General features: G+C 70.8%; 50 protein-coding genes and 1 pseudogene. 23 read left to right on the top strand and 28 right to left on the bottom strand.

All coding sequences use genetic code 11. The features are described from left to right. Nucleotides 1-113: 113 nt before the first annotated feature. From ABT288_RS25355 to mce, 7 genes and pseudogenes are all read right to left on the bottom strand, one after another. Complete coding sequence (locus ABT288_RS25355) at nt 114-1,004, bottom strand: ABC transporter permease (protein WP_351611909.1); 891 nt, start codon at nt 1,002-1,004, stop codon at nt 114-116. 395 nt (nt 1,005-1,399) lie between these two features. Beyond that, nucleotides 1,400-2,644, bottom strand: a pseudogene (locus ABT288_RS25360) (ABC transporter ATP-binding protein); the annotation flags it as partial. Between the two features lie 96 nt (nt 2,645-2,740). After that, entirely contained in the window at nt 2,741-3,508 is a 768-nt protein-coding gene (locus tag ABT288_RS25365) for an ABC transporter permease (protein WP_351611911.1), read from the bottom strand. Between the two features lie 5 nt (nt 3,509-3,513). Next, on the bottom strand, nt 3,514-4,467 hold the full coding sequence (locus ABT288_RS25370; RefSeq protein ID WP_351611914.1) for an ABC transporter ATP-binding protein: 954 nt from the start codon (nt 4,465-4,467) through the stop codon (nt 3,514-3,516). 101 nt (nt 4,468-4,568) lie between these two features. After that, nucleotides 4,569-5,504: a coiled-coil domain-containing protein gene (locus tag ABT288_RS25375; RefSeq protein WP_351611916.1), complete on the bottom strand. Its 936-nt coding sequence runs from the start codon at nt 5,502-5,504 to the stop codon at nt 4,569-4,571. 182 nt (nt 5,505-5,686) lie between these two features. Continuing rightward, nucleotides 5,687-9,568, bottom strand: a complete 3,882-nt coding sequence (gene scy, locus ABT288_RS25380; protein WP_351611918.1) for a polarized growth protein Scy — start codon at nt 9,566-9,568, stop codon at nt 5,687-5,689. A gap of 229 nt (nt 9,569-9,797) precedes the next feature. Then, complete coding sequence (mce, locus tag ABT288_RS25385; protein ID WP_055704832.1) at nt 9,798-10,238, bottom strand: methylmalonyl-CoA epimerase; 441 nt, start codon at nt 10,236-10,238, stop codon at nt 9,798-9,800. 150 nt (nt 10,239-10,388) lie between these two features. Between mce and ABT288_RS25390 the strand changes: the two genes are divergently transcribed. Both ABT288_RS25390 and meaB read left to right on the top strand, forming a co-directional pair. Further along, nucleotides 10,389-11,588 (top strand): acetyl-CoA C-acetyltransferase, encoded by a 1,200-nt coding sequence (locus ABT288_RS25390; protein WP_351611921.1) that lies wholly within the window; start codon nt 10,389-10,391, stop codon nt 11,586-11,588. A 51-nt stretch (nt 11,589-11,639) separates the two neighbouring features. Continuing rightward, a complete protein-coding gene (gene meaB / locus ABT288_RS25395) occupies nt 11,640-12,596 on the top strand; it encodes a methylmalonyl Co-A mutase-associated GTPase MeaB (protein ID WP_351611923.1) in 957 nt (318 codons plus the stop codon). Nucleotides 12,597-12,730: 134 nt separating this feature from the next. Here meaB and ABT288_RS25400 read toward each other — a convergent pair whose 3' ends face one another. From ABT288_RS25400 to ABT288_RS25415, 4 genes are all read right to left on the bottom strand, one after another. Further along, a complete protein-coding gene (locus tag ABT288_RS25400; RefSeq protein ID WP_351611926.1) occupies nt 12,731-13,207 on the bottom strand; it encodes a MarR family winged helix-turn-helix transcriptional regulator in 477 nt (158 codons plus the stop codon). A gap of 92 nt (nt 13,208-13,299) precedes the next feature. Beyond that, on the bottom strand, nt 13,300-14,061 hold the full coding sequence (locus ABT288_RS25405) for an AIM24 family protein (RefSeq protein WP_351612028.1): 762 nt from the start codon (nt 14,059-14,061) through the stop codon (nt 13,300-13,302). Between the two features lie 53 nt (nt 14,062-14,114). Continuing rightward, nucleotides 14,115-14,765, bottom strand: coding sequence for an AIM24 family protein (locus ABT288_RS25410; protein ID WP_351611929.1), 651 nt, complete (start codon nt 14,763-14,765; stop codon nt 14,115-14,117). A 2-nt stretch (nt 14,766-14,767) separates the two neighbouring features. Next, a complete protein-coding gene (locus tag ABT288_RS25415) occupies nt 14,768-15,400 on the bottom strand; it encodes an AIM24 family protein (RefSeq protein ID WP_228623656.1) in 633 nt (210 codons plus the stop codon). A 159-nt stretch (nt 15,401-15,559) separates the two neighbouring features. Between ABT288_RS25415 and ABT288_RS25420 the strand changes: the two genes are divergently transcribed. The 6 genes from ABT288_RS25420 to icmA all read left to right on the top strand — a co-directional run bounded on the left by ABT288_RS25420 (nt 15,560) and on the right by icmA (nt 19,835). Beyond that, a complete protein-coding gene (locus ABT288_RS25420) occupies nt 15,560-15,910 on the top strand; it encodes a DUF3817 domain-containing protein (RefSeq protein ID WP_351611932.1) in 351 nt (116 codons plus the stop codon). Further along, a complete protein-coding gene (locus ABT288_RS25425; protein WP_351611935.1) occupies nt 15,907-16,203 on the top strand; it encodes an MTH1187 family thiamine-binding protein in 297 nt (98 codons plus the stop codon). The genes ABT288_RS25420 and ABT288_RS25425 overlap by 4 nt, the downstream gene beginning before the upstream one ends. 99 nt (nt 16,204-16,302) lie before the next feature. Further along, nucleotides 16,303-17,055: a hypothetical protein gene (locus tag ABT288_RS25430; RefSeq protein WP_351611938.1), complete on the top strand. Its 753-nt coding sequence runs from the start codon at nt 16,303-16,305 to the stop codon at nt 17,053-17,055. Nucleotides 17,056-17,139: 84 nt separating this feature from the next. Then, a complete protein-coding gene (locus ABT288_RS25435) occupies nt 17,140-17,649 on the top strand; it encodes a MarR family winged helix-turn-helix transcriptional regulator (protein ID WP_351250160.1) in 510 nt (169 codons plus the stop codon). A 68-nt stretch (nt 17,650-17,717) separates the two neighbouring features. Beyond that, entirely contained in the window at nt 17,718-18,056 is a 339-nt protein-coding gene (locus ABT288_RS25440) for a DUF3817 domain-containing protein (protein ID WP_351611941.1), read from the top strand. 78 nt (nt 18,057-18,134) lie between these two features. Continuing rightward, entirely contained in the window at nt 18,135-19,835 is a 1,701-nt protein-coding gene (gene icmA, locus ABT288_RS25445) for a coenzyme B12-dependent isobutyryl-CoA mutase large subunit (RefSeq protein WP_351611944.1), read from the top strand. 6 nt (nt 19,836-19,841) lie between these two features. Here the strand turns inward: icmA and ABT288_RS25450 are convergent, their stop codons facing one another. Beyond that, nucleotides 19,842-20,459: a TetR/AcrR family transcriptional regulator gene (locus tag ABT288_RS25450; protein ID WP_351611946.1), complete on the bottom strand. Its 618-nt coding sequence runs from the start codon at nt 20,457-20,459 to the stop codon at nt 19,842-19,844. A 233-nt stretch (nt 20,460-20,692) separates the two neighbouring features. Here ABT288_RS25450 and ABT288_RS25455 point away from each other — a divergent pair, with 233 nt between their 5' ends. From ABT288_RS25455 to ABT288_RS25470, 4 genes are all read left to right on the top strand, one after another. Further along, a complete protein-coding gene (locus ABT288_RS25455) occupies nt 20,693-21,661 on the top strand; it encodes a tetratricopeptide repeat protein (RefSeq protein WP_351611948.1) in 969 nt (322 codons plus the stop codon). 623 nt (nt 21,662-22,284) lie between these two features. Further along, a complete protein-coding gene (locus tag ABT288_RS25460) occupies nt 22,285-22,917 on the top strand; it encodes a DUF6230 family protein (RefSeq protein ID WP_351216130.1) in 633 nt (210 codons plus the stop codon). Nucleotides 22,918-23,033: 116 nt separating this feature from the next. Continuing rightward, complete coding sequence (locus ABT288_RS25465) at nt 23,034-23,588, top strand: DUF6114 domain-containing protein (protein WP_351611951.1); 555 nt, start codon at nt 23,034-23,036, stop codon at nt 23,586-23,588. Then, entirely contained in the window at nt 23,578-24,942 is a 1,365-nt protein-coding gene (locus ABT288_RS25470) for a hypothetical protein (protein ID WP_351611954.1), read from the top strand. The genes ABT288_RS25465 and ABT288_RS25470 overlap by 11 nt, the downstream gene beginning before the upstream one ends. Nucleotides 24,943-25,040: 98 nt before the next feature. On the opposite strand, the gene pyk is transcribed toward ABT288_RS25470, so the two are convergent. From pyk to pta, 3 genes are all read right to left on the bottom strand, one after another. Beyond that, nucleotides 25,041-26,471: a pyruvate kinase gene (gene pyk, locus ABT288_RS25475; protein WP_351611957.1), complete on the bottom strand. Its 1,431-nt coding sequence runs from the start codon at nt 26,469-26,471 to the stop codon at nt 25,041-25,043. Between the two features lie 87 nt (nt 26,472-26,558). Then, nucleotides 26,559-27,779, bottom strand: a complete 1,221-nt coding sequence (locus ABT288_RS25480; RefSeq protein ID WP_351611960.1) for an acetate kinase — start codon at nt 27,777-27,779, stop codon at nt 26,559-26,561. Nucleotides 27,780-27,801: 22 nt separating this feature from the next. Beyond that, on the bottom strand, nt 27,802-29,877 hold the full coding sequence (gene pta, locus ABT288_RS25485; protein ID WP_351611963.1) for a phosphate acetyltransferase: 2,076 nt from the start codon (nt 29,875-29,877) through the stop codon (nt 27,802-27,804). 192 nt (nt 29,878-30,069) lie between these two features. Here pta and ABT288_RS25490 point away from each other — a divergent pair, with 192 nt between their 5' ends. Then, entirely contained in the window at nt 30,070-31,095 is a 1,026-nt protein-coding gene (locus ABT288_RS25490; RefSeq protein ID WP_351611966.1) for an ATP-dependent 6-phosphofructokinase, read from the top strand. Here the strand turns inward: ABT288_RS25490 and ABT288_RS25495 are convergent. From ABT288_RS25495 to ABT288_RS25520, 6 genes are all read right to left on the bottom strand, one after another. After that, entirely contained in the window at nt 31,092-31,802 is a 711-nt protein-coding gene (locus tag ABT288_RS25495; RefSeq protein WP_351611968.1) for an XRE family transcriptional regulator, read from the bottom strand. The two genes, ABT288_RS25490 and ABT288_RS25495, sit on opposite strands and share 4 nt — an antisense overlap. 119 nt (nt 31,803-31,921) lie before the next feature. Beyond that, complete coding sequence (locus ABT288_RS25500; protein WP_351611971.1) at nt 31,922-32,749, bottom strand: carbohydrate ABC transporter permease; 828 nt, start codon at nt 32,747-32,749, stop codon at nt 31,922-31,924. A gap of 7 nt (nt 32,750-32,756) precedes the next feature. After that, nucleotides 32,757-33,620, bottom strand: coding sequence for a carbohydrate ABC transporter permease (locus tag ABT288_RS25505; protein ID WP_351611973.1), 864 nt, complete (start codon nt 33,618-33,620; stop codon nt 32,757-32,759). Then, nucleotides 33,617-34,990 carry an extracellular solute-binding protein gene (locus ABT288_RS25510; protein WP_351611976.1) on the bottom strand — a complete coding sequence of 458 codons (1,374 nt, stop codon included), beginning with the start codon at nt 34,988-34,990 and terminating at the stop codon, nt 33,617-33,619. Before ABT288_RS25510 ends, ABT288_RS25505 begins: the two co-directional genes overlap by 4 nt. 67 nt (nt 34,991-35,057) lie before the next feature. After that, nucleotides 35,058-37,184 (bottom strand): tetratricopeptide repeat protein, encoded by a 2,127-nt coding sequence (locus tag ABT288_RS25515; protein WP_351612031.1) that lies wholly within the window; start codon nt 37,182-37,184, stop codon nt 35,058-35,060. Beyond that, nucleotides 37,138-37,980 (bottom strand): 5'-methylthioadenosine/S-adenosylhomocysteine nucleosidase family protein, encoded by an 843-nt coding sequence (locus ABT288_RS25520; protein ID WP_351611979.1) that lies wholly within the window; start codon nt 37,978-37,980, stop codon nt 37,138-37,140. Before ABT288_RS25520 ends, ABT288_RS25515 begins: the two co-directional genes overlap by 47 nt. A gap of 33 nt (nt 37,981-38,013) precedes the next feature. Here ABT288_RS25520 and ABT288_RS25525 point away from each other — a divergent pair, with 33 nt between their 5' ends. Next, the gene (locus ABT288_RS25525; protein ID WP_351611982.1) at nt 38,014-38,571 is read left to right on the top strand and encodes a hypothetical protein; all 558 of its coding nucleotides are present in this window, start codon (nt 38,014-38,016) and stop codon (nt 38,569-38,571) included. Next, nucleotides 38,568-40,760 carry a tetratricopeptide repeat protein gene (locus ABT288_RS25530; RefSeq protein ID WP_351611984.1) on the top strand — a complete coding sequence of 731 codons (2,193 nt, stop codon included), beginning with the start codon at nt 38,568-38,570 and terminating at the stop codon, nt 40,758-40,760. Before ABT288_RS25525 ends, ABT288_RS25530 begins: the two co-directional genes overlap by 4 nt. Here ABT288_RS25530 and ABT288_RS25535 read toward each other — a convergent pair. After that, on the bottom strand, nt 40,642-41,334 hold the full coding sequence (locus ABT288_RS25535; protein WP_351611986.1) for a response regulator: 693 nt from the start codon (nt 41,332-41,334) through the stop codon (nt 40,642-40,644). The genes ABT288_RS25530 and ABT288_RS25535 overlap by 119 nt on opposite strands. Then, on the bottom strand, nt 41,331-42,962 hold the full coding sequence (locus tag ABT288_RS25540) for a sensor histidine kinase (protein WP_351611989.1): 1,632 nt from the start codon (nt 42,960-42,962) through the stop codon (nt 41,331-41,333). Before ABT288_RS25540 ends, ABT288_RS25535 begins: the two co-directional genes overlap by 4 nt. A 155-nt stretch (nt 42,963-43,117) precedes the next feature. Here ABT288_RS25540 and ABT288_RS25545 point away from each other — a divergent pair, with 155 nt between their 5' ends. After that, the gene (locus tag ABT288_RS25545; protein ID WP_351611992.1) at nt 43,118-44,497 is read left to right on the top strand and encodes a cation:dicarboxylate symporter family transporter; all 1,380 of its coding nucleotides are present in this window, start codon (nt 43,118-43,120) and stop codon (nt 44,495-44,497) included. Nucleotides 44,498-44,606: 109 nt separating this feature from the next. On the opposite strand, the gene ABT288_RS25550 is transcribed toward ABT288_RS25545, so the two are convergent. Beyond that, on the bottom strand, nt 44,607-45,230 hold the full coding sequence (locus ABT288_RS25550) for a TetR/AcrR family transcriptional regulator (RefSeq protein WP_351611995.1): 624 nt from the start codon (nt 45,228-45,230) through the stop codon (nt 44,607-44,609). A gap of 136 nt (nt 45,231-45,366) precedes the next feature. On the opposite strand from ABT288_RS25550, the gene ABT288_RS25555 reads away from it, so the two are divergent. From ABT288_RS25555 to ABT288_RS25565, 3 genes are all read left to right on the top strand, one after another. Further along, a complete protein-coding gene (locus ABT288_RS25555; RefSeq protein ID WP_351611998.1) occupies nt 45,367-47,040 on the top strand; it encodes an MFS transporter in 1,674 nt (557 codons plus the stop codon). Nucleotides 47,041-47,150: 110 nt separating this feature from the next. After that, on the top strand, nt 47,151-47,915 hold the full coding sequence (locus ABT288_RS25560) for a DUF2127 domain-containing protein (RefSeq protein WP_351612001.1): 765 nt from the start codon (nt 47,151-47,153) through the stop codon (nt 47,913-47,915). After that, nucleotides 47,912-48,199 carry a hypothetical protein gene (locus ABT288_RS25565; RefSeq protein ID WP_351612004.1) on the top strand — a complete coding sequence of 96 codons (288 nt, stop codon included), beginning with the start codon at nt 47,912-47,914 and terminating at the stop codon, nt 48,197-48,199. Before ABT288_RS25560 ends, ABT288_RS25565 begins: the two co-directional genes overlap by 4 nt. A gap of 24 nt (nt 48,200-48,223) precedes the next feature. Here ABT288_RS25565 and ABT288_RS25570 read toward each other — a convergent pair whose 3' ends face one another. Beyond that, the gene (locus ABT288_RS25570) at nt 48,224-49,117 is read right to left on the bottom strand and encodes an aldo/keto reductase (protein WP_351612007.1); all 894 of its coding nucleotides are present in this window, start codon (nt 49,115-49,117) and stop codon (nt 48,224-48,226) included. A gap of 1 nt (nt 49,118) precedes the next feature. Beyond that, a complete protein-coding gene (locus ABT288_RS25575) occupies nt 49,119-50,033 on the bottom strand; it encodes an NAD-dependent epimerase/dehydratase family protein (RefSeq protein ID WP_351612008.1) in 915 nt (304 codons plus the stop codon). A 45-nt stretch (nt 50,034-50,078) separates the two neighbouring features. On the opposite strand from ABT288_RS25575, the gene ABT288_RS25580 reads away from it, so the two are divergent. From ABT288_RS25580 to ABT288_RS25595, 4 genes are all read left to right on the top strand, one after another. After that, nucleotides 50,079-50,600 (top strand): Lrp/AsnC family transcriptional regulator, encoded by a 522-nt coding sequence (locus ABT288_RS25580; RefSeq protein ID WP_351612010.1) that lies wholly within the window; start codon nt 50,079-50,081, stop codon nt 50,598-50,600. A gap of 29 nt (nt 50,601-50,629) precedes the next feature. Next, complete coding sequence (locus ABT288_RS25585) at nt 50,630-51,058, top strand: MerR family transcriptional regulator (protein ID WP_351612013.1); 429 nt, start codon at nt 50,630-50,632, stop codon at nt 51,056-51,058. After that, on the top strand, nt 51,055-51,387 hold the full coding sequence (locus tag ABT288_RS25590) for a thioredoxin family protein (protein WP_351612016.1): 333 nt from the start codon (nt 51,055-51,057) through the stop codon (nt 51,385-51,387). The genes ABT288_RS25585 and ABT288_RS25590 overlap by 4 nt, the downstream gene beginning before the upstream one ends. A gap of 169 nt (nt 51,388-51,556) precedes the next feature. Further along, the gene (locus tag ABT288_RS25595; RefSeq protein WP_351612033.1) at nt 51,557-53,797 is read left to right on the top strand and encodes a HelD family protein; all 2,241 of its coding nucleotides are present in this window, start codon (nt 51,557-51,559) and stop codon (nt 53,795-53,797) included. Here the strand turns inward: ABT288_RS25595 and ABT288_RS25600 are convergent. Further along, nucleotides 53,784-54,623, bottom strand: coding sequence for a hypothetical protein (locus tag ABT288_RS25600; protein ID WP_351612018.1), 840 nt, complete (start codon nt 54,621-54,623; stop codon nt 53,784-53,786). The two genes, ABT288_RS25595 and ABT288_RS25600, sit on opposite strands and share 14 nt — an antisense overlap. Before the next feature lie 84 nt (nt 54,624-54,707). Continuing rightward, nucleotides 54,708-56,912, bottom strand: a complete 2,205-nt coding sequence (gene glgB / locus ABT288_RS25605) for a 1,4-alpha-glucan branching enzyme (protein WP_351612036.1) — start codon at nt 56,910-56,912, stop codon at nt 54,708-54,710. Between the last annotated feature and the right edge of the window lie 43 nt (nt 56,913-56,955).

The raw sequence follows: 56,955 nt of genomic DNA on the forward strand, positions 1-56,955 counted from the left end.
CACGAGCACACCAGGCCGTACATCCACGACAGTGATCAAGACCAGTTGGCAGCCTACAGAGTTATCCACCCAAGGATCCGAGACGAGCCACTAGCGGCCGTCCGGCAGCGGTCTCACACGTCCCGCTTCTGCAGCAGCGCGAAGGCACCGGCGAGCGCTGCCGCCGACAGGCCCAGCATGATCCACAGCGGGTCCCAGCCCGTGGGGCCGGAGCGGCTCAGGGAGTTGTCGTAGAAGCAGCTCATCTGGCTCGGGATGGAGTACTCCAGCAGCCACTGCCGCACCTTCTCCAGGGACTGCGAGGCCATGAACAGCGCGATCACCAGCGGGGCCAGCACCGCGCCGATCATGATGGTGATGGCGCCCGCGGAGTGCCGGATGACCGAACCGACGAGCAGCGAGAACAGCCCGAGCAGCGCGAGGTAGAGGCTGATGCCGACGGTCGCCTTGAGCCAGTCGCCGGTGGAGGGGGTACGGGCACCGCCGACGCCCTTCAGCATGGACGCGTGGACCATGGCCACGAAACCGGACGTGGCGAGGGTGACGACGAAGGCGACGACGAAGAACACGATCGCCTTGGCGGCGAGCACCCGGCCCCGGCTCGGGCACGCGACCATCGTCGTACGGATCATGCCGGTGCCGTACTCCGAGGCCGTGGTCAGCACGCCGAGCGTGATGATGCACATGCTGCCGAGGAGCAGGCCGAAGAACCCGAACTGCAGCGGGTTCTGGCCCGACATGCTCTCCGCGCCGGAGTTGGACTTGACCACCGAGGCGGAGAGCAGGCCGATCGCGAGGACGAGCACGACGAACACGCCGAGCGTCCACATCGTCGACCGCACCGACTTGATCTTGGTCCACTCGGAGCTCAGCGCGTGCCCGAGGTGGGTGCGCACGACCGGGATCGGCGAGGTGTAACCGGGGTACGAACCACCGGGCGCCGCTGCCTGCCAGTCGGGCGCGGCAGCAGGGGCCTGCGGCATCGGGGGCTGGTGGGTGCTCATCGGGCGTCCTCGGGCTTGGTCAGGTCGGCGGGGGCGGTGGCCGGGGCCGGGGCAGCGGCGGCGGGCGCCTGCTGCGGCGGGACAGGGGCCGACGGCTGCTCCCGCGGGGCCGGAGCGGCTGAGGGAGCCTGCGGGGCGGCGGGGGCCGGAGCGGCAGCGACGGGCGCCTGCTGCGGTGCCTGGACCGGCGGCTGGCCCTGCGGGGCCGGAGCGGCGGGCTGGGGCTGCGGCGCCGGAGCAGTCGGCTGGGGCTGCAGCCCAGGAGCGGCCTGTGGGACGGCGGGGGGCGACGGGTGCGCCTGCGGAGCCTGCGGGGCGGCTGCGGGAGCCGAGGCTGCGCCCAGCGCCAGCGTCTGCGGGGCCTGCGAGGCCGGGGCGGGCGTCTGGGCCTGCTGGGCGGCGGGAGCCGACGGCTGCGCCTGTGGAGCCTGGGGGGCGGCTGGGGCGCCCGAGGCCGCGCCCAGCGCCAGTGTCTGCGGCGCGGGGACGCCCTGCGGGGCGGAGCCGGGCTGCGGGGCCTGCTGGGCGTACGGGTTGGGGGTGCCGTGGCCGGGTGCCTGTGGGGCGCCGTACGGGCCTGCGGGCGTCTGGGGCATCGCGAACGGCTGACCGCCCTGCTGGGGCGGCGGTGGGGCGTACCAGCCGGGCTGGCCCTGGCCGGGCACCGGCATGGGCGGCTGGGCGCCCGGCGGCAGCGGCTGCTGCAGGCCCGCCTTCTGGTCGATGGTCGAGCGGTAGTCGACCGCGCCCTGCGTCATCCGCATGTACGCCTCCTCCAGCGAGGCCTGGTGCGGCGACAGCTCCCACAGCCGGACGCCCGCCTCGTGCGCGAGGTCGCTGATCCGGGGCAGCGGCAGCCCGGTCACGCGCAGCGCGCCGTCCGGCTCCGGCAGCACATGGCCGCCCGCCTCGGCGAGCGTGGTGCCGAGCTTCTCGCGCAGCTGCGGCTCGGTGTCAGGGGTGCGCACCCGCGCGAAGTCGGCGGAGTTGGCGGAGATGAAGTCCCTCACGCTCATGTCGGCGAGCAGCTGGCCGCGTCCGATGACGATGAGGTGGTCGGCGGTCAGCGCCATCTCGCTCATCAGGTGCGAGGAGACGAAGACCGTACGGCCCTCGGCGGCCAGGGCCCGCATCAGGTTGCGGACCCAGAGGATGCCCTCGGGGTCGAGGCCGTTGACCGGCTCGTCGAACAGCAGCACCTGCGGGTCGCCGAGCAGCGCGGCGGCGATGCCGAGGCGCTGGCCCATGCCGAGCGAGAAGCCCTTGGAGCGCTTGCGTGCCACGTCCTGCAGACCGACGACGCCGAGCACCTCGTCCACGCGCCGGGCCGGGATCCCCGACAGCTGGGCGAGGCTCAGCAGGTGGTTGCGGGCGCTCCGGCCGCCGTGCACGGCCTTGGCGTCGAGCAGCGCGCCGACCTGGCGGGGGGCGTTGGGCAGCTTGCGGTACGGGTAGCCGCCGATCGTCACCGACCCGGACGTGGGGTTGTCCAGCCCGAGGATCATCCGCATCGTCGTCGACTTGCCCGAGCCGTTCGGCCCGAGGAAGCCGGTGACGGCACCCGGCCGCACCTGGAAGGAAAGGTTGTACACGGCGGTCTTGTCGCCGTAGCGCTTGGTCAGGCCGACAGCCTCGATCATGCTCCGCACCCATCGAAAGGTTCAGGCGGGGACCCGCCCCCGTAAGGGTTAGGAGGATATCGGGGCGCTGACGGTTCCGCCCAAGAGAAAGTAAAGCTATGCGTCCCGGCTCTTGAGCACTGCGTAACCGCCGGCGAGCGCGGCGATCACCCACAGCACCATGATCCCGAGCCCGCCCCAGGGCCCGTACGGCGTGTCGTCGGCCCTCGGGACCACCTGCATGATCCGGCTGCCCGCCTGGTCCGGCAGGAACTGGCCGATCCTCTTCGTGGCGTCGACGTTGCCGAGGACGGTGGAGATCAGGAAGAAGAACGGCATCAGGATGCCGAGCGACAGCATCGGCGAGCGCAGCATCGCGGCGACGCCCATGGAGAACATCGCGATCAGCGTCATGTAGAGCCCGCCGCCGAGCACCGCGCGCAGCACGCCCGGGTCGCCGATCCGGGCCCCGTGCGGGCCGAGCATCGCCTGACCGAGGAAGAACGCGGCGAAGCTCGTGGCCATGCCGACCACCAGCGCGAGCGCGCCGGCCACCGCGATCTTGCCGAACAGGAAGGTCGCGCGCTGCGGCACGGCGGCCAGCGAGGTGCGGATCATGCCGGTGCTGTACTCGTTCGAGACCACCAGCACACCGAACACGATCATGGCGAGCTGGCCCAGGCTCATGCCCGCGAAGCTGACGTAGGTCGGATCGAACGACAGCCGGTCCTGCACCGGCATCGAGTCGAACTGGTTCCGCGAGAGAGCGGAGATGAGCATCCCGAGGGCGATGGTGACCACCACGGCCAGCGACAGCGTCCACACCGTGGACGCGACCGACCGGATCTTGGTCCATTCGGACCGGATGACCTGCACGGCCGCCATGGCTGTCAGGCCCCCTTCCACTCGGTGCCCCAGTCCTGCGGGGCGGGACCCGGCTCGGCGTGCGCGTGGTACTCCACCGCCTGGGCCGTCAGCTGCATGAACGCCTCCTCCAGCGAGGCCTGCCGGGGGCTCAGCTCGTGCAGCACGATCCCGTTGCGCGCCGCCAGCTCACCGATCCGCCCGGCCTTGCCGCCCGCCACCTCCAGCGCGTCCCCGCCGGCCTCCACGACGGTGATCCCGTCCTCGTGCAGCACATCGAGCAGCCGCTCGCGCTGCGGGGAGCGGATCCGGACGTACGACCGCGCGTTCTCCCGGATGAAGTCGGCCATGGACGTGTCCGCGAGCAGCCGTCCCTGCCCGATGACGACGAGGTGATCGGCGGTCAGCGCCATCTCGCTCATCAGATGACTCGACACGAACACCGTCCGCCCCTGCGCGGCCAGCGATTTCATCAGGTTCCGGATCCAGTGGATGCCCTCCGGGTCCAGCCCGTTGACCGGCTCGTCGAACATGAGGATCCGCGGATCCCCGAGCAGCGCCGCCGCGATCCCCAGCCGCTGCCCCATGCCGTACGAGAACCCCTTGGCCTTCTTGCGCGCCACGGCGGTGAGCCCGACGGTGTCCAGCACCTGCGCCACCCGGGACTCCGGGATGCCGTTGCTCTGCGCGAGACACAGCAGGTGGTTGTAGGCGCTGCGCCCACCGTGCACGGCCTTGGCGTCCAGCAGCGCGCCGATGTACGTCAGCGGGTCCTTCAGCTGCTGGTAGTGCCGGCCGTCGATCCGGACGTCGCCGGCGGTGGGGTGATCGAGCCCGAGGATCATCCGCATGGTCGTCGACTTCCCGGCGCCGTTGGGCCCGAGGAACCCGGTCACCATCCCGGGCCGCACGGCGAAGGTGAGCCCGTCGACCGCCACCTTCTCGCCGTACCGCTTGGTCAGTCCCTCCAGCTCGATCATGCGGCCACGCTAGAACGGCACGAAGCCCCCTGCCACCGGAGTGGCAGGGGGCTTCCCCAAGCTCGGTGAACGTACGCGTTCCAGCAGCGCACGCCCAGGCGTTACCGGGTCTGCTGCGCCGGCACCCCACGAGAGATGGGCTCGTCGTCGGCCGTCGTGCCGGCGGCGGCCACAGCCGCACCGGTCAGCGTCGCCAGCATCTCGCGGACGTTCGTCAGCTGGGCGTTGATCGAGTCGCGGCGGTTGGTCAGCGCGGCGAGCTCGCGCTCGGATTCCGAGCGGATGCGGTCGGCCTTGGCGTTGGCGTCGGCCACGATGTCCTCGGCCTGGCGCTGGGCGGTCTCCACCGTCTGGCGGGCGCGGCGCTCGGCGTCGGTGCGCAGCTTCTCCGCCTCCAGGCGCAGCTGCTCGGCGCGGTGTTCGATCTCCGCCAGCCGCTTCTCGGCCTTCTGCTGACGCGAGGCCAGGTCGCGCTCGGACTGCTCGCGGCGCTTGGCGAGGTTCGTCTCGAAGTCGGCGGCGGCCTGCGCGGCCTTGGCGCGGGTCTCCTCGAAGAGGGCGTCCGCCTCCTCGCGCTTGGACTGCGCGTCCTTCTGCGCCTCGGTACGCAGCTGGGCGGCGTCGCCCTTCGCCTTCTCGACGATCCGGATGCCCTCGTCCTCGGCCTTGGCCTTGCGCTCGGCGGCGTAGGACTCGGCGTCGTTGCGGACCTGCTGGGCCGCGGACTCGGCGAGGTCGCGGTGCTGTTCGGCCGCCCGCCGGGCCTCCTCACGCAGCTCCTTGGCCTCTTCCTCGGCCAGGCGCAGGATCTTCTCGACCCGGGCACCGAGACCCGCGTACGACGGCTCGGCGTCGGTGACCTGGGCCTGGGCGTTCTGCGTCTCGAGGTGGAGCTCCTCGATGCGCTTCTCCAGGGCGGTGATGCGGGCGAGAGCGCTGTCACGGTCGGAGACGAGCTTGGAGATACGTTCGTCCACCTGAGCGCGGTCGTACCCACGCCGCACAAGCTCGAAGCCGTAGGGGGAAGTGTCGCTCATGGGGTTCCTGTCAATGAGACCGGTGAGGTGATAAGGGGAATCCTAGGGGCCGAAGCGGTGTGTCATCGAGCGGATACGGTTTTGATCTGGAGAATGGCACCTCTTTTGGGTGGCTGACCGCAGGAGGGCTTGCCAAGGAGTCGGGCAAAGCCCCCAGACGTTACCGGAACGCACCGCTCGCACTAGCCGTCTGACGACTTGCCACCCGATCGGGGGGCGCCCACCGTCGCGCCCGCCTTGACCGAGCCCTCCTTGCCGGACGACGGTGCCTCGAAGGACTCGAGCGCCTCCAGGACGTCCTGGACCCGGGAGATCTCGGCGTTGATGTCCTCGCGCCGGCGCACCAGGATCTCCAGCTCGCGCTTGCCCTCCTCGACCGTGCGCCGGGCCTCGCGGATCGCCTCGGCCTTGAGCTCCTCGGCCTCCTTGACGAGGCTGGCCTTCTTCTGCTCGGCCTCCTTGAGCAGCCCCTCCGCCTTCTTGACGGCGGCGATACGCACCTTGCCCGCCTCGGAGTTGGCGTCCGACACCAGCTCCTTGGCCTTCGCCTCCGCCTTGGCCAGCTGCTCCTCGGCGGCCTTGATGAGCGCGTCGCAGCGGTCGCCGGTGGACTTCATCGTCTCGGCGGCCTCGCGCCGGGCCCGCTCGTGCAGCTCCTCGATCTCGGTCGTGATGCGGTCGCGCAGCTCCTCCGCGCGCTCCCGGATCGCGGTGGCGTCGCGGCGGGCGCCGACCAGCAGCTCGTCGGCGTCCGTGCGGGCCTTCTCCACCAGCGAGTTGCCCTCGATCGTGGACTCGGAGACGATCCGCTCGGCCTCGCTGCGGGCCGCGCCGACCATCGTGTCGGCCTGCGACTCCGCGTCCGCGGTGGTCTTCAGCGCCTGCTCCTGCGCCTCGCTGAGCAGCTTGTCGACCTCGGCCGTGGTCTCGGTGATGAGCGTGTCGACCTGCTCGGCCGCCTCCGAACGCCGCTTGTTGGCGTCCTTGCGGGCCTCGTCCATGGTCCGCTCGGCCTCCTCGCGGGCGGAGTTGACCAGCCGTTCGGCCGTGGCTTCCGCGTCCGCCTTGAGCTGCTCGGCCTCCGCCCGCACCCGCTCGGCGTGCGCCTGTGCCGAGCCGACCGTCTCCGCGGCCTCCGCGCGCAGCCGCTCGGCCTCGCCGGTGGCGTCCCCGAGGAGTTGCTCGGCCGCCGCCAGGGCCTCCGCGCGCACCCGCTCGGCCTCGGCCGCGGTCTCCGTCTGGAGCCGGTCCGCCTCGGCGACCGTCTCGTTCTGCAGGCGCTCGGCCTCGTTGCGGGCCTCGGTGATGAGGGTGTCCGCCTGGGTCGCCGCGTCGGAGCGGATCCGGTTGGCGTCCTCGCGGGCGTCCGCCCGGGTCCGGGCGGCCGCCTGGTCGGCCTCGGCGAGCGCGTCCGAGGCCTCGGTGCGCACCCGCTGGGCGTACTCGCCGGCGTCCGCGCGCAGCCGCTCGGCCTCCGCCATCGCCTCCACGACCGTACGCTCGGCCAGCGCCTTGGCGGCCTCCGACTCCTCGTTCGCCTCGCGACGTACGCGGCTCGCGTCCTCGCTCGCCCGCTCCCGCTCGGCGTAGGCGTCGGCGCGGACCCGGTCCGCCTCCTCCTCGGCCTCCCGGCGCGTACGGTCCGCCGCGTGCTCGGCGGCCGAACGCAGCCCGGTGATCTCCTCCTGCGCCTGCTCGTGCAGCCCGGCGACGGAGTCCCGCACCTGCTGGGCGTGCTGCTCGGCGGCCGACACCATCTCGGTGGCCCGCCGGTCGGCCTCCTCGACCAGCCGGACCGCCTCGGCCTGTGCGTCCTCGACCCGCTTGCGGGCGGAGGCCAGCAGCTCCTCGCTCTGCTCGCGGGCCCGAAGCCGCTCCTGGTCGGCCTCTTCGCGGGCGGACCCGAGGGTCTCCTCGGCCTCACGGCGGCGCCGGGCGGCCTCCTCCTGAGCGGCGGCCAGCGTCTCGGACGCCTCCGTGCCGAGCCGTTCGGCGGCGGCCTGCGCCTCCGCGCGCACCCGGTCGGCGGTGTCCTGGGCCTCCGCCTTCAGCCGCTCGGCCTCGGCGGCGGCCTCGGAGCGCAGCCGTACGGCGACGGCCTCGCCCTCGGCACGCGAGGCGGACGCGTCGGACGCGGCCTCGTTGCGCAGCCGGTCGGCCTCGGCCTCGGCCTGCTGCTGGAGGGTACGGATGCGTTCGGCGGCCTCGGCGCGCAGCCGCTCGGTCTCCTCGGCGGCCTCGCGGCGGATCCGGGCGGCCTCCCCGCGGGCGTCCGTGAGCGCCTGCTCGGCCGACTCCAGCCGGTCCTGCGCCTCGGTCTGCAGCCGCGTCAGCTCCTCGGCGGCCTCGGCGCGGCGGGCCTCGACGGCGCGCTCGGTCTCCGCGCGCAGCTCGCGCGCGGCGGTCTCGGCGTCCGCCCTGACCGCCTCGGCCTGCTCCTCGGCCTCCGCCCGCAGCCGTTCGGCCTCCTTGCGGGCCCGGTCCAGGGTCTCCTCGGCCTGCCGGCGCAGGCTGGTCGCCCGCTCGATCGCCTCGGTGCGGACCTTCTCGCTGTCGGTGGTCGCCTTCTGCCGCAGCTCGTCGGCGTCCACCTTCGCCTTGGCCAGCAGCTCCTCGGCGGACCTGGCGGCCTCCTCGATCTGCGCGACCGCCTCCCGGCGGGCCTCCGCGCGGATCGACTCGCCCTCGGCGACCGCGTCGGCGCGCAGCTGCTCGGCCTCGCCGCGCAGCCGGCGGGCCTCCTCCTGCAGCTCGACCGTCTTGGCGCGGTACTCCTTGGTGTCGTCCTTCGCCGCGCCCTTGAGCTGCTCGGCGATGTCGTGCGCCTCGGCGCGCAGCCGGTCGGCCTCGGTCTCGGCCTCCGTGCGGATCCGCTCGGCCTCCTCGGCGGCGGCCCTGGTGGTCCGCTTGGCTTCCTCGGACGCCTTGTTCAGCACGTCCTCGGCGGTCCTGGCCGCCTTGGACAGCTGGGTCGCCGTCTCCTCGGCGGTGATCGAGCTGGCCTTCTCGGCGGCCTCGGCGAGGATCTTCTCGGCCTCGGCACGGGCGTCCGCCACCAGCTGCTCGGCCTCGGACCTGGTGGTCTCGGCCTCCTTGGTGGCCTCCTCGACCAGCCGGGCGACCTGCTCCTTCGCGGTGCGCGTGCGTGCCTCGCCCGCGGCCTCGGCGCTGGAGAGGGTCTTGGCGGCGGCCTCCTTGGCCTCCGTGACCAGCTTCTCGGCCTCGGTCTGCGCCTTGCGCAGGGCCTCCTCGGCCGCCGCCATCCGCTCCTCGGCGGCCCGGCTCAGCTCGGTGGCCTGCCGGCGGGCGGCGTCCGACTCGCCGACCGCGTCGGTGCGCAGCTGCTCGGCGTGGTCGGTGGCCTCCTGAGCCTGCTGGGAGGCGGCGTTCAGCAGGCGTTCGGCGTCGGTGCGGGCGCGGCGCAGGGTCTCCTGGGCCTCCGCGCGGGCCGTCTCGGCGTCGCTCTGGAGCCGCTCGCGGGCCTCCCGGGTCAGCCGCTCGGCCTCCGCGCGGGCGGCGGCCAGCGCCTGCTCGGCCTCGGCGCGGGACTCGTCGAGGAGACGGCGGGCCTGCTGTTCGGTGCGGGCGCGCAGCTGCTCGGCCCAGGCCACGTTCTCGTTGACGTGCGACTCGACGGTGGCGCGGCGCTCGGCCAGCTCCTGGTCGAGCTGCTGGCGCCGGGTCACCGCCTCCTGGTGCAGCTCCGCCTGGAGCCTGGCGGCCTGCTCGGCGTGCTCCTGCAGGATCCGCTGGGTCTGCGCGCGCGCCTCGGCGGCCATCCGCTCCGCGTCCTGGCGCAGCTGGTCGGCCTGCATCTGGGCATTGCGGAGCAACTGCTCGGCCTGATAGCCGATGTCACCGCCGTCGAAGGCGGGCCTGGTCATCAGGGTGCGGCGCGCCTCGTGCAGCTTGGCGCGCAGCACCTCGACCTGGTAGCCGAGGTCCTCGGCGTGCTGGATCGCCTTTTCCCGCTCGGTCTTCAGCCGCTTCATCTCGGCCTCGAACCGAGAGAGGTGGTCGACGTCAGCCGCCGGCTCTCGCTCCTGGCTCTCGTAGCCCCGCACTGCGCGGTCCCATCCGTCCCCTGGTCAGCTTCTCCAACGAGCTCCGTCCATCCGCCGAACGGGGCCCCCGGGGAATGGTGTCAGATCAACGGCGGAGCACGGGCTGCTGCCCCGACGCTCGTCCCCCGAAACCCGGACCCCGGCTCGGTCCTGCCGTCAAAGGCAGGACCCGGTCATCCCGGTTTGAGGGACGACCGCCCCCAACCCTACCGGCCCTTATGTACGGGGGTCAGTGCTCGGGCGACTCAACAGGGGCCGAAGTGACCAGTTCCGTGAGGACGCCATGGCAATCCTTGGGGTGCAGGAAGGTGATCCGCGACCCCATGGAACCACGCCGTGGCTCGTCGTACAGGACGCGTACGCCCTTGTCGCGGATGTCGGCGGCGTCCCCGTCCACGTCCGCCGTGCCGAAGGCGATGTGGTGGACGCCCTCCCCGTTCTTCGCGAGCCACTTGCCGACCGCGGAGTCCTCGCGGGTCGGCTCCAGCAGCTGGAGGTAGGAGGCGCCGCCGTCCGAGGTCTCGTTGATCTTGAGCATGGCCTCGCGCACGCCCTGCTCCTCGTTGACCTCGGTGTGGAACACCTCGAAGCCGTACGTGGCCCGGTAGAACTCGACGGTCGCGTCGAGGTCGTGGCAGGCGATCCCGATGTGGTCGATTCGCGTCAGCATGGATTCAGTGCAGCGCTCATCGGGTGGTTACGCAACGTGCGCGCGATCACACCGACGGCCCGATGACGGCACGGAGTGCCACTCAGTACATTCGAAGTAAACCCTCGTTCACTCCTCGGCCTGGGCAGGCCGGTAAGGGGATCGCAGCTCATGCCTTCTGGAACGAACAGCTCGGTGATCGTCGCGGGTGCACGCACCCCCATGGGACGACTGCTCGGCTCCCTCAAGTCCTTCTCCGGAGCCGATCTGGGCGGCTTCGCGATCAAGGCCGCCCTCGACCGTGCGGGGATCGGCGGCGACCAGGTGCAGTACGTGATCATGGGCCAGGTGCTCCAGGCCGGCGCCGGCCAGATCCCGGCCCGCCAGGCCGCCGTGAAGGCCGGCATCCCGATGAACGTCCCGGCGCTCACCATCAACAAGGTGTGCCTCTCCGGCCTCGACGCCATCGCCCTGGCCGACCAGCTGATCCGCGCCGGCGAGTTCGACATCGTCGTGGCGGGCGGCCAGGAGTCCATGACCAACGCCCCGCACCTGCTGCCGAAGTCCCGCGAGGGCTTCAAGTACGGCGCGGTCCAGATGATCGACGCCATGGCCTACGACGGCCTCACCGACGCCTTCGAGGGCATCGCCATGGGCGAGTCCACGGAGAAGCACAACACCCGCCTCGGCATCGGCCGCGCCGAGCAGGACGAGATCGCCGCGCTGTCCCACCAGCGGGCCGCCGCCGCGCAGAAGAACGGCCTGTTCGAGGCCGAGATCACCCCGGTGGAGATCCCGCAGCGCAAGGGCGACCCGGTCCTGTTCAGCAAGGACGAGGGCATCCGCGGCGACACCACCGCGGAGTCCCTGGGCAAGCTGCGCCCGGCCTTCAGCAAGGACGGCACGATCACCGCGGGGTCGAGCTCCCAGATCTCGGACGGCGCGGCCGCCGTGGTCGTGATGAGCAAGGCCAAGGCCGAGGAGCTGGGCCTGACCTGGCTCGCCGAGATCGGCGCGCACGGCAATGTGGCCGGACCGGACAACAGCCTGCAGTCCCAGCCGTCCAACGCCATCCTGCACGCCCTGAAGAAGGACGGCCTGGAGGTCTCCGACCTCGACCTCATCGAGATCAACGAGGCCTTCGCCGCCGTCGCCGTGCAGTCAATGAAGGACCTCGGCGTGTCCACGGAAAAGGTGAACGTCAACGGCGGCGCGATCGCGCTGGGCCACCCGATCGGCATGTCCGGCGCCCGTCTCGTCCTCCACCTGGCGCTGGAGCTCAAGCGGCGCGGAGGCGGCGTCGGCGCGGCCGCGCTGTGCGGTGGCGGCGGCCAGGGTGACGCGCTGATCGTGCGGGTACCGAAGGCGTAAGCATCCTCGTTGTGCGTGTCTGTACGTCTGTGAACTGAACGGAGCTGTTTGATGCAGGACGTCTCCTCTCTGGTGGCCCAGGCCAGGGAAGGCCGGCCGCGGGCCGTGGCCCGGCTGATCTCCCTCGTGGAGGGGGCGTCCCCGCAGCTCAGGGAGGTCATGGCGGCCCTGGCCCCGCTGACCGGCAACGCCTATGTGGTCGGTCTGACGGGCTCCCCGGGCGTCGGCAAGTCGACCTCCACCTCCGCGCTGGTCACGGCGTACCGCAAGCAGGGCAGGCGGGTCGGCGTCCTGGCCGTCGACCCGTCCTCGCCGTTCTCGGGCGGCGCCCTGCTCGGCGACCGCGTCCGCATGTCGGACCACGCCTCCGACCCGGGCGTCTACATCCGCTCGATGGCGACCCGCGGCCACCTGGGCGGCCTGGCCTGGGCCGCCCCGCAGGCGATCCGCGTCCTGGACGCGGCGGGCTGTGACGTGATCCTGGTGGAGACGGTCGGCGTCGGCCAGTCGGAGGTCGAGATCGCCTCCCAGGCCGATACGAGCGTGGTGCTGCTGGCCCCGGGCATGGGCGACGGCATCCAGGCGGCCAAGGCGGGCATCCTGGAGATCGGCGACGTGTACGTCGTCAACAAGGCGGACCGGGACGGCGCCGACGCCACCGCCCGCGAACTGAACCACATGCTGGGCCTCGGCGAGTCCCGCGGCCCCGGCGACTGGCGCCCGCCGATCGTGAAGACGGTCGCGGCCCGCGCCGAGGGCGTCGACGAGGTCGTGGAGGCCCTGGAGAAGCACCGCGCGTGGATGGAGGAGCGCGGTGTCCTCGCGGAGCGCCGGAAGGCCCGGGCGGCCCGCGAGGTGGAGACCATCGCGGTGACGGCCCTGCGCGAACGCATCGGCGACCTCCACGGCGACCGCCGCCTCAGCGCGCTCGCGGAGCGCATCGTCGCGGGCGAGCTGGACCCCTACCGCGCGGCGGACGAGCTGGTCGCGGGCCTGACACAGGGGTGAACGGGTCGCCGAGCCCGACGCCGGCACCGCTGGTTCGAGGGGCATGGATACAGGCCCGCACCCCTGAGAGCGGCAATTCCGTCAGCGCCGGGCCGCGCGACCCACCCCCCGCCCAGCTGTGCCACCCGCACCCGTCAGGGGCGCCCCCGCTGCCCTCTCAGATGCTCGGCGATCGGCTTCAGGGCCTTGTCCAGTTCCGTCAACGCCTCCGGCGACAGCAGATCGATGAAGTGCCGCCGCACGGAGGCGACATGATGTGGCGCCACCTTCTTCATCGTGTCCATGCCATGCTCGGTCAGCACGGCGTACAGCCCCCGCCGGTCGGACTCGCAGTTCTCACGGCGCACCAGGTTCGCGTTCTCCATCCGCGTGATCTGGTGCGACAGCCGGCTCTTGGACTGAAGAGTCGCGGAGGCGAGGTCGCTCATCCGCATCCGGTGGTCCTCCGACTCGGACAGATTCACGAGAATCTCGTAGTCGTTCATAGTCAGGCCGAACGGCTGCAGATCCTTCTCCAGCTGGTACGTCAACAGCCTGTTGACCTCCAGGTGGGTGCGCCAGGCGCACTGCTCCGCATCGGTCAGCCAGCGCGTGGCCGTCTCGGTCTCCATGAATGAAGTCTACCTAAAAAGTTGAATTCCGAACTACATTGGATGGTGTGACAGTGCGCACGCGTTCGATGTCACCCTCCGCAGACTACCGCTCACAGCCCGAAGCGGCGCTGGAGGTCTCCGAGCTGTCCGGGAAGACGCGGTCCAGCAGATGGTTGCTGACCGTGTCCGCCCGGTGCCGCTCCGCCACCTCCGGGCACCCCTGGTTCGGACGGAACGACACCCGTCGCCGCCTCCTCCATGAGGGACTCCGTCGACTGCAGCAGGACCGTCCCGGCGCCCACGAACTCGAACTGGTGCTCCTCCCCGGATACCCCGCCGAGGCCCGTCATCGCACGTAGACCGCCCAGCACACCCGTCAGATACCCGTGGTCGTAGTGATGACACGGCGACGGGCAGTCGGCCCACCCGACGAGCGCCTGCGGGTCGACCCGGATCGGGGGTTCCATGAACACCACCGGACCGTTAGATGCGGCGACAAACTTTCCGGTTCCGATAAGGGTCAGAAAACCCGGCACGATCGATTGCTTGAGCGCGAGACTTGGCTGAAAAGCGAGCAGGTTGCCCGCGCGAATGGTCAAGTTCCCGTCGTCCAGGTCGTAGGAGTTGACGTCGAAGGCCCGGTCGGCGAGCAGCATCTTGCCCGAGCCCTCCGCCACGACCCAGTCGCTCGCGTGCAGTGGCGAATGGAACGAGGTACGGACAAGTCGGTCGAGTCGCCCGTGCCCGATGCCGTTGAACTCGATCGCCCCGTAGTAGGCGATCATCTTCCCCTTCTGCAGGAACCACTGCCCGCTCTTGAGCTCGACGCAGAACGTGTACTTGTTCACGTTGTCGTCGGCGGGCAGCGTCATCGGGTCGTACACCACCGGGCCGCCGGGGGTGCCGTACGTGCTTCCGTAGGCGCTCACAGCTTCTCCTCCGACGCCTGGACGTACACCGTGCCGTTGCCGCTCAGCTCCAGCTGGAAGGCCTCTCCGGAGCCACGGCCCACCATCTCGCGCCAGCCCAGCGCGGCGGACAGCTTGTTGCGGACCTCGCCGTGGTGGGCGACGTAGGCCTGCGGGTCGACGTGGACCGGGCGCTGGGGGGTGATCGGGATCTCGAAGACGCCGCCGTGCGCCATCACCGCGACGGAGCCCTGCCCCTGGAGGGTGGTGGTGAACAGGCCCTGCCCGGTGACCTGGCCGCGGACCAGGCCCATCACCCCGCCCTGCGAGCCCATGAACATCGTGCCCTGCCGGAGCGTGCCCTCGAAGGCCAGCAGGCGGTCGGCCTCCACGTAGAGGGTGTCGCCGGAGAGGTTGATGACGTGGACGTGGTGGCCGCCGTGCCCGAAGAAGACCGTGCCGCTGCCCTCGACGGTCATCAGCGGGGTCGCCTCGCCCGTCACCCGGCGCCCGATCATGGACATCAGCCCGCCCTGGCCGCCCTGGATGTTCGGAGTGAAGGACACGTCCCCCTTGTAGGCGAGCATCGCCCCGCGCTGACTGAACAGCCGCTGCCCGGGCAGCACGGTCGCCTCGACCATCTTGGAGTTGATCTCCCGGAACGCCATGGCTACAGATCCCCCGCGATCGTGTTCCGCTCGCTCGGCTGCACGTACACCAGTCCGTCGCCCTCGAAGCGGATCTGGAAGGCCTCGCCGCCGCCCTCCCCGAAGAACGTGCGGAACGTCACGCCGGACTGGAAGGACTGCCGGACATTGCCCTGGTGGGCGATGTAGGCACCCGGATCGACGATCAGCGGGTACTGCGGGCTGACCCGGAGCACGACCGCCGGCCCGTCGGACATGATCGCCGCCTGTCCGTGCCCCTCGACGGTCGTCGTGAACAGGCCGTTGCCCTGCGAGGCGCCGCGCAGCCCGGTGAACGTCGTGCCCGTGCGCAGGCCCGCGTCCGTCACGAGCAGGTTGCTCGACTCCACGTACAGCTTGTCGCCCTGGAGGCTCACGAGGTTGATCTCGGTCGCCCGGTCCGCGAACCAGCAGGTGCCGTGCCCCTTCACCTCCATCACCGTCATCTGCTCGCCGGTGAGCCGCCGGGTCACCATCCCGCGCAGCCCCTCGCCCCCACCCGTGAGCTTCTTGAAACTCATCTGCCCGTCGTACGCGACCATCGAGCCGTTCTTCGCCTTCACGGCGTCCCCGGTCATGTCGACGGCGAGCACCTTGCTGCCTTGCAGTCGGAACATCGCCACGCAGCGAAAGTAGCGGCGCCGCGGGTGGACGGAACAGAGCCCGTGGGTGGACACGCACCCTGAGCGGACCCCTAGGGCCGTCGTTTGCCACAATGGGGGACGCTTGTGCCTCCGTTCACAAACTGTGGACGTCTCTCCCACCGAAGGTGACCAGTGGACCTCAAGACAGCCTCCGCCATCCGCCGCCTCCGCCTCATCTCCGTGCCGGAGGGCATTTCCTGGATCGTTCTCGCGACCTGCACGGTCATCAAGTACACGGTCGACTCCGGAGTGAACGTCGCCCCGGTGCTGGGCCCGATCCACGGCGTGCTGTTCATCCTCTACGTGATCTTCTGGGCCGACGCCTGGAACCGCACCAAGTGGAACAAGGGCAAGGCAGCCCTCTACTTCGCCTACTCGATCATCCCGTTCGGCGGCTTCATCATCGAGCGTGCGCTGCGCCGCGAGGCCGAGGACGCCGTCATCGCGGCCCGCGCCCGCAAGGAAGGAGTCGTGAACGCATGATCGTCGCCTTCTCCGTGACACCCCTCGGCGTCGGCGAGGACGTGGGGGAGTACGTCGCCGAGGCCGTCCGCGTCGTCCGTGAGTCGGGGCTGCCCAACCGCACCGACGCCATGTTCACGTCCATCGAGGGCGAGTCGTGGGACGAGGTCATGGACGTCGTCAAGCGTGCCGTCGCCGCCGTGGAGAAGCGCGCCCCACGCGTGTCGCTCGTCCTCAAGGCCGACATCCGCCCCGGCGTGACCGACGGGCTCACCTCCAAGGTCGAGACCGTCGAACGGCACCTGGCGGGGTAGTCGGCCCCCTTTTGAGCGGTCGTCGGCGGAGGTGTACGTTCCCCTCCTGATCATCCGAGCGATCGCTCGACTTCACCCGTTCTGGCCTGGGGGAACACCATGCGTCTCTACAGAGAGACACACATACGCGCCGATCTCGACGAACTGTGGGCGCGCACCCAGGACCCCGTCACGCGCCTGCGCTGGGACCTCCGCTTCACGTCGATCGACCCCCTGCCGGCCGTGGAGGGCGAGCCGCGGCGCTTCACCTGCACCTGGCGCGTGCTGCCGCTCCTCACCGTTCCCGGCACCGGGGTCGCCGCCGGCGAGAAGGACCGCCCCGACGGCACGCGCGTGTGCGCCCTGCGCTTCTCCTCCTCGCACCCGCTCTCCCCGGTCGCCGAGGCGAGCGCCTACTGGCGTTACATGCCCGACGCGCAGGGCGTGCGCCTGCTCACCGGGTACGAGTACCGCGCCCGCGGGGGCGCCTTCGGGACGGTCGCGGACCGCCTGGTGCTCCGGCCGCTGACCGGCTGGGCGACGGGGTGGTCCTTCGACCGGCTCCGGCTCTGGCTGGAGCGTGGGATCACCCCCGAGCGTGCCCTGGTCAACTGGATCGTCGAGCTGGCGGTCCGCGCGGTCGTCCTCACGGTGTGCCTGACCGGACTGGGGCTGCAGTCGCTGCTGCGGCTCTTCGGGACCTTCGCCGACACCGTGGCGTATCTGTGCCCGCTGCTCCTGGTGGTCGCCGGGTCCCTCGCGGTCTTCAAGGCGCCGCTGGCGGGGACACCCGCCGCCCGGCGGTGTCTGCGCGCGCCGGTCACCCAGGCACGCGCGCCCCGGGTGCTGCGCCGGCTCGAGGCGTATGGATGAGGGTGCGGGCGACCGGGAACGAGAGGCGACCGAAACCCGAGACGGGGCTGCCCGGAATATGACCGGCCGGTAGGGTCTGATGACGTGCCGAAGCCACTCAGCCTCCCGTTCGACCCCATCGCCCGCGCCGACGAGCTCTGGAAGCAGCGCTGGGGAAACGTGCCGTCCATGGCCGCGATCACCTCGATCATGCGGGCCCAGCAGATCCTGCTCGCCGAGGTGGACGCGGTGGTCAAGCCGTACGGACTGACGTTCGCGCGGTACGAGGCACTGGTGCTGCTCACCTTCTCCAAGGCCGGCGAGCTGCCCATGTCCAAGATCGGCGAGCGCCTGATGGTGCATCCCACCTCCGTGACGAACACCGTCGACCGGCTGGTGAGGTCCGGGCTGGTCGCCAAGCGTCCCAATCCCAACGACGGCCGCGGCACCCTCGCCGTCATCACCGACAAGGGCCGCGAGGTGGTCGACGCGGCCACCCGCGACCTGATGGCGATGGACTTCGGGCTCGGCGTGTACGACGCGGAGGAGTGCGCGGAGATCTTCGCGATGCTCCGCCCGCTGCGCATCGCGGCACACGACTTCGACGAGGACTGAGCCCGGGGACCGGGCCGGGGACCGACCCCGGACAAGATCTCCCGGAACGGGTGGCTACGCTCGACTCCATGAAGAAGAGCGTGCTGACCCGCTACCGCGTCATGGCCTACACCACCGGTGTCCTGCTGGTGCTGCTGTGCCTGAGCATGATCGCGAAGTACGGGCTGGACATCAGCGGTGCCGCCGACGTCACCAGGGTCGTCGCCATCGCCCACGGCTGGCTGTACGTCGTCTATCTCGTCGTCGCCTTCGACCTGGGGTCCAAGACGAAGATGCCGATCGGCAAGCAGCTGTGGGTGCTGCTCGCGGGGACGATCCCGACGGCCGCCTTCTTCGTCGAGCGGCGGATCAGCCGCGAGCTGGAGGCCACGGTGGCCGACCAGGCCCCGGCCGTCGCCAAGGTGTAACGCGTCTCACCGCCGTACGGACACCGTGCGGCGGTCAGCCATCGACATTTACTAGGACGTCCAAGTAAATTCGATGGTATGGACGCTCACGCCATCGAGGAGGGCCGCCGGCGCTGGCAGGCCCGCTACGACGCAGCGCGCAAGCGCGACGCAGACTTCACCACGCTCTCCGGCGATCCCGTGGAGCCGGTGTACGGGCCCCGACCGGGCGACACGTACGAGGGATTCGAGCGGATCGGCTGGCCCGGGGAGTACCCCTTCACGCGCGGGCTCCATCCGACCGGCTACCGCGGGCGTACCTGGACGATCCGGCAGTTCGCCGGGTTCGGCAACGCCGAGCAGACCAACGAGCGCTACAAGATGATCCTGGCCGCCGGTGGCGGCGGCCTGTCCGTCGCCTTCGACATGCCGACGCTCATGGGCCGCGACTCCGACGACCCCCGCTCGCTCGGCGAGGTCGGGCACTGCGGGGTCGCCATCGACTCGGCCGCCGACATGGAGGTCCTGTTCAAGGACATCCCGCTGGGCGATGTGACGACGTCGATGACCATCAGCGGCCCGGCCGTGCCCGTCTTCTGCATGTACCTGGTCGCCGCGGAGCGGCAGGGCGTGGACCCGTCGGTGCTCAACGGCACGCTCCAGACCGACATCTTCAAGGAGTACATCGCGCAGAAGGAGTGGCTCTTCCAGCCCGAGCCGCATCTGCGTCTGATCGGCGACCTCATGGAGTACTGCGCGGCCGGTATTCCCGCCTACAAGCCGCTGTCCGTGTCCGGCTACCACATCCGTGAGGCCGGGGCCACGGCCGCGCAGGAGCTGGCGTACACCCTGGCCGACGGCTTCGGGTACGTCGAACTGGGGCTCAGCCGCGGCCTGGACGTGGACGTCTTCGCGCCCGGCCTGTCCTTCTTCTTCGACGCGCACGTCGACTTCTTCGAGGAGATCGCCAAGTTCCGTGCGGCGCGCCGGATCTGGGCGCGCTGGATGCGGGACGTGTACGGCGCGAAGAGCGACAAGGCGCAGTGGCTGCGGTTCCACACCCAGACCGCCGGTGTGTCGCTGACGGCCCAGCAGCCGTACAACAACGTCGTCCGTACGGCCGTGGAGGCGCTGGCGGCCGTTCTCGGTGGCACCAACTCCCTGCACACCAACGCGCTGGACGAGACCCTCGCGCTGCCCAGCGAGCAGGCCGCGGAGATCGCGCTGCGCACCCAGCAGGTGCTGATGGAGGAGACCGGGGTCGCCAACGTGGCGGATCCGCTGGGCGGTTCCTGGTACGTCGAGCAGCTGACGGACCGGATCGAGGCCGACGCGGAGAAGATCTTCGAGCAGATCAAGGAGCGGGGCCTGAGGGCCCATCCGGACGGGCGGCACCCGATCGGGCCGGTCACCTCCGGGATCCTGCGCGGGATCGAGGACGGCTGGTTCACCGGGGAGATCGCCGAGTCCGCCTTCCGCTACCAGCAGGCCCTGGAGAAGGGCGACAAGAAGGTCGTCGGCGTCAATGTCCACACCGGGTCCGTCACCGGGGATCTGGAGATCCTGCGGGTCAGCCACGAGGTGGAGCGGGAGCAGGTGCGGGTGCTCGCCGACCGGAAGGCCGGGCGCGACGAGGCCGCGGTGCGGTCCGCGCTGGACGCGATGCTGGGCGCGGCCCGGGACGGGTCCAACATGATCGAGCCGATGCTGGACGCGGTGCGCGCGGAGGCCACCCTGGGGGAGATCTGCGGGGTGCTGCGGGACGAGTGGGGGGTGTACACCGAGCCGGCGGGCTTCTGAGCGGGCTCAGGCGGACGAGGTCAGGCCCAGGAGCAGCACGCGCGTGAAGTCGCGCACCCACCCCTCGTCCGCCGGTTTGCCGCTCACCAGGGTGCGGTGGACCACCGCGCCCGCCACCATGTCGAAAATGAGGTCGACCGTGCGGGCGGCTTCCTCCGGGCCGGGCTCGGGCGGGAGTTCGCCACGTGCCTGAGCCCGTGCCCGGCCCGCCAGGACCAGCCGCTTCTGGCGTTCCACGACCGATGCGCGGATGCGCTCGCGCAGCGCGTCGTCCCGGGTGGACTCGGCGACCACCGCCATCAGGCCGCTCTTGGCCTCCGGACGGGCCAGGATGGCCGCGAACTGCAGGACCACGCCCTCGATGTCGGCGGCCAGGCTGCCGCGGTCGGGCAGCTCCAGCTCGTCGAAGAGTTCCGCCACCGCGTCGCACACCAGCTCGGGCTTGCCGGCCCAGCGGCGGTACAGCGTCGTCTTCGCGACTCCGGCCCGCGTCGCCACGTCTCCCAGGGTGAGCTTGGACCAGCCCAGCTCCACCAGCGCCTCCCGGGTCGCGGCCAGGATCGCGGTGTCCGCGGCGGCGTTGCGGGGGCGCCCCGTGCGGCTGGCGGGAGTGCGGCTCTGCATCCCTTGACCATAACCGGCGGGATCTGTGCGGTCGTGAGGGAGATCACCGGCGGGTGGTGTCGCGCGGGGTCCGCATGGCATTACGCTACGAGTCGTAGCGAAAGCTCGTGAGGGCTCGTGACGGACGTACACGAGGCGTGCGCGGGCGGTGCCCACGGGGGCGTGGGGTGGGGACCCGGCGCCCACTGCACACGGTTTTTCATTTCGACGCGGTAACGGGGGAGGATAGACGCATGCAGCCACGGAACATGTCCATGAGCGGCGTCGTCGACCTCGCCGCGGTGAAGGCGGCCCAGGAGGCCAAGGCCAAGGCCGAGCAGACGCGCGCCGAGGTCGCCCGGCAGGGTGGTACGGGTGCCGTCGCCCCGGCCGATCTCGTCATCGACGTCGATGAGGCGGGCTTCGAGAGGGACGTCCTCCAGCGGTCCGCCGAAGTGCCCGTAGTGATCGACTTCTGGGCCGAGTGGTGTCAGCCCTGCAAGCAGCTGAGCCCGGTCCTGGAGCGGCTGGCCGTCGAGTACGACGGGCGCATCCTCCTCGCGAAGATCGACGTCGACGCCAACCAGATGCTGATGCAGCAGTTCGGGGTGCAGGGCATCCCGGCCGTGTTCGCCGTCGTGGCGGGACAGGCGCTGCCGCTGTTCCAGGGGGCGGCCGGCGAGCAGCAGATCCGGCAGACGCTGGACCAGCTGGTGCAGGTCGCCGAGCAGCGGTTCGGCATCACCGGCCTGACCGTCGATGCGGACGCGCAGCCCGGCGGTGCGGCCGTACAGGAGCAGGTGGGGCCGCACGAGGTGGCGCTGAACGCCGCCGCCGAGGCGCTGGACGCGGGCGACCTGGGCGGCGCCATCCAGGCCTACACGAACGTGCTGGCCGACGACCCGGCCCACCCCGAGGCCAAACTGGGGCTCGCGCAGGCCGAGTTGCTGCAGCGGGTGCAGGGCTTCGACCCGCAGAAGGTCCGCCGGGAGGCCGCCGAGAAGCCGAAGGACGTCGACGCGCAGATCGCCGCCGCCGATCTGGACCTGGTGGGCGGGCATGTCGAGGACGCCTTCGGGCGGCTGATCGAGACCGTGCAGCGCACGGTCGGTGACGACCGGGACACGGTACGCCGACGGCTGCTGGAGCTGTTCGAGGTCGTGGGGCCCGAGGACCCGCGGGTGGTGGGCGCCCGAAGGGCCCTCGCCCGGGCCTTGTTCTGACCAGTCGCTAAACGCCACGGCTTGTGATGCCGGGGTGAAAGGTTTGCCGACGAGTCGTCACGGTGACAGTGCTTTACCAAATCTTGGTAATCGCACCGTCTGTTACTCGGAGTAAGTCGAGGCCGTTGATCTGTCTGGTTTCGTCCAGAGATCAACGGCTTTGCTTTGCCCTTGGATGCCACCCAGCGTCGCGCTCCGAGATCGGTCGGTCGTCCTCCGGTTATCCGGCCGTTACTAGCCAGTAACGAACCCCCTTGTGCCCGGGCCGAGAATGCACCACGATCGGCGACGCTCGGTCCATTCCCGCACCCCGGCAGCCGGTCGGGTCACGGGAGAATCTGGGTCCCCACCGAGCAGAGCCGGCGGCAGTGGCGCCGGCTCTTGGGCAGGGGGGTCTTCGCCCACCCGGCGAAGCCTGTCCAGCAAGGTTGTGCGTGATGCGTGTCAGGCGCGACCAGTGGTTGTCGCTCGGGGGTGATCGCCGGTGATTCGGGCGCGGTTCGCGCCACCGAGCGCGGGCGCTCTCCTTCCCGAGGACGTAGCACTTCTCCCATCCCTGCCTGGCCGAGCCGCCGACGGTGGCGAGTCCGGGCCAGGAGATGTACGTCCGAGAAGGAGGAAATATGGAGTCCCAGGTGCGTGGCGGGACCAGATGGAAGCGGTTCGCTGTGGTCATGGTGCCCAGCGTGGCCGCCACGGCGTGCATAGGTGTCGCCCTCGCGCAGGGCGCTCTCGCCGCGTCGTTCAGTGTGTCGGGTCAGTCGTTCAAGGTGACGGCGGACAAGCTGGTCGGTCAGGGCTTCGAGCAGTACGGAGCGATCGACAGCGGGTACACCCTCAGCGGACAGAAGACGGCGCACCCGGTTGCGGTCTCGGCCTTCAAGTCGGCCACGATCAACAACATGTGCCAGTCCGTCGTCACGCCGGACATCCCGGTGTTCGGCTCGGTGAGCCTGATCCTGAAGGCGGGCGCGGACAAGCCGGTCGAGGCTGACAACCTCTACATCGACGTCTCCGACCTCAACGCCGACGCCACCTTCAACAACATCGACATCGGTGTGGCCGGCAAGGACGCCAGCAAGGGTCCGGGCATGAAGGGCGGCGGCGAGCAGGCCAACCCGTACGGGTTCGCCCAGCAGGCCGACTCGGCCACGCTGACGGACGTGAAGCAGACGGCCTGGGCGACCACGGCCGGAACCTTCAAGCTCAGCGGCTTGCACATGTCGCTGCAGACGGGTACGCACGAGTGCTACTGAGCACGCGTTGATGGGCGGGGGAGCCGGTGGCGCCCCCGCCCGTCCACTCTCCGGCCGTGTTTCACACGCGGCACACATCACCACCACAGCAACGCCGCACCAGGGAGCTGTTTTCCATGAGCGCCGAGACCTCTGCCGCCGCGCCCGGCCAGTTCACCCGCCGGAGGCTGCAGTTCCGCGCCTGGCGGGGCACCCGTCCGTTCTGGGCCGGACTGTTCACCATGCTCGGCGGATTTCTCATCCTGTACTTTCCGTACGCACACCTGCAGCTGGGCCACCTCTCGATGACGATGGGGACGCCGGGCGGCTCCAGTTCCCTGATCATCGGCGCGCTGCTCATGGTCCTCGGCATCACCCTCTGGTTCCAGCTGCACACCCGGGTCTTCGCGGGTGTCGCGGCGATTCTGCTGGCGCTGGTGTCCATTCCGCTGTCCAACATCGGCGGCTTCATCGTCGGCTTCCTGTTCTCGCTGATCGGCGGAGCGATGGCCGTGGCCTGGGCGCCGGGCGCGCCGCCGCAGCCGCAGCCGCCGGCCGAGGCGGCCCCGGGCGAGGGCGGTGCCCCGCAGACCGCGGAGCCGCCGCTGCAGTACCCGGACGCGGTGGAGTCGAACGACCTGTCAGGAACGAGCCCGGCCAACGGGGCGAACGGGAGGCACAGTGCCGGCTGACGAGGTGACCCGCGGGACCGATGTGGACGGGTCCCGCGCGAGAACCGGGCCCCGCCACGCGGCCCCCAGGAAGCCGCTGTTCACCAGGTTCCACATGCCGGCCGGCAAGGCGATCGCCTCCGTGGCGATGCCGACGGCGGTGCTGATGGGCATGGGCTTCACGTCCACGCTGGCCCTCGCGGCCGGCAACGGCGGCAGCCCGTCCCCGTCGACGACGGCCAAGAGCCTGACGGCGGACGAGTACAAGAACTGCGTCAAGGCGCTGGACGGCTCCAAGGACCCCTCGTCCTCGCCCTCGCCGTCCGCCTCGAAGAGCGCGGCCACGGCCACGCCGTCGCCCTCGGCGAGCACCGGCGCGAAGGACTCGAAGTCCGGCGGCACGGGCACCTCCTCTTCGCCGGATTCAGGTTCCGGCGACCAGGCCACGCCCAAGCCGACCGCGACCTCCGGCTCGTCCGGTTCCGGCTCGGACGCGGGCTCCGGCTCGTCGGGTTCGTCCTCGCCCTCCGGCGGTGCCACGGCCTCGCCCACCCCGTCGGCCTCCAAGAGCAGCGGCGGTCTGCTGGGCACCCTCGGCGACACGCTCGGCGGGATCCTCGGCGGCGGCAGCTCGGACTCGGGCAGCTCCTCCGCGAGCCCCACGCCGTCGGCGAGCGCGTCCTCGGGATCCTCGTCCCCCTCGGGTACGTCGTCGTCCGGGTCGAAGGTCACCGACACCGTGGGCGGCACCGTCGCCAAGGCCACCAAGACGGTCGGCGACACGGTGAAGAAGACCACCGACACGGTCTCCAAGACGGCCGGGGACGCCACCAAGACGGCCCAGGGCGCGGCCGCGTCGGCCACGCCGAGCCCGTCGGCGAGCTCCTCCGCCTCGGCGCAAAACTGCCCGGCGGCCACGACCGACCAGGGCGGCGTCGACAACAAGGTGCCGGTGGCGGACGACCCCTGGTACCTCAGTGCCAGCTCGCTGCTGCTCAAGGGCGCCGACTACCAGGGCATCGTGGAGGTGAAGACGGCGTCCGGCACCACCAAGAAGGTGCTGAAGTACGTCATCTCCGACGGCACGGACATCGGCGACCTGCACCAGACGGTGAACGACAAGCTCTCCGGGAAGACCTACCACGTGCAGGCGGCCCAGGGCTCGACGTCCACCATCCGGGGCGGCGCCACGACGATGTACACCGAGAGCATCTCGGGCAACCTGTTCGGTCTGATCCCGATGACCTTCACGCCCGACAGCCCGCCCCCGCTGAACCTGCCGCTGATCTACTTCACCAACGTCAAGGTGGTCCAGGCGGCACAGTTCGGCGGCAACCTGCACGTGCCCGGCATGCATGTGTACACGACCGGCTGACCGGTCCTGCAAAGCCCGTTCGGGAGCCGCACACAGCTGAGGGCGCCCCCTGGTCCAGGGGGCGCCCTCAGCGCCGTACAAGGCCCTTGTGGGGCTTGTCAGTTGTTCTGGGTGCCACCGAGGTGGTGGACGCGCAGCATGTTGGTGGTGCCGGGGACGCCGGGGGGCGAGCCGGCGGTGATGATGACCGTGTCGCCCGCGTCGAAGCGGTCCAGCCGGGCGACCTCCTGGTCCACCAGGTCGACCATCTCGTCCGTGGTGTTCACGAACGGCACGACGTGCGGCTCCACGCCCCAGCTGAGGGTGAGCTGGTTGCGGGTGCCCTCGTCCGTGGTGAAGGCGATGATCGGCTGGACCGCGCGGTAGCGGGACAGGCGGCGCGCGGTGTCACCGGACTGGGTGAAGGCGATCAGGCCCCGGCCGCCGAGGAAGTCGGCGATCTCGCAGGCCGCGCGGGCCACCGAACCGCCCTGGGTGCGCGGCTTCTTGCCCGGCACCAGCGGCTGCAGGCCCTTGGAGAGCAGCTCCTGCTCGGCCGCCTGGACGATCTTCGACATGGTCTTGACCGTCTCGACCGGGTACGCGCCCACGCTGGACTCGGCCGACAGCATGACCGCGTCGGCGCCGTCGAGGATCGCGTTGGCCACGTCGGAGGCCTCGGCGCGGGTCGGACGGGAGTTGGTGATCATCGACTCCATCATCTGGGTCGCGACGATCACCGGCTTGGCGTTGCGCCGGCACAGCTCGATCAGGCGCTTCTGCACCATGGGGACCTTCTCGAGCGGGTACTCGACGGCGAGGTCACCGCGGGCGACCATCACACCGTCGAACGCCATCACGACGTCCTCCATGTTCTCCACCGCCTGCGGCTTCTCCACCTTGGCGATGACCGGGACCCGGCGGCCCTCCTCGTCCATGACGCGGTGCACGTCGTGGACGTCCTTGGCGTCCCGGACGAAGGACAGGGCGACCAGGTCGCAGCCCATGCGGAGGGCGAAGCGCAGGTCCTCGACGTCCTTCTCGCTCAGCGCGGGCACGTTGACGGCCGCGCCGGGCAGGTTGATGCCCTTGTGGTCGGAGACGACACCGCCCTCGATGACGATCGTCTTCACCCGGGGGCCCTCGACGTCCAGGACCTTCAGCTCGACGTTGCCGTCGTTGATCAGGATCTGGTCGCCGCGCGAGACGTCGCCCGGCAGTCCCTTGTACGTCGTACCGCAGATGTGCTTGTCGCCGGGCACGTCCTCGATCGTGATGACGAACTCGTCACCGCGCTCGAGCTCGACCGGGCCCTCGGCGAAGGTCTCCAGGCGGATCTTCGGGCCCTGCAGGTCGGCGAGGACGCCGATGGGCCGGCCGGTCTCCTTGGACGCGGCCCGGACGCGGTCGTACCGCGCCTGGTGCTCGGCGTGGGAGCCGTGGCTGAAGTTGAACCGGGCCACATTCATGCCCGCCTCGATCATGGCGACGAGCATCTCGTGGGAGTCGACCGCGGGGCCGAGAGTACAGACGATTTTCGAACGGCGCATGGGGCGATCCTATCGGTTTGTTTCGCTACGGAATATTCCGTCTGGCGGAAGATACAAATGAGTGCCGCACCGCTCAGGTGCTGCTATTCAGTTGTTCTTTCCGACCAGTGCGTAGGTCTGCGTCGCGATCTCCAGTTCTTCATCCGTCGGAACCACGGCGACTGCGACACGCGCACCCTTCGGCGAGATGATCCTGGCCCGGTCCGCTCGCACGGCGTTCAGCTCCGGGTCGACCGCCAGGCCCAGGGACTCCAGGCCCGTGATCGCCGCCGCCCGCACGGGCGCCGCGTTCTCGCCGACCCCCGCCGTGAACGCGACGGCGTCCACCTCCCCGAGCACGGCGTAATAGGCGCCGATGTACTTCTTGAGCCGGTGAATGTAAATGTCGAACGCGAGAGCGGCCGCTTCGTCACCCTCGTCGATCCGGCGGCGGATCTCCCGCATGTCGTTGTCCCCGCACAGACCGAACAGGCCGCTCCTCTTGTTGAGAAGAGTGTCGATCTCGTCCATGGACATTTCGCCAACCCGGGCCAAATGGAAGATGACGGCCGGATCCACATCACCGGAGCGCGTACCCATCACCAGCCCCTCCAAAGGAGTGAGCCCCATGGAGGTGTCCACGCACCGGCCCCCGGCCACCGCGGACGCCGAGGCGCCGTTGCCCAGGTGCAGCACGATGACGTTGACCTCGGACGGGTCCTTGCCCAGCAGCCGCGCGGTCTCCCGGGAGACGTAGGCGTGCGAGGTGCCGTGGAAGCCGTAGCGGCGGATGCGGTGCCGGTCGGCGATCTTCGGGTCGATCGCGTAGCGCGCCGCCGACTCCGGCATCGTCGTGTGGAACGCGGTGTCGAAGACGGCGACCTGGGGCAGGTCGGGGCGCAGCCCCCGGGCGGTGCGGATGCCGGTCAGGTTGGCCGGGTTGTGCAGCGGGGCGACCGGGATCAGCCGCTCGATCTCGCTGAGCACCTCGTCGTCGATGACGGTCGGCTCGGTGAAGAACATGCCGCCGTGCACCACCCGGTGCCCGATCGCGGCCAGCTCCGGCGAGTCCAGGCCCAGGCCGTCCCGGCTCAGCTCCTCGGCGACCGCCTTGAGGGCGGCGTCGTGGTCGGCGATCGGCCCGGTGTGCTCGCGGGTGTCGCCGGTGGTGAGGCAGGTGTGCTTGAACCGGGAGGTCTGCTCGCCGATGCGCTCCACCAGACCGACGGCGAGCCGGCCGGCGTCGCGCATGTCGAGCAGCTGGTACTTCACCGACGAGGAGCCGGAGTTGAGGACGAGGACGCGAGTCGCCGCGCGGGTTGCTGTCACGGTGATTGTGGGCTCTCTGTGGTCAGTTGGCGGGCGTCTGGGCCTGGATCGCCGTGATGGCGACGGTGTTGACGATGTCCTGGACGAGCGCGCCCCGGGACAGGTCGTTGACCGGCTTGCGCAGACCCTGCAGGACCGGTCCGACGGCGATCGCGCCGGCCGAACGCTGCACGGCCTTGTAGGTGTTGTTGCCGGTGTTGAGGTCGGGGAAGATCAGCACACTGGCCTGCCCGGCGACCTCGGAGCCGGGCAGCTTGGTCGCGGCGACGGACGGCTCCACGGCCGCGTCGTACTGGATCGGGCCCTCGATCTTCAGGTCGGGCCGCCGGCTGCGCGCCAGCTCGGTCGCCTCGCGCACCTTCTCGACGTCGGCGCCCGAACCGGAGGTGCCGGTGGAGTACGACAGCATCGCGATCCTCGGCTCCACGCCGAACCGCGCGGCCGTACCGGCGGACTGGATGGCGATGTCCGCGAGCTGCTCGGCGTTCGGGTCCGGGTTGACCGCGCAGTCGCCGTAGACCAGTACCTTGTCGGCGAGGCACATGAAGAAGACGGACGAGACGATCGAGGAGTCCGGCCTCGTCTTGATGATCTCGAAGGCCGGCCGGATGGTGGCCGCCGTGGAGTGCACCGACCCGGAGACCATGCCGTCGGCCAGGCCCTCCTGGACCATCAGGGTGCCGAAGTAGTTGACGTCCGAGACGACGTCGTAGGCCAGCTCGACGGTCACGCCCCTGTGGGCCCGGAGCTGGGCGTACTTCTCGGCGAAGGCGTCGCGCAACTCGGAGGTGGCCGGGTCGATCAGCTGGGTGTCGCCGAGGTCCACCCCGAGGTCGGCGGCCTTCTTGCGGATCTGGTCCTCAGGCCCGAGCAGGGTGAGGTCGCAGACCCCGCGGCGCAGCAGCACCTCGGCCGCGTGCAGGACCCGCTCCTCGGTGCCCTCCGGCAGCACGACCCGGCGCCTGTCGGAGCGGGCCTGCTCGAGCAGCTTGTGCTCGAACATCATCGGGGTGACCCGGTCGCTGCTGGGGGCGCTCACGCGCGCGGCCAGCTCGGCGGTGTCGGCGTACCGCTCGAACAGGCCCAGCGCCCGCTCCGCCTTGCGCGGGGTGGCCGCGTTCAGCTTGCCCTCCAGGGAGAACAGCCGCTCGGCGGTGGGGAAGCTGTTGCCGGTCACGGAGAGGACCGGGGTGCCGGGGGCGAGGCGGGCGGCGAGGGTGAGGATCTCCTCGCTCGGCACCTCGTTCAGGGTGAGCAGCACGCCGGCTATCGGCGGGGTGCCGGCGCTGTGCGCGGCCAGCGAGCCGACGACCAGGTCGGCGCGGTCGCCCGGGGTCATGACCAGGCAGCCCGGGGTCAGGGCGCCGAGCAGGTTGGGCAGCATGGCGCCGCCGAAGACGAAGCCGAGGACGTCCCGGGCGAGCCCGGAGTCGTCGCCGAGCAGCACCTTGGCGTCGAGGACCTGCGCGATCTGGGAGACGGTCGGCGCGGACAGCGCGGGCTCGTCGGGGACGACGTAACAGGGCACCGGCAGCCGGTTCGCGAGCCGCTCGGCGATCTCGTCGCGGTCCTCGCGGGCCACCCGGTTGGTGACCATCGCCAGCACGTCGCAGCCCAGGCCGTCGTACGCCCGGTAGGCGTTGCGGGTCTCGGCGAGCACGGACTCGGTGGTCTGCCCGCGGCCGCCGACCACCGGGATCACGGAGGCACCGAACTCGTTGGCGAGGCGGGCGTTCAGGGACAGCTCGTCCGGGAGCTGGGTGCCGGCGAAGTCGGTGCCGAGGACAAGGACGACGTCGTAGTCACGCGCGACCAGGTGGAAGCGGTCGACCAGCGCGGAGACCAGCTCGTCGGTGCCCTGCTCGGCCTGGAGCGCGGACGCCTCGTGGTAGTCCATGCCGTAGACCGTCGCCGGGTCCTGCGAGAGGCGGTACCGCGCCCGCAGCAGCTCGAACAGCCGGTCGGGGCCGTCGTGCACGAGCGGACGGAACACGCCCACCCGGTCGACCTGCCGGGTCAGGAGCTCCATGACCCCCAGCTCCACGACCTGGCGGCCGTCACCGCGGTCGATCCCGGTCACGTACACGCTGCGCGTCACGCGTCCACTCCGTTCCTCGTGTTGCAGGACTTGTACGGCGGCATAAAAATCGCCCACCAAGGTGAGCAGAACCCTCTTGACAATACCTCTGTCGCCGGATAAGGCGCCCGTCAAGTGGCTCAGTGCCCCGGCGGACGTGGAACAATCGACTCTGGCTCACCGGCACCGACAGCGAGCAGGAGACACAGCACGATGCGCATCGGAGTTCTCACCGCAGGCGGCGACTGCCCCGGCCTGAACGCCGTGATCCGGTCGGTCGTGCACCGGGCGGTTGCGCAGTACGGCGACGAGGTCATCGGCTTCGAGGACGGCTACCGGGGTCTGCTCGACCGGCACTACCGCAGCCTCGACCTGGACGCGGTCGGCGGCATCCTGGCCCGCGGCGGCACCATCCTCGGCTCCTCCCGGCTGGAGCGCGACCGGCTGCGCGAGGCCTGCGACAAGGCCACCGACATGGTCGAGGAGTTCGGCATCGACGCGCTGATCCCGATCGGCGGCGAGGGCACGCTGACCGCGGCCCGCATGCTGTCCGACGCGGGCCTCCCGGTCGTCGGCGTCCCCAAGACGATCGACAACGACATCTCCTCCACCGACCGCACCTTCGGCTTCGACACCGCCGTCGGCGTCGCCACCGAGGCGATGGACCGGCTGAAGACCACCGCCGAGTCCCACCAGCGCGTGATGGTCGTCGAGGTCATGGGCCGGCACGCCGGCTGGATCGCCCTGGAGTCCGGCATGGCCGCCGGCGCCCACGGCATCTGCCTGCCCGAGCGCCCCTTCGATCCCGCCCACCTGGTCAAGATGGTCGAGGAGCGCTTCGCCCGCGGCAAGAAGTTCGCCGTCATCTGCGTCGCCGAGGGCGCCCACCCCGCCGAGGGCACCATGGACTACGGCAAGGGCGAGATCGACCAGTACGGCCACGAGCGCTTCCAGGGCATCGGCACCGCGCTGGCGTACGAGCTGGAGCGGCGCCTCGGCAAGGAGGCCAAGCCGGTCATCCTCGGCCACGTGCAGCGCGGCGGCGTGCCCACCGCCTACGACCGCGTCCTCGCCACCCGCTTCGGCTGGCACGCCGTCGAGGCCGCGCACCGCGGCGAGTTCGGCAAGATGACCGCACTGCGCGGCACCGACATCGTGATGGTGCCGCTCGCGGAGGCGGTCACCGAGCTGAAGACGGTGCCGAAGGACCGCATGGACGAGGCCGAGTCGGTCTTCTAGGCGGACCTGTCGGTCCCCTGGGCGGTCCTGTCGTCCACGCCCTCCCAGAAGTTCTCCACGATCCGGTCGAGGAACTCCCGGCCGGACTCGCTGGCGCTCGTGCTGCCGCCGCCCCAGCTCAGGGTGGCGGCCATGTGCCCCTGGTAGTCCTCGTAGAGCTGCTGCAGCACCCCTTCGAGGACACCCGTGTCCAGGGGCACGAGCTTGCGCACCGGTCGCACATAGGCCTGCCAGCGCGTGGTCACCGCGCTGTGCAGCAGGTCGGCGAGCTTCGCCTGGCGGCCGGTGACGGCGACGAAGTCGGGCAGGGCCAGATCCAGCGCCCGGGCGAGCGCGGCCGACTGCCGCTCGTTGCCCCGCCACTGCCCGCTGTCCTCCATGCGCAGATAGGTGCGCAGGTCCATGTCGACGGCCCGGGCGAGGTCCTCGGGTGCGACGGCGCGGGAAATGCGATGCTCGCGCAGGGTCTGCGGCCGGCCGAGGAGTTCGCCCGGGGAACACCACAGCACGCCTGCCAGCGCGGTGAGTTCCGGGTGGCTGGGGGCCACGGAGCCGCGTTCCCAGGCGATCACCAGATCGGGTGTCACATAGGGCAGGCCGTACGAGGCCCGCATGCCGTAGGCGACGTGCTCGGGGCCCATACCGAGCGCGGCGCGCAGCCGGCGGGCCGCCGGGGCGTTGAAGGGGGGAGCTGAGGGTTGGCGCACCCAGCACAAGCTAGGGGCGCCGTGACGGCATGGCTACGGTCCGTTCGGACAGGATCACGGATTGTCGGAACGTACAGTTCCGGCCGTTCGGTATGTAACGGACGGACCACCCTTACGCCTCATCCCTTGACCGCCCCGCCCAGTGCGAAACCGCCGCCCAGGCGCCGCGCGACCAGGACGTACAGAAGGATCACCGGCGTCGAGTAGATGACGGAGAACGCGGCGAGCTGGCCGTAGGCCACCATGCCCCGGTTGCCGAAGAAGTCGTTGATGCTGACCGAGGCCGGCATCTGGTCCGGGGTGAGCAGCAGCATGAAGGGGACGAAGAAGTTCCCCCACATCATCACGAACGAGAACACCGTGACGACGGCGAGCCCCGGCCCCATCAGCGGCAGCACGATCCGGACCAGCGACTGCAGCGAGGACGCCCCGTCGGTCCAGGCCGCCTCCTCCAGCTCCCTCGGCACCCCGTCCATGAAGTTCTTCATGATCCAGATGGCGAAGGGGAGTTGGGAGGCGGCGAAGAACAGGATCGTGCCCTGCAGCGTGTCGATCAGGTTCACCCGGACGAACAGCGCGTACACCGGCACCATGATCGCGGTAATCGGCAGGCTCGTCGCGAACAGGATCGACAGCAGGAACGGCCGGTTGAGTCGGGAGCGGAAGCGGGAGAGCGGGTACGCGGCGAGGGCGGCGCATGCGACCGTCAGCGCGGTGGCGCCGCCGCACAGGATCAGGCTGTTGAGCAGCGGGGTGTAGGTGATGTCCGGGGTCAGGATCGCGTCGAAGTTGCCGAAGGTGAACCCGTCCGGGGCCTTCACCCTGAGGTCCGCGTGGGGATCCACGGACGACAGCACCACCCAGGCGAGGGGCAGCGCGAAGGCGACGGCCACGACCAGGAGCGAGACATCGGCGGCGAGCCGCCGCGAGGTGCGCCTGCGGGGCATTCCGTGCTCACACCTCCGTCCGCAGCAGCCGCAGATGGACGACCGAGAAGAGGGACCCGACGAGCAGCAGAAGCAGGGCGACCGCGGTGCCGTACCCGATCATGCTGTTCTGGAAGGCCTGTTCGTACATGAACAGCGGCAGGGTCTGGCTCTTGTTGCCGGGGCCGCCCCGGGTCATCACCCAGATCAGCCCGAAGACGGACAGCGTCTGCAGGGTGTTGAGCATCAGGTTGGTGCCGATGGACCGCCGGATCATCGGCAGGGTGATGTGCCACATCCGCCGCCATCCGCCAGCGCCGTCCACCTCGGCGGCCTCCGTGATCTCGGCGGGTATCTCGTCCAGCGCGGCGGAGTAGACGAGCATCGAGAACGCCGTACCGCGCCAGACGTTGGCGAAGGACACGGCGAGGATCGGCAGCGTGAACAGCCAGTTCTGGCGCGGCAGATGAAGCCAGTCCAGGATGGCGTTCAAGGTCCCCTCCCGCCGGAAGAAGGCGTACAGCAGGAAACCGGCGACGACTTCCGGCAGCACCCAGGCCGTGACGACGACCCCGCCGGTGAGGGTCCGCACGGGCTTGCTGGCCCGCCTCATCAGCGCGGCCAGAGCGAGCCCCAGGGTGTTCTGGCCGACCAGCGAGGACAGCACGGTGAAGACGAGGGTCAGCCATACGGCGTTCAGGAACTCGCTGTCCTGGAAAGCCCGGCGGAAGTTGTCGAACCCGACGAAGGAGGCGTGCGCCTGCCCCGTCAGCTGGAGGTCGGTGAAGGCGATGTAGACGCAGTAGGCGATGGGCCCGGCGAGGAAGAGCAGGATGAGGACGACAGCGGGGGTGAGCGGGAGTGCCCGGTTGAACCGGTGTCGGGGGTTCACCTCTGGACCACTTGGCCGCCGGTGACGTCCTTGAGGGAGGAGTCGTAGCTGGTTGCGGCCTTCTCCGCGGACGTATCACCGGTCGTGACGCTCTCCATCGCCTCCTGGATGGCGGTCGACACCTTCGGGTACGCGGGATAGGCGGGCCGGTAGTGGGTCGTGGCGACGAGATCGGTGAAGAACCTGATGCCGGGCTGGGCGGTGGCGTACGAGGGATCGGCGGCGACGTCCTTCCGCACCGAGATCCCCGAGTTGGCGATGTACCACTTCTTGGCGTTCGCCTCGGTCTGCATCGTCCTGATGAAGTCGAAGGCGAGGTCGGGGTGGCCGGCCTTCGCCGGGATCGCCCAGGTCCAGCCGCCGGACATGCTCACCTTGCCGGGCGCCTGACCGTGCTGGGTGGGCATGTACGCCAGCCCCAACTGCCTGGACCAGTCGGGCCATGCACGCCCGCTGCCCGGGAGCCAGGTCTGCGGCAGCCAGGAGCCGTCCAGGTCGATGCCGAGCTTGCCCTGGGGGAGCAGCTCGCCCACGACGGTGGTGGCGAAGTTGGGATCGAGGGCGTCGGAGACGTCGGGGCCGAGCTTCTCCTTGTAGACGGTCTCGACGAACTTGAGCGAGTCCGTGAATCCCCGGCTCCCGGCGATCCACTTCTTGCTGCCGCTGTCGTACAGGGGATCGGTCCTGCCGTCGCCCGTGCCGTAGAGCAGCATCTCCATGGTCTGCATGGTGGATCGCTCGCCGGCGGGCTTGCCGGTGTAGACGTTGAGCGGGGTGACGCCGGGGACCTTCTGCTTGATGGTGCGGGCGGCGGCGAGGATGTCGTCCCAGTTCCTCGGCTGCCAGTTCAGCGGCAGCCCGGCCCGCTTGAAGATCCGCTTGTCGAACCACAGTCCGCGGGTGTCGGTCCCGTCCGGAACGCCGTACGTCTTCCCGTCCTGGCCCCTCGCGGCCGCCTTCGCGGTGTCGATGAACTGACCCCAGTCGGCCCACTTGGCGAGATACGGATCCAGGGGTTCGAGGTACCCGCTGGTGATGTCGGAGTTGATGAGGAAGGTGTCCTCGTAGACGAGGTCCGGCGCGGTCCTCGGCGACCGCAGCATCTGCTGCAGCTTGGTGTAGTAGTCGGCGTCCGGGGCCTTGATGGGCACGAACTCGACCTTCTTCCCCGGGTACTTCCTCTCGAAGTCCTTCTTGATCCCGGCGAGGTAGGTGTCCATCACCTTCACAGAGTTGTCCGTGGACTGCTTGTAGGACACCTTGAGCGTGTTCGGACCGCTTCCCGAGCCGTTGCCGCACGCGGTGAGGGCGGTGGCGGCGAGAGCGGCGGTGAGGAGGGCGGAGAGGGCGGCGGTGGGGCGCACGGGCATGACCTCCTGAGGGCGCACTGCTGAGTGGCCAGGTGGTTGCCGTGTGAAGGTAAGAGGAGTGGTCTAGTCAGGTCAATGAGTGTGCGCGGGATTGGCAGTCGGCGGCGTCCTTGGGGGCCTTGGCCCGGGTGAACGCTTCGGCCGCCTCCAGATAGCTGGTGCGGGCCTGCTCCCACCGGAGTGCGCGCTGCTGGGCCATGGCCAGGTTCTGCAGCGTCTGCCCGGCGCGGTACCAGTCCTCGATGTCCTTGAGGAGCGCCGCCGCGTCGGCATAGGCCTGCCTGGCGTCGGCCGGCCGCTGTCCCCTCTCCAGCGCGTGGCCCAGGTTGTTGAGGGCCATGCCCTCGCCGTGGAGGTCATGCGCTTCGCGGGACAGGGCGAGGGCGCGGGTGTGCGCGGCGATGGCGTCGTCTCCCCGTCGTGTCGACAGCAGTACGACGCCGAGGTTGTTCCAGCAGGCGGCTTCTCGACGCCGGTCCCCGACGTCCCGGCACAGATCGCGGGCGTGCTCGAGTGCCTCGATCGCCTCGGCCGTACGGTCGCCCTGCTGCAGCGCGATGCCCAAGTTGTTCCACGCGAGCGCCTCGCGGCGACGGTTTCCGATCTCGCTGAAGAGCGCGCGGGCGCGGCCGTGGGCCTCGATCGCCTCCGGTATGCGATCGACCTCTCGGTACGCGTTTCCGAGGCTGTCCCAGGCGGTGCCCTCGCTGTGCGGGTCCGCGGTCTGCCGTGCGGTTTCCAGAGCGATGTGCGAGACATTGATCCATTCGTCGAAATAGCGGCGCAGGTTCAGATAGGCCGACAGGGCCTCGGCCAGCTCCACCGCACGGCGGGCGTGCCGCTGTTCCCGTGCCCACCCGACGGCTTCAACCAGTCCGGTCCGCTCGGCGTCCAGCCATGCCAGTGCCGCCGCTCTGTCGGTGAACCGCTGCGGTTCCGGTTGTCCCGGCAGCCATCGAAGGCGGTCGTCGGCCGCCGTCACACCGGCGTGGAAGAAGCTCAGCAGCCGCGCACGCGCCGCCTCGCCTTCCTCCCGCAGAGCGGGCTCCGCCGCGTCCATGCCGGCGACGAAGGCACGCACAAGGTCGTGGAGCCGCCACCGCGGACCGGAAGCCGACGGAACGCCTGTGACCAGCCCGGCTGCCTCCAGGTCCTCCAGGAGCTTCGTGGCGGTGTCCCGTTCGTTGCCGGTGAGCGCGGCAACCGATTCCCCGCTCACGTCCGCACCGGGGGCGAGGGCGAGCAGCCGCAGGGCGCCGGCCTGCTCGGGCCGCAGACGCCGGTACGACGCCTGCAGAACGGGACGTACGGCCAGCGGGCGAAGATACTGATCCGGGCCTTCGGTGCCGTCGTCCAGGGCGCGGGTCGGATCCACGGCGCCCTTGATCTCGGCCGCCAGGGAGGCGATGTCGCGATGGCGGCGGTGGCACAGCGTCGCAGCGGCGATGTGCAGGGCGAGCGGCAGGTGGCCGCACAGGGCCACGAGTTCACGCAGTGCGACGGGCTCCCGCCCGGGACGGTCGTCCTGTGGGTCGGTGATGTGCAGAGCGTTGGTCACCAGCGCTGCCGACTCGTCCTCGTGCAGCGGCTCCAGGCCTATCGTCCTGAGGCGCAGGGAGCGCGGCCGGTCCCGTGTCGTGATCAGAACCGCGTGGGAACCGGACTTCGGGACGAGGGGCACGAGCTGCAGCGGGGTCGAGGCGTTGTCGAGGACGAGCAGCGTACGGGCCTGGCGCTGGGCCAGGTGCGCCTGGTACCGGCTCAGCAGCAGGGGCGACGACCCGTCCCACTGCTCCGTCATCGGCAGGTCGGCGCCGCGGGCACCGAGCGCGTCGAGGAGCGGGAGAACGGCCTGCTCCGGTGTGAGCGGCGTGTCGTCGTAACCGCGTAGATCGATGAAGTGCGCCCCGCCCGGAAACCAGCCACGCGAGCATGCCTCGTGCGCGGCCTCCAGCGTCAGGGCCGTCTTGCCGATGCCGCCCATGCCGGTGACGGCGACGTGGGCCGGAGGCCGCGAGTTCGTGTCGTCGGGTGTGGGCGCGAGACCTCCGAGTATCGCGTCCAGAACCGCGACCCGGCCGGTGAAGCCGACGGGGCGGGCCGGGAGGGTGGCGTCGGGGTGCGGGAACGGGCCGTGGGCGCCGGCGTCACCGCTCTCCGGTCTGCTTCCCGATGACGCCCGCGTGGAAGACAGCGCCGCGGAAGTCGATGTGGTCGCCGCCGTACCGTCCTTGGGGACCCTCCTCGGAGTCGCCGGAACCGCCGCCCCGCGGCCGGTACTTGCGTAGCACCGCCACGGCCACGTCCGCCGCCTGCGTGGCCGCCCGCTCCTGCGAGCCGCTCCCGTCGGCCGAGGCCTTGCCCGCGTCGGCGTGGTCGCTGATGCCCCGGACGACGAGGGCCTGCCGGCCCTCCAGATGGGCCGCATGCGCCGCTCCCGCGCCCTCCGTCTCGAACGCGGCGGCGTCGTTGTAGTGCTCCCGGACATGCCGGGCGAGCTCGGACCCGGCGTCGGCGAGGACGACGTCCGCCGTGGCGATCGGCTTGAAGTGCGCCCGCACGCCGGGCAGGTCCCGCACCGCGGCACGTGCCGCCGAGAGCAGACTGTGGGAGCCGTACCAGGCCTCGGGGCGGATCAGCAGCCCCTCCGGTGTCTGCTTGCCGCCGTGGATGCCGTACACCTTCGTGCCCACCACTACGTCGCCGAGCCCGATGTCCTCCTTGAGGCCGCCCGCCACACCGACGAACAGGACAGCCTCGGGGCGCAGCCAGCCGATGAGCGACGCGGTGAGCGCGGCGGTGTTCCTGGCGCCCTCGCCCAGCTCGGCGGCGGCCACCTGCCAGGGAGTGCCGGGCAGCTGCCCCACTTCCACGATGGTTCCGTTGTCGGGGTGGGTCCGGTCCTCCCGTTCCTCGATGTGTGCGCGCACGGCGGTGTACTCCAGCGCGAGTGCGGTCAGGACCAGAACAGTGGGCTTCGTCTCCGGCACACCCTTAAGGTAATGCCCGGGGAAGGGGAGGGCGTGGCTGAACGGGACGTCACGGTGGGGCAGTTGCTGCTCGCCGAGTACCAGACGCTCAAGGACGAGCAGAAGACACGGATCGGGTTCCGGGACAATCTCTTGTACGTCACCCTAACCGTGGTGGCCGCCGTGATCGCCGCCGCCGCCCAGGCCGGGCAGCCGGCGATGCTGCTGGCGCTGTCACCGGTGTGCGTCGTGCTCGGGTGGACGTATCTCGTCAACGACCACAAGATCTCGGCGATCGGCGCCTATGTGCGGGCGGAGTTGGGGCCCCGGCTGGCCGAGTTGGCCCGGGCCGAGGGCGGTGAGGTCTTCGCGTGGGAGGTCGCACACCGCACGGACGCGCGGCGCGTCGCCCGGAAGGCCGTGCAGTGCGTGGTGGACCTCCTGGCCTTCTGCGTCGTGCCGTTGAGTGCGCTCGTCGTGTACTGGGTGGGCGGCGACGTCTCGCCCGGTCTGGTCGTCCTGTCCGTGCTGGAGGCGGTCGCGGTCGTGGGGCTCGGGGCGTGCATCGTCCGGTACGCCCTGCCGTTCGGGGCGGGGAGTGTGGTCGGGTGAGCGATCACATCGACTTCCGGGGCGGCGAGTTCCACGGGCCGGTCGTCGGCAAGGCGGAGTACAAGCAGCAGGCACCGCCGCCCACCGCGCTGGACGCGTTGCCACCTAGGGCGGCCGGATTCACGGACCGGAAGGAGGAGTTGGGCCGCCTGCGCGCTGCCCTCGATCCTGCATGCTCCGGCATCGAGCAGGCCGTCCTCGTCACCGCGGTGTCCGGACTCGGCGGCATCGGCAAGACTGCGCTGGCGGTACAGGCGGCGTACGCGGCGCAGGACGCGGGATGGTTTCCCGGTGGCGTGCTCTTCGTGGACCTCCACGGGTACGACGACGCGCCTGTTACCGCCGGCCAGGCACTCCAGTCCACGTTGAGGGCCCTGGGGGTGCAGCCCGAGCATATTCCGGCGACGGTGGACGAACGGGCCGGGCTGTACAGGTCCGTTCTGGCCGAGCGGGAGGCAGTGCTCATCCTCGCCGACAACGCCTCCTCACCGGATCAGGTACGGCCGCTGCTGCCGGGGGGCGCGCGGCACCGGATGCTGGTCACCTCGCGGGACCGGTTGCCCCAACTGGGGGCACAGCTCCTGCCGCTGGATCAGCTCCCGTCGCAGGCGGCGTATGAACTCCTCGATCGCGCGCTGCGGATCGCTGATCCGAGTGACCACCGCGTCGTGGAGGAAGCGGCGGCGGCAACACGGCTTGTGGGGCTGTGCGGACATCTGCCGTTGGCCTTACAGATCGCGGCGGCGCTGCTTGCGGAGGATGCGGGGATGCCGATCGCGGAACTCGGCGACGAAATGGCCGCGTCGTACGACCGACTGGCTGCTCTTGATGACGGTAACCGCAGCGTGCGCGCTGCTTTCGAGCTCTCGTACCGTCGGCTCCCGGCCGACCGGGCGCGTCTGCTGCGTCTGCTCGCCGTAGCGCCGGGACCGGAAGTGAGCGAGGAGGTGGCTGTCGTACTGGCAGGAGCGGAGGTGTCGCCGCTCCGTGGCCTGAAGGCATTGGCCCGCGCGCATCTGGTGGAGCGGGGGAGCGGACGTGGGCGATGGCGCATGCACGACTTGGTGCGTGCGTTTGGAGCGGGTGTGTCGACTCGGCATTCGTTGTTCCGGGAGGAGGCTGACGCGGCGCGGGCGCGGGTGCTGGAGTTCTACTACACCTGGGCACGAGAGGCCGATGCCCGTTTGCGGTGGCTGCCAGGGAAGCCGGAACCGGACCGGTTCACGGACCGAGGGCAGGCACTGGCATGGTTCGACGAAGAACGTACGGGCCTGGTGGCGGCGGTGCAATGGGCGCAAGAGGGGCGATTCGCTCACATCGCAGCGCAACTGGGTGAATGCTTGATGGAGTACTTGGACTGGCGACGGCATTTTGACGACTGGGTCGCTGTGGCGACTACCACTCTGCAGGTTGCACGACTCACTGGTAGTCCCGTTGACGAGGGCAACGCGTGGAACAGCCTTGGTCTTGCCTTGCGGAAAGTAGGCCGGTTACCAGAGGCGATCGACGCCCACATCCAAGCCCGCGATCTGTATCACGACTCAGAGGACCAGCATCGTCAGGCCATCGCTTGGGGCAATCTTGGTCTGGCCTTGCAGGATGCAGGTCAGTTACGGGAGGCGATCGACGCCCACGCTCGTGCGTGCGAGTTGTTCGTTATCACTGAAGACCGCACCCATGAAGGCACAGCATGGAGCAACCTCGGCGTCGCCCTATGGGCGTTGGGCCTCACGCAGCAATCGATCGAAGCCTTGGTGCTGGCCCGCGACCTGCACCGGGCAACCGGAGACCGCGTGCGTGAGGGCAACGCTTGGAACAACCTCGGACTCGCGTACTTACAGGCCGATCGAACCCATGAGGCCATTGAGGCCTACGGCGAGGCGGTGGGCATCTTCCGAGAGAACGAGAACTGGTACGGGCAGGGCAAGAGCCTCCACAATCTCGCCCTCGCCCACACAGCGGCAGACAGCCTTGCCGATGCCCGCATCTGTTGGCTTCGGGCTGCCGACGCGTATGTCCGCGGCAACGCTCCTGACAAAGCCGCCGAAGCCCGTGTTCGAGCTGCATCCCTCACCGCCCCTGCACCACCCACCGATACACCAGCTCCGGCCTCCCCACCTGCCCGTACAGCGGGCTCCGGGCGGCCCTTCCCGCCTCCACCAGGTGCTCCAGGTACCGTCGCGCGGTGATCCGGGAGATGCCGACCGTCTCGGCCAGTCCGGCCGCGGTCAGGCCCTCGGGAGCCTCGCGCAGTGCTCCCGTCACCCGTTCCAGCGTCGGGCCGCTCAGGCCCTTCGGCAGTGCGGCGGGCGACGGGGCCCGCAGGGCCGCCAGGGCGCGGTCGACCTCGTCCTGGCCGCTCGCCTCGCCCGCCGCCGCACGGAACTCGGCGTAGCGGACCAGGCGGTCCCGGAGCGTGGCGAAGGTGAAGGGTTTCAGGACGTACTGGACGACGCCCAGGGAGACGCCCTCGCGGACCACCGCCAGGTCCCGGGCCGACGTGACCGCTATGACGTCCGCGTGATGGCCGGCCGCGCGCAGGGAGCGGGCCAGCTGCAGCCCGTGCCCATCCGGCAGGTGCAGGTCCAGCAGGAGCAGGTCCACGGGGGTACGGTCCAGGAGGCGCCGTGCCTCCGCGCCGGTGTGCGCCTTGCCGACCGCGACGAATCCCGGCACCCGGCCGACGTACAGCACGTGCGCGTCGGCGGCCACCGGGTCGTCCTCGACGACCAGGACGCGGATGGGCTGCTGCTCGTTCGTCATCTGCTGCCACCCGCGGGGGTACGCAGCGGCAACCGCACCTCGAACACCGCTCCGCCCCCGCTCTCCTCGTCGGACTCCGCCACCGTCAACGTGCCCTCGTGGCGGGTCACCGCCTGCCGGACCAGGGCCAGCCCGAGGCCCCGTCCGCCCGGTCCGGCCGGCTTCGTCGAGAACCCCCGCTGGAATACCAGGTCGGCATGGTCCGGGTCGACGCCGGGGCCCGTGTCGGACACCCTGAGGACCACCTCGGTGTCCGAGGCGTACGCCGTCACCGTCACCCGTGCCCGGACGCTGCCCTGCGCCGCGTCCACCGCGTTGTCGATCAGGTTGCCGAGGATGGTCACGAGGTCGCGGGCGGACAGGTCGGCCGGGAGCAGGCCGTCGTCCAGGCGGCTGTCCTCGGACACCACCAGTTCCACGCCCCGCTCGTTGGCCTGGGCCGTCTTGCCGAGGAGCAGGGCGGCGAGCACCGGTTCGCCGACCGCCGCGACCACGTGGTCGGTCAGCGCCTGGGCCAGCTCCAGTTCCGCCGTGGCGAACTCCACCGCCTCCTCGGCCCGGCCCAGCTCGATGAGCGACACCACCGTGTGCAGGCGGTTGGCGGCCTCGTGCGCCTGTGAGCGCAGTGCCTGGGTGAAGCCCCGCTCCGAGTCCAACTCGCCCATCAAGGACTGGAGTTCCGTCACGTCGCGCAGCGTGACCACCGTTCCCCGGCGCTCTCCGCCCGACACCGGGGAGGTGTTCACCACCAGTACCCGGGCCGCCGTCAGGTGCACCTCGTCCACCCGGGGTTCGGAGGACAGCAGCGCGCCGGTCAGCGGGGCCGGCAGACCGAGGTCGGCCACCGAGCGGCCGATCAGCTCCGTGTCCGGAGCGCCCAGGCCCAGCAGCTCCCGTCCGCCGTCGTTGATGAGGGCCACCCTGTACTGCCCGTCCAGCATCAGCAGGCCCTCGCGGACCGCGTGCAGCGCCGCCTGGTGGTAGTCGTGCATCCGGCTGAGCTCGGTGGCGTTCATGCCGTGGGTGTGGCGGCGCAGGCGGGCGTTGATCACGTAGGTGCCGACCGCGCCGAGCAGCAGGGTCGCGCCGGCGACGCCGAGCAGGGCCGTGACCTGCCCCTGGACCCGGGCGCTGATCGCCTCGACCTTGATGCCGGCGCTGACCAGGCCGATGACGTGGCCGTTCTCCTCGATCGGGGTGACCGCGCGGACGGAGGGGCCGAGGGTGCCGGTGTAGGTCTCGGTGAAGGTGTGGCCGTGCACGGCGGGGCCGATACGGCCGAGGAAGCGTTTGCCGATCTGCTTCCGGTCGGGGTGGGTCCAGCGGATGCCGTCCGGGTTCATGATCGTGACGAAGTCGACGTCCGCGTCCCGCATGACCATGAGCGCGTACGGTTCCAGCGCCGCCGTGGGACGGGTGGTGTGGATGGCCGAGCGCACCGAGGGGGCGTCCGCGATCGAGCGGGCCACCGCGGTGACCTGGCGGACCGCCGCGTCCTCGGCCTGCCGCTGGTCGCCGACGTAGGTGAACAGCGCGTACCCGGCCACCACCACCGCTATCAGCACGGCCTGCATGGCGAACAGCTGGCCCGCGAGACTGCGAGGCCGGGGGAGGGACGGGAAGCGCATGTCAGCAGTGTGCCTCTCCGGTTAAGCGTGAACTAAATGAACGGAAGGGTGACCGCCCTCACAGGCCGGGAGATAGTCACGGCATTCCCCAAGCAACGCCCGGACGTGAGTCGCACGCCGGTTGTTCACCGACGAAGACGTCAAGGAGGGCAGTCGTGGCCGCCACAACCCCCGATACGGCACCTGCCGCACCCCGCGTGAAGCGGGACCGGACCCACTACCTGTACATCGCCGTCATCGTGGCGGTCGCGCTCGGCATCGCCGTGGGCCTCATCTGGCCCGACGCCGCCGTCCAGCTGAAGCCGCTCGGTACCGGCTTTGTGAACCTGATCAAGATGATGATCTCGCCGATCATCTTCTGCACGATCGTGCTCGGGATCGGGTCCGTACGGAAGGCCGCCAAGGTCGGCGCCGTCGGCGGTATCGCCCTCGGCTACTTCCTCGTGATGTCGCTCGTCGCCCTCGCGATCGGGCTCGTCGTCGGCAACGTGCTGCACCCGGGTGACGGGCTGCACCTGACGAACGCGATCAAGCAGACCGGCCACGCCCAGGTGTCCGCGGACGCGCTGCCGCCCGTCGACTTCGTGCTGTCGATCATCCCGACCTCCTTCGTCTCCGCCTTCACCGAGGGCCAGGTCCTGCAGACGCTGCTGGTGGCCCTGCTCGCCGGGTTCGCGCTGCAGGCCATGGGCCCGGTCGGGCAGCCGGTGCTGCGCGGCATCGAGCACATCCAGCGGCTCGTCTTCCGCATCCTGTCGATGGTCATGTGGGCCGCGCCGGTCGGCGCCTTCGGTGCGATCGCAGCCGTCACCGGTTCGGCCGGTCTCGACGCGCTGAAGAGCCTCGCCGTGCTGATGCTCGGCTTCTACGTCACCTGCGTGCTGTTCGTCTTCGTGGTGCTCGGCGCGATCCTGCGCCTCGTCGCGGGCCTGAACGTCTTCTCGCTGTTCAAGTACCTGGCGCGGGAGTTCCTGCTGATCCTGTCCACCTCCTCCTCCGAGTCCGCGCTGCCGCGGCTGATCGCGAAGATGGAGCACCTGGGCGTCAGCAAGCCGGTCGTCGGCATCACCGTGCCGACCGGTTACTCCTTCAACCTCGACGGCACGATGATCTACATGACCATGGCGTCGCTGTACATCGCGGACGCCCTGGGCACGCCGATGTCCCTCGGCGAGCAGATCCCGCTGCTGCTCTTCCTGCTGCTGGCGTCCAAGGGCGCGGCGGGGGTCAGCGGTGCCGGTCTCGCCACCCTGGCCGGCGGCCTGCAGTCGCACAAGCCCGCGCTGGTCGACGGGGTCGGGCTGATCGTCGGTATCGACCGGTTCATGAGCGAGGCCCGTGCGCTGACGAACTTCGCGGGCAACGCGGTCGCCACGGTGCTGGTGGGCACGTGGACGAAGGAGATCGACAAGGCGCGGGTGCGGCAGGTGCTCGCCGGTGAGCTGCCGTTCGACGAGACCACGCTGATGGACGAGGGCCAGGGGACCGTCACCGAGGTTCCCGGGCCGAGGGAGGGGGAGCTGGCCAAGGCCTGATCCCGAGAAGGAACTCCGGATGCCCGGCCCCGCCTGAACCCGGGCCGGGCATCCGGGAACCACCGCCGGGCGGCTGGGGCTCCCCCGTACCCCGGCCGCCCGGCCTTTGTCATGTCCCCTCACTCACCCTGGCCACCAGCTCGGTGGCCGTCGAGGCGGGTACGCCCGCCGCGGTCAGCACCGTGACCGTGGCCGAGCGGCCCGCCTCCTGTGCTGCCAGGAGGCCGTCGTTCACCGCCTCCATCACCGCCATGATCATCTGTTCGTGCACGTACGCCAGCGCCGGCGCCGGCAGCGGTGAGCTGAACACCCCCTGATCCAGTCCTTGCCGGAGCAGTGCGACCTTGCCCGCGCGCAGCGGGGCGAGGCGTTCGCGGATGCCCTGGACGGTGACCGTGCGCTGGGCCAGGGCGATCAGCAGCCGGTAGCGGTCGGCGATCTGCCCGATGGCGAGCACCGAGCGGGCCACCGCCTCCGCCGGGTCCGTCACCCCGTCGCGGGCGCGGGCGTCCGCGTCCGCCAGCGCCGCCACGGCCTCGTCGACGAGGGTGCTGATCAGCGCCTCACGGCTGGGGAAATGGCCGTACACCGTCCGTCGTACGACTCCCGCGGCGCGCGCGATCTGGTCCATGGAGGCGTCGGGATCGCGCAGCAGTTCGGCGAGGGCGACGTCGAGGATGCGGCGCCGGTTGGCGTCGGCGCGGCTGGTGTTACCCGTGGTCATGGCCGTCATTGTGCCTTCCCCGGCCGACTTGCACAGTGTTGTGCAGAGGCGTACCTTGCACATAGTTGTGCAATTGCACGCTGCTGTGCAAGTTCACTCCGCACCTCACGTTCTCGTCGCGCATCCGAGGAAGGCGACCCCTGCCATGCGACTCGTCATGACCGAACCGGTCGAGAAGATGGAGCGCCCGTACGCCCGGCGCTGGTGGGCACTGCTCGTGCTCTGCCTGAGCCTGCTGATCATCGTGATGGCGAACACCGCCCTCACGGTCGCCGCGCCCGACATGACGAAGGACCTCGGGCTCTCCAGCGCCGACCTGCAGTGGGTGATCGACGGCTACACCGTCCCCTACGCGGCGCTGATGCTGCTGCTCGGCGCCATCGGCGACAAGTACAGCCGGCGCGGCGCCCTAGTCCTCGGGCTCCTCGTCTTCGGCGCCGGTGCCGTCTTCGGCTACCTCGCCGACAGCGCGGCGACCGTCATCGCGGCCCGCGCCGTGATGGGCGTCGGCGCGGCGCTGATCATGCCCGCCACCCTCTCCCTGCTCGCCGCGACCTTCCCGCGCGCCGAGCGGGCCAAGGCGATCACGCTGTGGACCGCCACCGCCGGCCTCGCCATCGCCGCCGGTCCCGTGGTCGCGGGCGCCCTGCTGCGCGACCACGGCTGGTCCTCGACCTTCCTGATCAACGTGCCCATCGCGGCCGTCGCGATCGTCGCCGCCCTCGTCCTGGTCCCGCCCTCCAGGGCCGGTCACCACGACCGCATCGACTACGTCGGCGGACTGCTGTCGGTGATCTGGACCGGCTCGCTCGTCTACATGATCATCGAGGGCCCGCACTTCGGCTGGGGCGTGAAGGCCGTCACGGCGGCCGTCGTCGCGGGCGCCGGCCTGGTCGCCTTCGTCCTCTGGGAGCTGCGCCATCCCCGTCCGATCCTGGACGTCCGCCGCTTCACCACCCGCCGCTTCGCCGGCTCCAACCTGGCCGTCGCCCTGTTCTTCCTGGCCGTCTTCGGCGCCTTCTACTACCTCACCCAGCACCTGCAGTTCGTCCTCGGCTACGACGCCCTGGAGACCGGCGTACGCATGCTGCCGCTGGCCGGCGCCGTCTTCGTCGGCTCGGCGCTGACCGGCTGGCTCACCCCGCGCGTCGGCATGAAGTGGACCGTCACCGCGGGCATGGTCGGCGGCACGACCGCGCTGGCCCTGCTGACCCGGGTGGACGCGGCCTCGACGTACGGCGACTTTCTGGCGCCCCTGATCATCCTCGGCCTCGCCATCGGCCTCGCCCTCTCGCCCTGCACCGACGCCATCATGGGCGCCTTCCCGGAGTCCGAGCTGGGCGTCGGCGGCGCGGTCAACGACACCTCGCTGGAGCTCGGCGGCTCCCTCGGCATCGCCATCCTCGGCTCGCTGCTCGCCACGTCGTACGGCGACCATCTGAGCGACGCCACCGCGGGCAGCAGGCTCCCGGCGAGCGCCCTGGACACCGCGCGGGACTCGGTCGGCGCCGGGTACGCCGTCGCCCAGGGCATCGGCGGGAAGGCGCACGCGCTGGCCGCGCAGGCGGCCCACGCCAAGGACCCCCAGCAGGCCGCACAGCTCAAGCAGCAGGCCGCCGAACTCGCCTCCGGCGCCCGGCAGATGGCGGACGCGGTCGGCTCCTCCTTCTCCGACGCCGTCGCGCACACCAGCCTGGTCGGCGCGGTGATCCTCGGCCTCGGCACGGTCCTCGTGGGCATCCTGCTGCCGCGCCGTGAAGCCGCCGCGCCGGAGGTGAAGGCCGAGGAGAGGGAGCTGGTGCACAGCTCGGCCGACTGACGGTTTCCCGCCTCCATCCGCTAACGTGCCGCTCCGGACCGACCGGAACGGCACGTTCGTGCCTGGCGTCAGTACGTGTGAGTCAGTACCTGTATGGAGGCACGGGGGATATGAAGATCGACTGGGACCGGCGGACCTGCGCGCGCAAGGGGCACGTGACCTACGCGCCCGACGACCCCCGGCTGCGGCTGCGGCTGCACGCCGAGACCGCGCTCGGGGAGGTCTGGCGCTGCCTGCGCTGCGGCGACTTCGTGCTCGGTGAGCCGCACGGCTCGGGCCCGGCCGGGGACGCCCCGCTGGTGCCGCGCGGCAAGGTCCTGCGGGACCTGTTCATCCTGCGCTTCCTGGCGGTCGAGCGGGCGGTGCGCGGGGTGTTCATCGTGCTGGTCGCGGTCGCGGTGTGGAAGTTCAGCAACAGCCAGGACGCGGTACGGAAGCTCTTCAACAAGAACCTGGACGTCTTCCGCCCGGTGTTCCGCCACTTCCACTACGACCTCGACCACTCACCGGTCGTCGGCTCGATCCAGAAGGCGTTCGGCTACAAGCACTCCACGCTGCTGCTGGTCGCCGCCCTGCTGCTCGCCTACGCGCTGATCGAGCTGGTCGAGGCGGTCGGCCTCTGGTACGCCAAGCGCTGGGCGGAGTACCTGACGGTCGTCGCCACCGCCGCCTTCCTCCCCCTGGAGATCTACGAACTCACCGAGAAGGTCAGCTACCTGAAGATCGTCACCCTCGTCCTCAACATCCTCGCGGTCCTCTACATCGCCCTGGCCAAGCGCCTGTTCGGCCTGCGCGGCGGCCGCCGCAGGTTCGAGGAGGAGCGCCACAGCGCCTCCCTGATGGAGGTGGAGGAGTCGGCGGGGGTGACCGTATGAGTCCGCCACCGTGCGAGCAGCCAGTGGTGTTCCCGGGTTCCGAGGGCGAGACCGGTGTCGTCGCCGGCAGCCTGTCCGACTTCCTGCGGGTCCTGGCCGACGGCCAGGGCCCCCGCGAGGCCCTGTCGCCGGACGAGGAGTGGACGGCCCGGCCGAACGACGCGCCGGCGGGTGTCGCCGTCCGGCACGCCACCAACCCCCGTCGCCCGGCCTCGGAGATCGTCGCCGCGGCCGGGGCGGAGTTTCCGTTCTTCGCCGGGGACCTCGGCGGGCCCTGGCGCTGAGCGGCGATCACGGGACGCGGGGTCTCACCGGGCCCGTGCGGCCTCCATCAGCCGTGTCAGCTCCTCCTGCGTCAGCGCCAGGTCCGCGGCGCCCGCCGAGTCCCGGATCGTCTGCGGGCGGCTCGCGCCCGGGATCGGGAGGACCGTCGGGGAGAGCGACAGCAGCCAGGCCAGACAGACCTGCTGGGGGCTCACCCCGCGCTCCCGGGCCACCTCGTGGAACGCCAGGTGGCGTGCACCGGCGATCTGGCCCGACGGGCCGTCCAGGGAGCTGCGGGAGATTCCGCCGAGGGGGCTCCACGGCAGGAACGCCAGGCCCAGTTCGGCGCACAGGCGCAGCTCGGGGTCGCTGTCACGGGTGTCGGGGGAGTAGCGGTTCTGTACGGAGACCAGGCGGTCGCCGAGGATCGCGCGGGCCCGGTGGATCTGGTCCGACGTCACGTTCGACAGGCCCGCCAGGCGGATCTTGCCCTCCTCGAGCAGCTCGCGCAGGGCGCCGACGGACTCCTCGAAGGGCACGGCGGGGTCGGGCTTGTGGAGCTGGTAGAGGCCGATCGCCTCGACGCCGAGCCGCCGCAGGGAGGCCTCCGCGGCCGCCTTGAGGTGCCGGGGCGTGCCCGTCACCGTCCAGCTGCCGTCGGCCGGCCGGCCCCGGCCGCCCTTGGTGGCCACCAGGACGCCCTCCGTGCCGCCGCCGTAGGCCGCGAGGGCGCGGGCGAGGAGGAGCTCGTTGTGGCCGGGCTCCTGGCCCGGCAGATGGTAGGAGTCGGCGGTGTCCAGCAGCGTCACGCCCGCGTCGAGGGCCGCGTGCACCGTGGCCAGCGCCCGCTTCTCGTCCGGTCGGCCCTCGATGGACAGCGGCATGGCGCCGAGGCCGACCGCGCTCACCTTCAGGTCACCCCATGCGCGGTATCGCACGTCAGTTCTCCTTTCCCAGGGTCTCGGCCACGGCGGCCGGCAGCCACTCCCGTACGTCCCGGAAGGCGAAGCCGAGCCTCGTGGCGCGGGAGTTGTCCATGCCGTAGTGGCGGTCGAAGGCGAAGGGCGAGCGGTCGCCGGGCGGCTCGGTCACCTTGAACACGGGGCGCGGGCAGCCGAGTCGGGCCGCCACCGCCGTGCACAGGTCCTCGACCGTCAGCTCTCCGTGCGAGGCGGCGTTGACCGGCCCCGTGAAGTCCTCGCCCGCCGCCCAGAACACGAAGTCGGCGATCTCCTCGACGTGGATGTACGTCGCCGGGTGCGTCACGGGCGGTACGGCGACGGGGGACCCGGTGCGGATGCGGTCGGCGTAGTGCTGGAGGCGGCCGGTGAAGTCGTCCTCGCCGCCCAGCACATGGGCCACCCGGACGGAGACGAACGGGACGTCCCCGTCGGCCGAGAACACCGCCTCCGCCTGCCGCTTGCCCTCGCCGTAGTGTCCCTCCAGGAACTCCGGGTCGTCCCAGGGCAGTTCCAGGTCCACGGTGACCGTGCGCGGGTCCACCGCACCTTCCGGGACCGGCCCCGGCGAGTCCTCGCGCTCGTACACCTCCACCGTCGAGGTCATCAGATAGCGCCCGGTGCGGCCCGCGAAGACCCGGCGGGCCGTCTCCGCCTGGCGCGGGGTGTAGCAGACCTGGTCGACGACGACGTCGTAGGTCCGGCCGGCCAGGGCCCCGGCCAGCGCCCGCTCGTCGTTCCGGTCGGCCACCAGGTGGACCGCGCCCGGCGGCGGGGCCGAGGAGCCGCGGTTGAGGACCGTGACCCGGTCACCCGCCGCCAGCGAGCGGGCGATCAGCCGCTTGCCGAAATAGCGGTTGCCGCCGATGACCAGTACCTCTCGTGCCCTTGTCATGATCATAATTTTCGGGTTCCGGCACGGCACTCTGAAGGGGGAGACATGGGAGATCAGGCCGCGTCACCGAAAGAACAGCGGCAGTCACGCGCCTTCGCCGTCGAAACACCGGTGGCCTTCGACGCGGTGGACCGGAGGATCCTCGAACTGCTCCAGACCGACGGGCGGATCAAGCTCAGCGAGCTGGGCCGGCGGGTCAGTCTGAGCCCGGCGGCGGTGGCCGAGCGGGTGCGCCGGCTGGAGGCGGCGGGCGTCGTGGAGGGGTACGGCGCCCGGGTCGTACCCGCCCGCCTCGGTTACGGCATCCAAGCCTTCATCCGGGTGAACCCGCACGGCGGCTACACCCTCAAGCACCCGAGGACCCTGGAGCTGATCGCGCGCCCGGAGGTCACCGAGGTGCACCACGTCGTCGGCGAGGACTGCTGGATCCTCAAGGTGGCCGTCACCGGCACCGCGCACCTGGAGGAGATCCTGGAGCTGACCTCGGCGCTGGGCCGTACGACGACGTCGATCGTGCTGTCCTCGCCGGTGCGGTGCACACCCCTCCTGCCCCCGGCCTTGCCTTGACGCCGACGTCAACGCCTACGGTCGTGGACATGCGAATCGGCGAGCTGGCCGCACGGGCCGGAACCACCACCCGCGCCCTGCGCTACTACGAGGCACGGGGGCTGCTGCCCGCCCGGCGCGACGACAGGGGACACCGCACCTACGACGAGGGCGACCTCCGGCTGCTCCGGCAGATCCGGACGCTGCAGGACTTCGGGTTCGACCTGGAGGAGACGCGGCCGTTCGTGGAGTGCCTGCGCGCCGGGCACCCGGAGGGCGACTCCTGCCCGGCCTCGCTCCTGGTCTACCGGCGCAAGCTGGACGAGCTGGACGCGCTCATCGGGCAGCTGACGGCGGTGCGGGAGACGGTCGCGGGGCAGTTGCGGCGGGCGGAGCGGGCGCGGGACACGCTGGCCGCCGAGGCGCTGGTTCCGGGGGGTCCGGAACCCGTGTGCGAGCTGGGAGGGCTTTCGCGATGAGCTTGGTGAGCGGACTGGCCGAGGTGACGGACGCGGATTTCCAGGCGGAGGTGATCGGCGCCGGCCTACCGGTCCTGGTGCAGTTCACGGCCGACTGGTGCGGTCCGTGCCGGCAGCTCGCGCCGGTGCTGAGGGACATCGCCTTCGAGGAGGGCGACCGGCTGAAGATCGTGCAGCTCGACGTCGACCGCAATCCGGAGACGACGGTCGCCTACGGGGTGCTGTCCACGCCGACGCTGATGGTCTTCCGGGACGGTGAGCCGGTGCGGTCGATGGTCGGGGCGCGGCCCAAGCGGCGGCTGCTGGAGGAGCTGGCCGACGTGCTGTGAAGCAGAGCCGCCCACGAAAAAATCCCCTGAGCAATTGCGCTCGGGGGATTTCTCTGCGTATATTTAGTGGTTCGTGACTTCTTTTCGAGCAAGTCACGGAGAAGTTCACTGAGCAGAGTATATCCGGGCGGGAGCGGAATTGTCAAACACCGAATTTCCGGACGATGAATTGCGGCGCGAGCAGGAATTCATCGACGGACTGTACGCGCGCGTGGACGTACTGCGCGGCGAGGCCGAGACCTCGGTCACGGACGCGCTCGCCCAGGGCGACAAGCCCATGCAGGCGCGGCTGGAGCGGGACATCCTGGTCGCCGAGCGCTCGGGGCTGCTCGCCGCGCTGAACGCCGTCGACGGCTCGCTCTGCTTCGGCCGGATCGACCTCACCGACGGCACCGCCCACCACATCGGCCGGATCGGGCTGCGCGAGGACGACGCCGAGCGCACCCCCGTCCTCATCGACTGGCGGGCCGACGTCGCCCGCCCCTTCTACCTGGCCACCGGGCACACCCCGATGGGCCTGCGCCGCCGCCGGCACATCAGCACCGAGGGCCGGACCGTGACCTCCCTGCACGACGAGATCCTCGACCTCGGCGACGCCACCCGCACCGGGTACGAGGACCACAGCGGCGACGACGTGCTGCTGGCCGCGCTGAACTCGGCGCGCACCGGCCGCATGAGCGACATCGTGCAGACCATCCAGGCCGAGCAGGACGAGATCATCCGGGCGCCGTACCGCGGGGTGCTGGTGGTCGAGGGCGGGCCGGGTACGGGGAAGACGGCGGTCGCACTGCACCGCGCCGCCTATCTCCTGTACGAGTACCGCGAGCTGCTGGCCCGCCGGGCCGTGCTGATCGTCGGCCCCAACCCGGCCTTCCTCGGCTACATCGGCGAGGTGCTGCCCTCCCTCGGCGAGACCGGAGTGCTGCTCGCCACCGTCGGCGAGCTGTTCCCGGGCGTGAAGGCCACCGCGACCGACACCCCCGAGGCGGCCGCCGTGAAGGGCCGCGCCGACATGGCCGACGTGCTCGCCGCCGTCGTACGCGACCGGCAGGCCCTGCCCGACCCGGTGATCGCGATCGAGCACGACCGGGAGGTGCTGATGCTCGACGACGGCCTGGTGAGCGTCGCCCGTGAGCGGACCCGCGCGGCCAAACTGCCGCACAACGCCGCCCGCGAGTACTTCGAGGGCCACATCCTCAACACCCTCACCGAGCTGTACGCCGAACGCGTCGGCACCGACCCGTACGACGGCAGCAGCCTGCTCGACGCCTCCGACATCACCCAGATCCGCGACGAACTCGCCGAGAACCCCGAGGTCTGGTCCGCGATCGACCAGCTGTGGCCCCGGGTCACCCCGCAGCGGCTCGTCGCCGACTTCCTCGCGGAGCCGGACGGCTACCTGCCGCAGAAGGACGCGGACGCGATCCGCCGCCCGGTGACCCGCACCTGGACCGTCGCCGACGTCCCCCTCCTGGACGAGGCGGCCGAACTCCTCGGCGAGGACGAGCGCTCGGCACGGGCCCGTGCCGAGCGCGAACGAGAGACCCAGATCGCCTACGCCCAGGGCGTGCTGGACGTGTCGTACGCCTCCCGGACCTACGAGTTCGAGGACAAGGAGGACGGTGACCCGGACGGGTCGGAGGTGCTGTCGGCGCATGACATCATCGACGCCGAGCGGTTCGCCGAGCGGCAGGAGGAGGCGGACCACCGCAGCGCCGCCGAGCGCGCCGCGGCCGACCGGACCTGGGCGTTCGGGCACATCATCGTGGACGAGGCGCAGGAGCTGTCGCCGATGGCCTGGCGGCTGCTGATGCGGCGCAGCCCGACCCGCTCGATGACCCTGGTCGGCGACCCCGCCCAGACCGCCGAGGCGGCCGGTGTCGGCTCCTGGGCGGACATCCTCGCCCCCTATGTCGAGGACCGCTGGGAGCACACCCGGCTCGGTGTCAACTACCGCACTCCGGCCGAGATCATGGAGCTGGCCGCGGCCGTCGTCCGCGCCGAGAACCCGGACTTCGAGCCGCCGAGCTCGGTCCGGTCGACCGGGGTACGGCCCTGGGTGCGGCGGGCGGACGGAGACCTGCCCGAGGCCGTGGCCAAGGCGGTCGCCGAACTCACCCCGGCCGAGGGCCGCCTCGCGGTCATCGCCCCGCGCGAGCTGCACCGCTTGCTGGCCGGCCGGCTGGACGGCGTCACGGCGGGCGCCGAGCCCGACCTGACCCGCACGGTCGTGCTGCTCGACCCCCGCCAGGCCAAGGGCCTCGAATTCGACTCGGTCCTGGTGGTGGAGCCGGGCGGCTACGGCACCAGCGACCTCTACGTCGCGCTGACCCGGGCCACCCAGCGGCTCGGGGTGCTGTACACGGGCGAGCTGCCCCGGGCGCTGGCCGCGGGCGTCACCGGGGACTAGGCGAACCGCCGGTGGGCGACGGCGGCGGGTAGCTCGGGTGCAGCGAGGAGGGCAGCGGCTGCAGCGACGCGCACAGCGCGGTCGGGAAGGCCGGTTCCCTGCGCTGCACGGCCCGGCACCCGCCGGCCGCGCTCTCGAAGAACGGCTTCCAGCCGGAGTGCTCGGCCCGGAAGAAGTACCGGTCGCCGAGGCGGGAGGTGCAGGCGGGGTCCTTGGTGTCGTCGCCGCACGCCGGTCCCGTGCGCCAGGAGAAGTCCAGCACCAGCCACTTTCCGTCGCAGTGCTCGGCGTCCCGGTAGGAGTGCATGGGGGCGTCGACGGCGATCATCGCCTGCTCGTAGGAGGCGGTGGTGCAGCCGGTGGCCGGCGGATGGCAGCCGAGTTCCCCGCACAGCCGCAGCACGGGCGGCTTGGCGCCGTCGGCGGTGAAGACGATGTCGTTGTCGACCACCAGCTCCCGCTCGCCCAGCGGCTTGGGCAGCCGTACCCGGACCGTGGCCGTCGTCTCCCTGGTGCACCCGGAACGCCTGTCCCCGGACGGGGAGCTGAAGGTGATCTGCACATGTACGGTGCCCGGCACCGTGCCGTACTCGGCGTCGGTGTCCACCGCCTTGAGATCCCGCACGCACGGGTGCTCGCCGCTGGGCACGCGCGCGTCCAGACTCAGCGTGCGGTGGTCGGCGCCGATCCGGGCACCGGTGACTCCGGACGGGCCGAAGGTGGTCCACGGGATCGGCCCGGTCCGAGTGGGCGAGGCCCCTCCGGCCACCCGGGTGCCGCAGCCGCCCAGCAGCAGGACGGCCACGGCGCACAGCAAAGCGGTCACTGATCTCCAAAGTCGCACGCGCCTCAATCCCCCCGTGGTGCACCTGAGTTGACCTGGGGGCACTATAAGGCGCGCGTCGCCCGGTCAGGCCGGCCGGAGCCAGAGGGTGGCCAGTGGCGGCAGGGTCAGCCGGATGCTCGCCGGGCGGCCGTGCCATCCCTGGGGCTCCGGTTTGATGATGTCGGGGTTGGTGACATCGCCGCCGCCGTACCGCGCCGCGTCCGTGTTCAGCGACTCGTGCCAGGCGGGCACGTCCTCGGGGACACCGAGCCGGTAGTCGTGGCGGACCACCGGGGACATGTGGGACACCGCGAGGAGCGGGTTGCCGTCGGCGTCCAGGCGCAGGAAGGCGAAGACGTTGTCGTCCGCCGCGTCCCCGGTGATCCACTGGAAGCCCGCCGGGTCGGTGTCCCGCTGCCACAGGGCCGGGGCCGCCCGGTACAGCGCGTTCAGGTCCCGTACGAGATCCCGTACACCCCGGTGGTCGGCCCCGGCGCCGTAGGACGGGTCGAGCAGCCACCAGTCGGGGCCGTGCGCCTCGGACCACTCGGCACCCTGGGCGAACTCCTGCCCCATGAAGAGCAGTTGCTTGCCGGGGTGGGCCCACATGAAGCCCAGGTAGGCGCGGTGGTTCGCGCGCTGCTGCCACCAGTCGCCCGGCATCTTCGACACCAGGGACCGCTTGCCGTGCACGACCTCGTCGTGGGAGATGGGCAGCACGTAGTTCTCGCTGTACGCGTACACCATCGAGAAGGTCATCTCGTGGTGGTGGTACTTGCGGTGCACCGGCTCGTGGCCCATGTACTGCAGCGAGTCGTGCATCCAGCCCATGTTCCACTTCAGGCCGAAGCCGAGCCCGCCGAAGCCGCTCGGGCCCTTGTGGTGGGTGGGGCGGGTGACGCCGTCCCAGGCCGTCGACTCCTCGGCGATGGTCACCACCCCCGGGCAGCGCCGGTAGACGGTGGCGTTCATCTCCTGCAGGAAGGCCACCGCGTCCAGGTTCTCCCGGCCGCCGTGCTCGTTCGGCGTCCACTGGCCCGGCTCGCGCGAGTAGTCCAGGTAGAGCATGGAGGCGACGGCGTCCACGCGCAGGCCGTCGATGTGGAACTCCTCGCACCAGTACACGGCGTTCGCCACCAGGAAGTTGCGCACCTCCTTGCGGCCGAAGTCGAACTCCAGGGTGCCCCAGTCCGGGTGGGCGGCCCGCAGCGGATCGTGGTGCTCGTACAGCGGGCGCCCGTCGAACTCGGCCAGCGCCCAGTCGTCGCGCGGGAAGTGCGCCGGCACCCAGTCCATCAGCACGCCGATGCCGGCCTGGTGCAGCCGGTCCACCAGGTACCTGAAGTCGTCCGGGGTGCCGAGCCGGGCCGTCGGGGCGTAGAACCCGGTGACCTGGTAGCCCCAGGAGCCGCCGAAGGGGTGCTCGGCGACCGGCATCAGCTCCACATGCGTGAAGCCCATCTCCCGTACATAGGCGGGGAGTTGGTCGGCCAGCTGCCGGTAGGTCAGGCCGGGGCGCCAGGAGGGCAGATGGACCTCGTAGACGGAGAAGGGCGCCTCGTGCACGGGCGTGTCGGCCCGGTGCGCCATCCACTCCGCGTCGCCCCACTCGTGCGCGGAGACGTCCACGATCGACGCCGTGGCGGGCGGGGCCTCCGTACGGCGGGCCAGCGGATCGGCGCGCAGGGTGCGCGAACCGTCCGGGCGGGTGATCTCGAACTTGTACACCTCGCCCGCGCCGATCCCCGGCACGAACAGCTCCCACACCCCGGAGGAGCCCAGCGAACGCATCGGGAAGCCCGTGCCGTCCCAGAAGTCGAAGCCGCCCGCGAGCCGCACGCCCCGCGCGTTGGGCGCCCACACCGCGAACCGGGTGCCGGACACCCCCTGATGGGTGGTGACATGCGCGCCGAGCGCCCGCCACAGCTGCTCGTGCCGGCCCTCGCCGATCAGGTGCAGGTCCAGCTCGCCGAGGGTGGGCAGGAACCGGTAGGGGTCCTCGGTGTCCAGGACGCTCCCCTCGTACGCCACCAGCAGCCGGTAGTCCGGTACGCCCGCGAGCGGCAGCAGCCCCGAGAAGAACCCGTCGCCGTCGTCGTGCAGCTCGGCCCGCAGCTCGCCGGTGACGACCGTGACGGACAGCGCGTACGGCCTGAAGACCCGGAAGGCCACGCCTCCGGGCACCGGGTGCGCGCCCAGCACCGCGTGCGGGTCATGGTGGGTGCCGTGCAGCAGCCGCTCACGGTCGGCGGGCCGGACACCGGCCGCCGGCCGCTCGTGGGCCGGCACCTTCTGCCTGGGAACGGTCTTCTCCCCGGCCCTGGTGTGCTTC

This window comes from Streptomyces sp. NPDC001093, from assembly GCF_040298985.1.
In the GTDB taxonomy this organism is placed as follows: Bacteria; Actinomycetota; Actinomycetes; order Streptomycetales; family Streptomycetaceae; genus Streptomyces.

Coding starts and splice junctions, on each gene's coding strand:
- ABT288_RS25355 (WP_351611909.1), bottom strand. CDS start 1,004: ATGAGCACCCACCAGCCCCCGATGCCGCAGGCCCCTGCTGCCGCGCCC.
- ABT288_RS25365 (WP_351611911.1), bottom strand. CDS start 3,508: ATGGCGGCCGTGCAGGTCATCCGGTCCGAATGGACCAAGATCCGGTCG.
- ABT288_RS25370 (WP_351611914.1), bottom strand. CDS start 4,467: ATGATCGAGCTGGAGGGACTGACCAAGCGGTACGGCGAGAAGGTGGCG.
- ABT288_RS25375 (WP_351611916.1), bottom strand. CDS start 5,504: ATGAGCGACACTTCCCCCTACGGCTTCGAGCTTGTGCGGCGTGGGTAC.
- mce (WP_055704832.1), bottom strand. CDS start 10,238: ATGCTGACGCGAATCGACCACATCGGGATCGCCTGCCACGACCTCGAC.
- ABT288_RS25390 (WP_351611921.1), top strand. CDS start 10,389: ATGCCTTCTGGAACGAACAGCTCGGTGATCGTCGCGGGTGCACGCACC.
- meaB (WP_351611923.1), top strand. CDS start 11,640: ATGCAGGACGTCTCCTCTCTGGTGGCCCAGGCCAGGGAAGGCCGGCCG.
- ABT288_RS25400 (WP_351611926.1), bottom strand. CDS start 13,207: ATGGAGACCGAGACGGCCACGCGCTGGCTGACCGATGCGGAGCAGTGC.
- ABT288_RS25405 (WP_351612028.1), bottom strand. CDS start 14,061: ATGACGCTGCCCGCCGACGACAACGTGAACAAGTACACGTTCTGCGTC.
- ABT288_RS25410 (WP_351611929.1), bottom strand. CDS start 14,765: ATGGCGTTCCGGGAGATCAACTCCAAGATGGTCGAGGCGACCGTGCTG.
- ABT288_RS25415 (WP_228623656.1), bottom strand. CDS start 15,400: ATGTTCCGACTGCAAGGCAGCAAGGTGCTCGCCGTCGACATGACCGGG.
- ABT288_RS25425 (WP_351611935.1), top strand. CDS start 15,907: ATGATCGTCGCCTTCTCCGTGACACCCCTCGGCGTCGGCGAGGACGTG.
- ABT288_RS25430 (WP_351611938.1), top strand. CDS start 16,303: ATGCGTCTCTACAGAGAGACACACATACGCGCCGATCTCGACGAACTG.
- ABT288_RS25440 (WP_351611941.1), top strand. CDS start 17,718: ATGAAGAAGAGCGTGCTGACCCGCTACCGCGTCATGGCCTACACCACC.
- icmA (WP_351611944.1), top strand. CDS start 18,135: ATGGACGCTCACGCCATCGAGGAGGGCCGCCGGCGCTGGCAGGCCCGC.
- ABT288_RS25450 (WP_351611946.1), bottom strand. CDS start 20,459: ATGCAGAGCCGCACTCCCGCCAGCCGCACGGGGCGCCCCCGCAACGCC.
- ABT288_RS25455 (WP_351611948.1), top strand. CDS start 20,693: ATGCAGCCACGGAACATGTCCATGAGCGGCGTCGTCGACCTCGCCGCG.
- ABT288_RS25460 (WP_351216130.1), top strand. CDS start 22,285: ATGGAGTCCCAGGTGCGTGGCGGGACCAGATGGAAGCGGTTCGCTGTG.
- ABT288_RS25465 (WP_351611951.1), top strand. CDS start 23,034: ATGAGCGCCGAGACCTCTGCCGCCGCGCCCGGCCAGTTCACCCGCCGG.
- pyk (WP_351611957.1), bottom strand. CDS start 26,471: ATGCGCCGTTCGAAAATCGTCTGTACTCTCGGCCCCGCGGTCGACTCC.
- ABT288_RS25490 (WP_351611966.1), top strand. CDS start 30,070: ATGCGCATCGGAGTTCTCACCGCAGGCGGCGACTGCCCCGGCCTGAAC.
- ABT288_RS25500 (WP_351611971.1), bottom strand. CDS start 32,749: ATGCCCCGCAGGCGCACCTCGCGGCGGCTCGCCGCCGATGTCTCGCTC.
- ABT288_RS25510 (WP_351611976.1), bottom strand. CDS start 34,990: ATGCCCGTGCGCCCCACCGCCGCCCTCTCCGCCCTCCTCACCGCCGCT.
- ABT288_RS25535 (WP_351611986.1), bottom strand. CDS start 41,334: ATGACGAACGAGCAGCAGCCCATCCGCGTCCTGGTCGTCGAGGACGAC.
- ABT288_RS25540 (WP_351611989.1), bottom strand. CDS start 42,962: ATGCGCTTCCCGTCCCTCCCCCGGCCTCGCAGTCTCGCGGGCCAGCTG.
- ABT288_RS25550 (WP_351611995.1), bottom strand. CDS start 45,230: ATGACGGCCATGACCACGGGTAACACCAGCCGCGCCGACGCCAACCGG.
- ABT288_RS25555 (WP_351611998.1), top strand. CDS start 45,367: ATGCGACTCGTCATGACCGAACCGGTCGAGAAGATGGAGCGCCCGTAC.
- ABT288_RS25560 (WP_351612001.1), top strand. CDS start 47,151: ATGAAGATCGACTGGGACCGGCGGACCTGCGCGCGCAAGGGGCACGTG.
- ABT288_RS25565 (WP_351612004.1), top strand. CDS start 47,912: ATGAGTCCGCCACCGTGCGAGCAGCCAGTGGTGTTCCCGGGTTCCGAG.
- ABT288_RS25575 (WP_351612008.1), bottom strand. CDS start 50,033: ATGACAAGGGCACGAGAGGTACTGGTCATCGGCGGCAACCGCTATTTC.
- ABT288_RS25580 (WP_351612010.1), top strand. CDS start 50,079: ATGGGAGATCAGGCCGCGTCACCGAAAGAACAGCGGCAGTCACGCGCC.
- ABT288_RS25585 (WP_351612013.1), top strand. CDS start 50,630: ATGCGAATCGGCGAGCTGGCCGCACGGGCCGGAACCACCACCCGCGCC.
- ABT288_RS25590 (WP_351612016.1), top strand. CDS start 51,055: ATGAGCTTGGTGAGCGGACTGGCCGAGGTGACGGACGCGGATTTCCAG.